General features: G+C 46.8%; 50 protein-coding genes (2 of these 50 cut by a window edge). 23 read left to right on the top strand and 27 right to left on the bottom strand.

Translation table 11 applies throughout. The annotated features are described in order from the left end of the window. The 3 genes from QT996_RS01090 to QT996_RS01080 form a co-directional block, all read left to right on the top strand. Window positions 1-261 carry the 3' portion of a polysaccharide deacetylase family protein gene (locus QT996_RS01090; RefSeq protein ID WP_333044048.1) on the top strand. 657 nt of this gene lie to the left of the window's left edge, so 261 of the gene's 918 nt are visible here — the last part of the coding sequence; its start codon lies beyond the left edge, outside the window; it ends in the stop codon at window positions 259-261. Between the two features lie 99 nt (window positions 262-360). Further along, entirely contained in the window at window positions 361-984 is a 624-nt protein-coding gene (locus tag QT996_RS01085) for a restriction endonuclease subunit R (protein WP_333044047.1), read from the top strand. Window positions 985-1,057: 73 nt separating this feature from the next. Continuing rightward, a complete protein-coding gene (locus QT996_RS01080; protein ID WP_333044046.1) occupies window positions 1,058-2,335 on the top strand; it encodes a bifunctional sterol desaturase/short chain dehydrogenase in 1,278 nt (425 codons plus the stop codon). A gap of 147 nt (window positions 2,336-2,482) precedes the next feature. Here QT996_RS01080 and QT996_RS01075 read toward each other — a convergent pair whose 3' ends face one another. Then, the gene (locus QT996_RS01075) at window positions 2,483-3,082 is read right to left on the bottom strand and encodes a glyoxalase-like domain protein (protein ID WP_333044045.1); all 600 of its coding nucleotides are present in this window, start codon (window positions 3,080-3,082) and stop codon (window positions 2,483-2,485) included. Window positions 3,083-3,202: 120 nt separating this feature from the next. Between QT996_RS01075 and QT996_RS01070 the strand changes: the two genes are divergently transcribed. Beyond that, complete coding sequence (locus QT996_RS01070) at window positions 3,203-3,607, top strand: gamma-glutamylcyclotransferase (protein WP_333044044.1); 405 nt, start codon at window positions 3,203-3,205, stop codon at window positions 3,605-3,607. Between the two features lie 20 nt (window positions 3,608-3,627). On the opposite strand, the gene QT996_RS01065 is transcribed toward QT996_RS01070, so the two are convergent. Genes QT996_RS01065 through QT996_RS01055 form a run of 3 tightly spaced genes read right to left on the bottom strand, consistent with a single transcriptional unit; the run spans window position 3,628 to window position 4,994 of the window. Further along, on the bottom strand, window positions 3,628-4,347 hold the full coding sequence (locus tag QT996_RS01065; protein WP_333044043.1) for a response regulator transcription factor: 720 nt from the start codon (window positions 4,345-4,347) through the stop codon (window positions 3,628-3,630). A gap of 57 nt (window positions 4,348-4,404) precedes the next feature. Beyond that, window positions 4,405-4,674 carry an ATP-binding protein gene (locus tag QT996_RS01060; protein WP_333044042.1) on the bottom strand — a complete coding sequence of 90 codons (270 nt, stop codon included), beginning with the start codon at window positions 4,672-4,674 and terminating at the stop codon, window positions 4,405-4,407. Beyond that, a complete protein-coding gene (locus QT996_RS01055; RefSeq protein WP_333044041.1) occupies window positions 4,653-4,994 on the bottom strand; it encodes a hypothetical protein in 342 nt (113 codons plus the stop codon). Before QT996_RS01055 ends, QT996_RS01060 begins: the two co-directional genes overlap by 22 nt. Window positions 4,995-5,216: 222 nt before the next feature. On the opposite strand from QT996_RS01055, the gene QT996_RS01050 reads away from it, so the two are divergent. Beyond that, complete coding sequence (locus QT996_RS01050) at window positions 5,217-7,631, top strand: NACHT domain-containing NTPase (RefSeq protein WP_333044040.1); 2,415 nt, start codon at window positions 5,217-5,219, stop codon at window positions 7,629-7,631. A gap of 187 nt (window positions 7,632-7,818) precedes the next feature. Here QT996_RS01050 and QT996_RS01045 read toward each other — a convergent pair whose 3' ends face one another. The 3 genes from QT996_RS01045 to QT996_RS01035 form a co-directional block, all read right to left on the bottom strand. Next, window positions 7,819-8,406 (bottom strand): zf-HC2 domain-containing protein, encoded by a 588-nt coding sequence (locus QT996_RS01045; protein WP_333044039.1) that lies wholly within the window; start codon window positions 8,404-8,406, stop codon window positions 7,819-7,821. Window positions 8,407-8,548: 142 nt separating this feature from the next. Continuing rightward, window positions 8,549-9,208: a sigma-70 family RNA polymerase sigma factor gene (locus QT996_RS01040; protein ID WP_006631278.1), complete on the bottom strand. Its 660-nt coding sequence runs from the start codon at window positions 9,206-9,208 to the stop codon at window positions 8,549-8,551. 119 nt (window positions 9,209-9,327) lie between these two features. Continuing rightward, on the bottom strand, window positions 9,328-9,819 hold the full coding sequence (locus tag QT996_RS01035; protein ID WP_333044102.1) for a molybdenum cofactor biosynthesis protein MoaE: 492 nt from the start codon (window positions 9,817-9,819) through the stop codon (window positions 9,328-9,330). A 634-nt stretch (window positions 9,820-10,453) separates the two neighbouring features. Between QT996_RS01035 and QT996_RS01030 the strand changes: the two genes are divergently transcribed. Further along, the gene (locus QT996_RS01030) at window positions 10,454-10,828 is read left to right on the top strand and encodes an SH3 domain-containing protein (protein ID WP_333044038.1); all 375 of its coding nucleotides are present in this window, start codon (window positions 10,454-10,456) and stop codon (window positions 10,826-10,828) included. 134 nt (window positions 10,829-10,962) lie between these two features. Here QT996_RS01030 and QT996_RS01025 read toward each other — a convergent pair whose 3' ends face one another. Then, window positions 10,963-11,943 carry an aspartate carbamoyltransferase catalytic subunit gene (locus QT996_RS01025; protein ID WP_333044037.1) on the bottom strand — a complete coding sequence of 327 codons (981 nt, stop codon included), beginning with the start codon at window positions 11,941-11,943 and terminating at the stop codon, window positions 10,963-10,965. Between the two features lie 651 nt (window positions 11,944-12,594). On the opposite strand from QT996_RS01025, the gene QT996_RS01020 reads away from it, so the two are divergent. Next, a complete protein-coding gene (locus tag QT996_RS01020; RefSeq protein ID WP_006631282.1) occupies window positions 12,595-12,813 on the top strand; it encodes a DUF4327 family protein in 219 nt (72 codons plus the stop codon). Between the two features lie 165 nt (window positions 12,814-12,978). On the opposite strand, the gene QT996_RS01015 is transcribed toward QT996_RS01020, so the two are convergent. From QT996_RS01015 to QT996_RS00990, 6 genes are all read right to left on the bottom strand, one after another. Beyond that, window positions 12,979-14,220: a protein kinase domain-containing protein gene (locus QT996_RS01015; RefSeq protein WP_333044036.1), complete on the bottom strand. Its 1,242-nt coding sequence runs from the start codon at window positions 14,218-14,220 to the stop codon at window positions 12,979-12,981. An 809-nt stretch (window positions 14,221-15,029) separates the two neighbouring features. Further along, window positions 15,030-17,333: a serine/threonine phosphatase gene (locus QT996_RS01010; RefSeq protein ID WP_333044035.1), complete on the bottom strand. Its 2,304-nt coding sequence runs from the start codon at window positions 17,331-17,333 to the stop codon at window positions 15,030-15,032. Window positions 17,334-17,682: 349 nt separating this feature from the next. Further along, window positions 17,683-20,238: a DHH family phosphoesterase gene (locus QT996_RS01005; protein WP_333044034.1), complete on the bottom strand. Its 2,556-nt coding sequence runs from the start codon at window positions 20,236-20,238 to the stop codon at window positions 17,683-17,685. 186 nt (window positions 20,239-20,424) lie between these two features. Continuing rightward, complete coding sequence (locus QT996_RS01000) at window positions 20,425-21,240, bottom strand: PD-(D/E)XK nuclease family protein (RefSeq protein WP_333044033.1); 816 nt, start codon at window positions 21,238-21,240, stop codon at window positions 20,425-20,427. 412 nt (window positions 21,241-21,652) lie between these two features. Further along, window positions 21,653-22,237, bottom strand: coding sequence for a PAP/fibrillin family protein (locus tag QT996_RS00995; protein ID WP_333044032.1), 585 nt, complete (start codon window positions 22,235-22,237; stop codon window positions 21,653-21,655). A gap of 82 nt (window positions 22,238-22,319) precedes the next feature. Then, the gene (locus QT996_RS00990) at window positions 22,320-23,996 is read right to left on the bottom strand and encodes a glycosyltransferase family 4 protein (RefSeq protein ID WP_333044031.1); all 1,677 of its coding nucleotides are present in this window, start codon (window positions 23,994-23,996) and stop codon (window positions 22,320-22,322) included. A gap of 433 nt (window positions 23,997-24,429) precedes the next feature. Between QT996_RS00990 and QT996_RS00985 the strand changes: the two genes are divergently transcribed. From QT996_RS00985 to QT996_RS00950, 8 genes are all read left to right on the top strand, one after another. Further along, a complete protein-coding gene (locus QT996_RS00985; RefSeq protein WP_333044030.1) occupies window positions 24,430-24,669 on the top strand; it encodes a DUF3134 domain-containing protein in 240 nt (79 codons plus the stop codon). Between the two features lie 130 nt (window positions 24,670-24,799). After that, on the top strand, window positions 24,800-25,915 hold the full coding sequence (gene mraY / locus QT996_RS00980; RefSeq protein WP_333044029.1) for a phospho-N-acetylmuramoyl-pentapeptide-transferase: 1,116 nt from the start codon (window positions 24,800-24,802) through the stop codon (window positions 25,913-25,915). 340 nt (window positions 25,916-26,255) lie between these two features. Next, complete coding sequence (locus QT996_RS00975; RefSeq protein WP_333044028.1) at window positions 26,256-27,248, top strand: glycosyltransferase; 993 nt, start codon at window positions 26,256-26,258, stop codon at window positions 27,246-27,248. Between the two features lie 406 nt (window positions 27,249-27,654). Next, window positions 27,655-29,514, top strand: a complete 1,860-nt coding sequence (locus QT996_RS00970; protein WP_333044027.1) for an NAD(P)H-quinone oxidoreductase subunit F — start codon at window positions 27,655-27,657, stop codon at window positions 29,512-29,514. 104 nt (window positions 29,515-29,618) lie between these two features. After that, window positions 29,619-30,338 carry a carbonic anhydrase gene (locus QT996_RS00965; RefSeq protein ID WP_333044026.1) on the top strand — a complete coding sequence of 240 codons (720 nt, stop codon included), beginning with the start codon at window positions 29,619-29,621 and terminating at the stop codon, window positions 30,336-30,338. 113 nt (window positions 30,339-30,451) lie between these two features. Further along, window positions 30,452-32,005 (top strand): NADH-quinone oxidoreductase subunit M, encoded by a 1,554-nt coding sequence (locus QT996_RS00960; RefSeq protein ID WP_333044025.1) that lies wholly within the window; start codon window positions 30,452-30,454, stop codon window positions 32,003-32,005. Window positions 32,006-32,186: 181 nt separating this feature from the next. After that, a complete protein-coding gene (locus QT996_RS00955) occupies window positions 32,187-33,509 on the top strand; it encodes a CO2 hydration protein (protein WP_333044024.1) in 1,323 nt (440 codons plus the stop codon). 288 nt (window positions 33,510-33,797) lie between these two features. Continuing rightward, a complete protein-coding gene (locus tag QT996_RS00950; RefSeq protein ID WP_333044023.1) occupies window positions 33,798-34,004 on the top strand; it encodes a hypothetical protein in 207 nt (68 codons plus the stop codon). Here the strand turns inward: QT996_RS00950 and QT996_RS00945 are convergent. From QT996_RS00945 to QT996_RS00930, 4 genes are all read right to left on the bottom strand, one after another. After that, complete coding sequence (locus tag QT996_RS00945) at window positions 34,001-34,219, bottom strand: type II toxin-antitoxin system HicB family antitoxin (protein WP_242717443.1); 219 nt, start codon at window positions 34,217-34,219, stop codon at window positions 34,001-34,003. The two genes, QT996_RS00950 and QT996_RS00945, sit on opposite strands and share 4 nt — an antisense overlap. An 80-nt stretch (window positions 34,220-34,299) precedes the next feature. Then, window positions 34,300-34,563, bottom strand: a complete 264-nt coding sequence (locus tag QT996_RS00940; RefSeq protein WP_333044022.1) for a type II toxin-antitoxin system RelE/ParE family toxin — start codon at window positions 34,561-34,563, stop codon at window positions 34,300-34,302. Continuing rightward, window positions 34,560-34,799, bottom strand: a complete 240-nt coding sequence (locus QT996_RS00935) for a hypothetical protein (protein ID WP_333044021.1) — start codon at window positions 34,797-34,799, stop codon at window positions 34,560-34,562. The genes QT996_RS00940 and QT996_RS00935 overlap by 4 nt, the downstream gene beginning before the upstream one ends. 83 nt (window positions 34,800-34,882) lie before the next feature. Beyond that, the gene (locus QT996_RS00930) at window positions 34,883-35,353 is read right to left on the bottom strand and encodes a hypothetical protein (protein WP_333044020.1); all 471 of its coding nucleotides are present in this window, start codon (window positions 35,351-35,353) and stop codon (window positions 34,883-34,885) included. 128 nt (window positions 35,354-35,481) lie between these two features. On the opposite strand from QT996_RS00930, the gene QT996_RS00925 reads away from it, so the two are divergent. Further along, the gene (locus QT996_RS00925) at window positions 35,482-35,694 is read left to right on the top strand and encodes a helix-turn-helix transcriptional regulator (protein ID WP_333044019.1); all 213 of its coding nucleotides are present in this window, start codon (window positions 35,482-35,484) and stop codon (window positions 35,692-35,694) included. A 154-nt stretch (window positions 35,695-35,848) separates the two neighbouring features. Next, a complete protein-coding gene (locus tag QT996_RS00920; RefSeq protein ID WP_236506337.1) occupies window positions 35,849-36,043 on the top strand; it encodes a hypothetical protein in 195 nt (64 codons plus the stop codon). A 79-nt stretch (window positions 36,044-36,122) separates the two neighbouring features. On the opposite strand, the gene QT996_RS00915 is transcribed toward QT996_RS00920, so the two are convergent. From QT996_RS00915 to psaA, 4 genes are all read right to left on the bottom strand, one after another. Next, window positions 36,123-36,659: a hypothetical protein gene (locus tag QT996_RS00915; RefSeq protein WP_333044018.1), complete on the bottom strand. Its 537-nt coding sequence runs from the start codon at window positions 36,657-36,659 to the stop codon at window positions 36,123-36,125. A 2-nt stretch (window positions 36,660-36,661) separates the two neighbouring features. Beyond that, on the bottom strand, window positions 36,662-38,017 hold the full coding sequence (locus tag QT996_RS00910; RefSeq protein WP_333044017.1) for an AAA family ATPase: 1,356 nt from the start codon (window positions 38,015-38,017) through the stop codon (window positions 36,662-36,664). Between the two features lie 168 nt (window positions 38,018-38,185). After that, window positions 38,186-40,414, bottom strand: coding sequence for a photosystem I core protein PsaB (gene psaB, locus QT996_RS00905; protein ID WP_333044016.1), 2,229 nt, complete (start codon window positions 40,412-40,414; stop codon window positions 38,186-38,188). A gap of 110 nt (window positions 40,415-40,524) precedes the next feature. Continuing rightward, window positions 40,525-42,819 (bottom strand): photosystem I core protein PsaA, encoded by a 2,295-nt coding sequence (psaA, locus tag QT996_RS00900; protein WP_333044014.1) that lies wholly within the window; start codon window positions 42,817-42,819, stop codon window positions 40,525-40,527. Window positions 42,820-43,461: 642 nt separating this feature from the next. On the opposite strand from psaA, the gene QT996_RS00895 reads away from it, so the two are divergent. After that, window positions 43,462-45,084, top strand: a complete 1,623-nt coding sequence (locus QT996_RS00895; RefSeq protein ID WP_333044012.1) for a hypothetical protein — start codon at window positions 43,462-43,464, stop codon at window positions 45,082-45,084. 85 nt (window positions 45,085-45,169) lie between these two features. Continuing rightward, entirely contained in the window at window positions 45,170-46,138 is a 969-nt protein-coding gene (arsM, locus tag QT996_RS00890) for an arsenosugar biosynthesis arsenite methyltransferase ArsM (protein ID WP_333044010.1), read from the top strand. A gap of 150 nt (window positions 46,139-46,288) precedes the next feature. Here the strand turns inward: arsM and QT996_RS00885 are convergent, their stop codons facing one another. Together QT996_RS00885 and QT996_RS00880 are read right to left on the bottom strand one after the other, a co-directional pair. Continuing rightward, window positions 46,289-46,768, bottom strand: a complete 480-nt coding sequence (locus tag QT996_RS00885; protein ID WP_333044008.1) for a DUF2726 domain-containing protein — start codon at window positions 46,766-46,768, stop codon at window positions 46,289-46,291. After that, on the bottom strand, window positions 46,768-47,505 hold the full coding sequence (locus QT996_RS00880; RefSeq protein WP_333044006.1) for a hypothetical protein: 738 nt from the start codon (window positions 47,503-47,505) through the stop codon (window positions 46,768-46,770). Before QT996_RS00880 ends, QT996_RS00885 begins: the two co-directional genes overlap by 1 nt. A gap of 295 nt (window positions 47,506-47,800) precedes the next feature. Between QT996_RS00880 and QT996_RS00875 the strand changes: the two genes are divergently transcribed. Then, the gene (locus QT996_RS00875) at window positions 47,801-49,441 is read left to right on the top strand and encodes a thioredoxin-like domain-containing protein (protein WP_333044005.1); all 1,641 of its coding nucleotides are present in this window, start codon (window positions 47,801-47,803) and stop codon (window positions 49,439-49,441) included. 339 nt (window positions 49,442-49,780) lie between these two features. Here the strand turns inward: QT996_RS00875 and QT996_RS00870 are convergent, their stop codons facing one another. Next, on the bottom strand, window positions 49,781-50,581 hold the full coding sequence (locus QT996_RS00870; protein ID WP_333044003.1) for a circadian clock KaiB family protein: 801 nt from the start codon (window positions 50,579-50,581) through the stop codon (window positions 49,781-49,783). 61 nt (window positions 50,582-50,642) lie between these two features. Continuing rightward, window positions 50,643-51,905, bottom strand: coding sequence for a type IV pilus twitching motility protein PilT (locus QT996_RS00865; protein ID WP_333044101.1), 1,263 nt, complete (start codon window positions 51,903-51,905; stop codon window positions 50,643-50,645). 306 nt (window positions 51,906-52,211) lie between these two features. Between QT996_RS00865 and QT996_RS00860 the strand changes: the two genes are divergently transcribed. From QT996_RS00860 to QT996_RS00850, 3 genes are all read left to right on the top strand, one after another. Continuing rightward, on the top strand, window positions 52,212-53,609 hold the full coding sequence (locus QT996_RS00860) for an amidase (protein WP_333044000.1): 1,398 nt from the start codon (window positions 52,212-52,214) through the stop codon (window positions 53,607-53,609). Window positions 53,610-54,364: 755 nt separating this feature from the next. Then, window positions 54,365-56,023: an alpha/beta hydrolase gene (locus QT996_RS00855; RefSeq protein ID WP_333043999.1), complete on the top strand. Its 1,659-nt coding sequence runs from the start codon at window positions 54,365-54,367 to the stop codon at window positions 56,021-56,023. A gap of 332 nt (window positions 56,024-56,355) precedes the next feature. Beyond that, complete coding sequence (locus tag QT996_RS00850) at window positions 56,356-56,580, top strand: hypothetical protein (RefSeq protein ID WP_333043997.1); 225 nt, start codon at window positions 56,356-56,358, stop codon at window positions 56,578-56,580. A 273-nt stretch (window positions 56,581-56,853) separates the two neighbouring features. Here QT996_RS00850 and ilvC read toward each other — a convergent pair whose 3' ends face one another. Next, window positions 56,854-57,671 carry the 3' portion of a ketol-acid reductoisomerase gene (ilvC, locus tag QT996_RS00845; protein ID WP_333043995.1) on the bottom strand. 232 nt of this gene lie beyond the right edge of the window, so the window shows 818 of its 1,050 coding nt (coding positions 233-1,050); the start codon falls outside the window, past its right edge; its stop codon occupies window positions 56,854-56,856.

The following is a 57,671-nucleotide window of genomic DNA, read 5'->3' as shown; positions in this document are numbered from 1 at the left end:
CCTAAAGACTTTCTGCAACCTCCGGCCGCTGCGATCGCCCATACCGTGTTATCCCAAGCGACATCGGGGGCGATCGTATTGTTGCACGACGGCGGCGGAAATCGCCAGCAAACAGTCGAGGCGCTATCTGCAATTATTCCCAAACTCAAACAGCAGGGATATCGTTTTGTCACCGTACCGCAATTACTGCAAATGCAAGCTGGACAAAAACAGCGAATTGTGATCGCAAATCCCCATGAACAGACATCGGGGCCAAATTAACTTCCTCAGAATTTCATCTGCGTTCATTTGCGTTAATCTGCGGTTAAAAATCCAATTATGCTAAACTTATTAACAACCATATAAATCATGATAAAATTAATGCAAAAAATTCAATCAAGAGACATCAACCTCCGCTATCTAATTGATAACTTCGGCTTGCAGCGAGTTCGTAACAGCGAATTTTTCCGAGAATGGCAAGAAAACTTACCCGAAGTAACAGACTCAGAAAAACAATTGCTCGATCGCGTCCAAGACATATACTTCAACTTGGTAGACACCCCGCCTGTATTGGAAAATGCAGTCAAGCTAACAATCATCAGCCCCATTTTGTTTATTGCCGGTCTCTATGAGTCTCCTTTTCAAGTCAAAGCCGAAAAATCGATCGCCATTCAAGAGGAAGACGAAGGCAGAATCATCGAAGGCAAAATAGATATTCTAATTATGAAAGCAAACTTATGGGTGACAGTAATTGAATCCAAACAACTTTCGTTTTCAACTGACGAAGCACTTGCCCAACTCCTGACATATATGCTGGCAGATCCCGATCCTGAAACTCCTACTTTTGGAATGATTTCCACAGGTGCTAACTTTAGTTTTGTCAAGTTAGTCAAAGGGGAAACTTCGCAGTATGCCTTATCGCCAGAATTTGTAATCCGCAATCCCGGCAATGAATTGTACCGCGTTTTGCAGATTTTAAAACGCCTGAGTCAACTCCCAGACTAGCAATAAAAGCCATTGTGAGTTATCTTTCAAAGCAGACAATATCTAATATCTCAAATTTCAAACTGGTGCGAGCATGGTAAATTACTGGATAGTCGGCGCTGTGGCAATAGCTTCTGTCTGCTGGGCAGAAATAATACGAGACTTTTATCACGTCGTGTCCCATTATTGGGGACCGCTGCAAAAGCTGCACACTTGGCATCACCGCGTTTTCCGCCCGAATTTGACGCCCGTCAGCGAGACTATTTACAAGCAAGCACACTGGCGTCACGACGTGCCCGAAGCTGCGGCTATGATGGTTTTGGGGTTGTTGCTGTGGGGTGTAGCTTATTTTGGGCTGCCGGAATATCACTGGGGCGCAGCAGCGGGTTGTATTTATACTTTAGGCTTTTTGTTGAGCGCGATCGCCCGCGGGTGCGGCATCAAAGGCGCAGACGAATTAACCGACATCACCCACCAACCGGGAGACTTTCTGACTCCCCCTGGCAAGTGGTTAGTTAATAAACCTTATCACTGGCGGCACCACTTCGACAATCAAAATGCTTACTATTGCGGTACTTTCACCTTAATAGATAAACTTATGGGTACAGCACTTTCTCTCAAAGGCAAAACTGTAGCCGTCACCGGTGCATCGGGAACTTTAGGTCGTTCGCTTCTCAAACACCTGCACAAAGCTGGTGCAAAAGCGATCGCCCTCACCTCTGGAAATGAGGAAATTACTTTGGATGTAGACGGCGAAATTTTACCTGTAAAAACCGTAACTTGGCAAGCTGGCCAAGAGGCAGACTTAGCCCTATTTTTAGAAAAAATCGATATTCTCGTCATCAATCACGGGATTAATGTACACGGAGAAAGAACAGGAGAGGCGATCGCCAACTCATACGAAATTAACACTTTTTCCGCGTGGCGGCTGATGGAACTCTTTTTCTTAACAGTCCGTACTAACGAAAACATCGCTTGCAAAGAAGTCTGGATCAACACTTCCGAAGCAGAAGTAATTCCCGCTGTCAGTCCCCTGTACGAACTCAGCAAGCGCGCCCTGGGAGATTTAGTCACCCTGCGCCGGCTGGACGCGCCCTGCATCGTTCGCAAACTGATTTTAGGGCCGTTTAAAAGCAACTTAAACCCGATCGGCATTATGTCGCCAGATTGGGTAGCGCAGCAAGTTATCAAACAAGCTAAAGCGGATGCCCGCAATATCATCGTGACAATTAATCCTTTGACTTTTATCATTTTTCCCGTCAAAGAGTTCTTTGTTTCCCTCTACTTCCAAATCTTCAGCCGAAAGGCGATTTCAGAGATTAAAGCAGCGGCAGCATCCGAAAAATCTAGCGTTGAATCTAAGATTAATTGACAAACAAGAAACCCGGTTTTTGAGATAAACCGGGTTTCTAACTGGGGATGTAATACCAAATTCGGCTTTAATACCCCTTTGATTCTTTTGTCCCTCTTTGCGGAGACCAAATTTTGTGTACAATCGGTTTCAACCGCCGCGTATTATTTAATTACTAACCTCAGCCATTTCAATGACGCGACCGTCATAATCCTTGACCAAAAAATTCAGCGGCTTTTCCCGGCGAATTTTATAACTAATGCCGCGAGTTTGTACCCTCATCAATAGCTGATCCAAACACTCGCGATCGAAACAAACATGACGTTCGCGATTTTTTTCCCCTACACCAGCGCCGCTAATGATATGCAACTGCGTATTTTTCATCAACTGATACCACAAACCCTCGGGACTCCCCAGCGTTTGAGAGCTCGTTGCCCTCCCGACATTCGGCGACAAATACAGCGGATCGATACCAGTTGTGCCCAAAGTTTGCTCGTAATTGTAGTAGTAGTGCAGCGGCACTTCTGCTACGGGCAGGTTTAGCATACCTTCATAGAACTCCCTCGCTTGCCCGAGATCGGATACCATCACCGTGTGTACCTTCGGAGCACTGGTGAGAAACATCCACATCGCCCCCGCATAGGCGGCCAGCAGCATCACCATAATTCCTTGAGTCGAAAACAAGCTGTCCAGGGGCAGGGACGGCAAGAAAGAGCTCAAGTACAAAGGCCGAAGTCCAAAAGCAATAAGACTAACTGCTAGAGTCATGAATTATAAGAAAGGGTAAACAACGAAATTTAGGAAGATTGCAGTCGCGATCGCCCGCGAGACTTAAACTATTAGCTTAGCCATCTATGTTAGCAAAAACTAGCGGTTAAGCCCTACCCGATGAAAGTCTTTGTATACGGCACACTCAAACCGGGGGAGTCCAACTACCTCCGCTACTGCGAAGGAAAAGTTGTGGATGCTTGCCCCGCGATCGCCCGCGGTCAACTTTTTGCGCTGCCGATCGGCTATCCTGCGATGATGGCCGGAGATGGCACAGTCTGCGGTTTTCTCCTCTGTTTCGCAAACTCGGCTATTTTGGACGATTTAGACCGATTGGAAGACTATCATCCGCTGCGGGAACCGACACAAAACGAATATCAGCGGCAGGAAATCGAAATCTTCGATCGACACCTTAAACCTTTAGGCAGGGCTTGGGCTTACTTCATGTTACCCGATCGCGTTCGTTCCCTAGGAGGCATCTGGCTGCCCCACGGCACGTGGGAAAATCGGTTTTTCACCAAATAAGGTAGTTAATGCCGATGAGCTTAGGAAATTGCCATTGCAGGGGGCGAAGGTGGCTCGAACCTGTAACCGTAACCCCGAATAGTTTTAATAAACTGCGCTCCAGTAGCATCAACTTGAATCATTTTCTTGCGAATCTGACCGATATGTACGCTAACAACTTTCTCTTCTCCTGTGTCGTCGCAGTTCCACCCCCAGATTTTTTCGATTAGCTGTTGGCGACTCCAAGATTGACCGGAATGACTTGCCAAAAAATACAAGATATTAAATTCCAAGGCTGTTAACTTGATAATTTTGTCGTTGAGTGTTGCTTCCCGACGCGCTGAATCGATCGCGAATTGATCGAATACAATACGTGATGGAGTGACAGACCTCATACGTCTCAACACCACTTCTATACGAATTGCCAACTCCGCCAAACCAAAGGGTTTACAGATATAATCATCAGCACCGGCGGACAGGACTTTAAGTTTATCAGCTTCGTCCGTGCGGCTGCTTAGGATTACCACAAAAACATTAGTACGGCGCTGCATTTCCTGGCAGAGGTGATAGCCTGTAGTATCCGGCAAATTCCAATCAAGAACGACTAACCGTGGCTTGAATTTTTCAAACAATGTTAAAGCCGTCTCGCCATCGGCTGCCGAATCTACTTGATATTTCTGAGTTAAAAAACGATGAACGAGAGTGCGGATGGATGGGTCATCATCCACAACGAGAATCTTGGGAGCAGTATCAGTAGTCATCACCAAAAAAAATATTTTTGTTATCACTTGAAAGTTGGCAATTACAGAACAGCTTCTTTAGTCAAGCATAAATCCCAGCTCGCTCCAAATAACTGGCAATTCTTCAATCAACTTAGCTTGGAGGTCAAAAGGCTCTCCCATATCCCAAATCTTGAGTTCTAGGCGTTCGTTAAATACTGTTATTTCAAGGTTGATCGGAGTTTCAAAGGGCAGATTTTTGTGAGCGTGGCGAACAGCATTCGTAAACCCTTCTATCGTAGCAAGTTTGCACTGCTGCAAAACTGGTTCGGGAATGGGTAGATACTCTAAAACTGCTCGACCCACCATAAAACTTGAACAACACTCTTGAGGTCAGTATTTAGTTGAAGGTGAAGTGTTTTTATTGGCTGGTTATAAGTTTGATAAATTTGGTGACCTCGTTGCTTTTTCCACCCCACAACCAAGGCGTTTAAAAAGTCAAGTAGCCGCTTCAAATAACCATAGGTAATGGGAGGTTGGGGTGGTTTTATACCTGGATGAAAATCTTTCACAATTAACAGACAGTTGCCATGGTCAGAAGTGCGTGTATAGCTGAGCTTATCGGCTATTTTGCTAATAAGTTTTATGCCTATTCCACGGGAGGGAATTTCATTGATGTTATTTCTCATGTTGCTATCCTTTCTCATCATTTAATAGGTAATTTTTAGAGACACAAGAGAGTGGCATTCTGAAGGGTTAATCTTGCATGATTTATACCTGACTTTTCCCGTAGGCCGTGCATTTGTTGTCAGGATCATTTTCTCTTTTTTGCTGGGGTCTTGACAAACTCAGTTTGCGATCGCTAAACTGATCGAAAACTGACATTGACAATTAGAAAAGTAAATTATATAATGACGACCCTCAAAGCCTCTGAGGAGGGATTAGTAAAAATTAGGCAAGCTAGAAGAGAAAGGGGAGGGACGATAGAAGACCCCAGATGGCTAGTAGAAGCTAGTCAAAAATTAGAACCCGATCGAACTTGGACAGAGGCCGGGCCCTATGCCGATGGCCTCTCGCTGCCAACTTGGAGGCGTTTTTTAGGAGGAAGAGACCCAATTAAAGCTAATGCTTTCAAGGCTTTCTGCACGGTTTTGCAGTTGAATTGGGAAGAAATTGTCGATCGTCCTCCACCCAAAAATCCGCAGCCACCGAATTTAGACATTGATTCGGTAGTGCAAGAGATCCGGCAAAAATGCCACAGCAAAATCCAACAGCTTTACAGCAAAATGCAACTGTTGGATATTGCACAGCCCGTTGATGTCAGTAACCTCTACGTTGAAGTCAACATTTTGGAGGAAATTACCAGTTGGCAGCCCGGAGAAATTAGCGATTTACTCAGAGACTTCAACCCAGATGCAGATAACTTTAACCGCTTGGGTTTAGGCAAAGTGCGGCAGAAACGAGTACCAGGATTGGATGCGGTGAAATCTCACTCTAAATTGATGGTACTCGGCAAACCTGGTTCCGGTAAAACTACCTTTTTGAAACACATTGCCATTCAGTGCGATCGCGCAAAATTTGAAGCACACAAAATACCGATTTTTATCCCTCTGAAAACCTTTGCTGAAATCCCTAATCTTGACTTATTAGAATATATCAGCGACGAATTTGCCACTTGCGGAGTTGAGGGGCGATCGCAAACTGAATTCGTACTCAGTCAAGGCAGAGGCTTGATTTTATTGGACGGCTTAGACGAAGTGCCAGAATCAGATAGCGATGCAGTCGTCAGACAGATTCGTCAGTTTGTCCAAAAGTATTACAACAATCAGTTTATAATTACCTGTCGAATTGCCGCTGCTAAGTACCGATTTCACGACGAAGCTTTTACCTGTGTTGAGGTAGCCGATTTTAATAACAAGCAAATCGCTGCCTTTGCGCTCAATTGGTTTGTGGCTTTTTCCCATAATCTGGAGGCAGGGAAAGCTTTAGCCTCTCAATTTGTAGAGAAGCTGAAACTGCAAAAAAATCAGCAAATCCGAGAACTGGCAGTAACGCCAATTTTGCTTAATCTGACTTGTTTAGTATTCCAAGCAAAAGCAGAGTTTCCATCCAACAGAACCAAGTTGTATGAGGAAGGACTGGAAATTATGCTCAGAAAATGGGATGAAACTAGAGGCATTCAACGGGATGAAGTTTATCGCGATTTGAATTTGTGCCGGAAACAAGATTTACTTGCTTTTGTGGCAGCTATTACTTTCAATCGGGGCGATTACTTTTTTGAAAAAAATCAAATCCAACAATTGATTGCCGACTATCTAGCTAACTTGGCCGATGGCACAACTGACCCCGTTAAGTTCGAGATCGATAGTGAGGTTGTGCTGAAGGCGATCGAGGCACAACATGGATTATTAGTGGAGAGGGCAAGAGGGATTTATTCGTTTTCTCATCTAACATTTCAAGAGTATTTCACTGCCAGAGAAATTGTTACCAATTCCGAGCCACAAGTTTTGGAAAAACTGGTCAGCCACCTAACCGAGAAGCGTTGGCGAGAAGTATTGTTCTTAGCAGTTGGGATCTTGCCAAAAGCTGATGACTTGTTACTGTCAATGAAACAGCAAGTTGATGGACTGGTCGCTGAGGACGAGCAGTTGCAGCAGTTCCTCCTGTGGGTAAACCAAAAATCCCTTTCTGTTGATTTTACCTACAAACCTGCAGCAGTGAGAGCATTTTACTTTACCCTCGAATATCCCCTCCTTGACTGTGGCTTTGCCCTTTCTCTTGACCCTTGTCTGAAAAAAGTTGTGGGACAAATTCTTGAACAGGTTCTTAACCTTGCACTTGAAGGTGCTCTTGACCTTGCCCTGAACCCCGTCCTTAAGGATGCGCTTGAGCCTACCCTTGGTTACATCAGCCTTACCCTTGAACGTACCCTTGTCCCTAACCTTGACCTTGTTCTTGACTGCGACCTTGTACCTGCCCTTAAGCCTGAACAAAGGCAAGCGATACAAGAACTTTTGGAACAACTGCCCGATCCAAAAAGTGACAAAGAGATATTTGCAAAATGGTGGAAAGATAACGGTCAGGCTTGGGATAAGCGATTAAGACAAATGATGATTTTGTATCGCGATATGGGTCGTCTTTGGCAATTTAGCGAACAGCAGAAGTCATTGCTGAGGAAGTATTACGATGCTAATAAATTGCTGGTAGATTGCGTCTATAGCGGTTGTAATGTATCTCCTGCTGTGCGGCAGGAAATTGAGGAGACATTGCTGTTGCCGATCGCAAATCTGCAAAAAACCGATGACAAGTGCGATCGCCCGCTCTAATTCCCCTCGCTACCTACTTCGATATCAAGATGCGATCGCCCCACAATTCGTCATTCAAAGCCGGGAAAGTGTCCAAAGATCTATCCACCTCGAAAAACTGGGAAAAACAGCAAAAAGCCCCCTTTTTTAGGGAGCTTAGCGACTTTCGTTATTGTTCAAAACAGAAATTCTACTGCGCCTTTGGCAATTACTTTTGAGGGGTTGCTACACCAACTTTGGGAATATCCATTATGGGTGCATTCACGCCAAGCATCAAATCGTTGGGATTAACAATCTCCACCAGAGGCTCGTTCAAAGCCACAATCAAACCGTCAGATTCAGCAGGAACGGGCGATCGAGCAAACTGGGGAGCAAACAATTGGCGGCCACCACCGACACCAGACACCACTCCAATCAACAAAGCTGCGATCGCACCTCCACCCAAAATCCAAGCCCGTTTCGGCTTGCGTTCCACCCGCTGCAAAACCTTCGCCGCCAACTCCTGTGCAGATTGTTCCGCTGCAGGCACCGGCATGGCGTGAAAACTCTGCTGCATCATCAGCAGTCGCGAGTACAAACGTTTCGTAGTGGGGTCATTTGTCAGCCATTCCTCAACTTGCCTGCGTTCTGCAGCCGTCACTTCGCCGTCGAGGTAGGCACTCAGCAATTCAAAGCGATCGCGCATCATAGTAGTTACATTGCCCTGGGCATAATTGTTGTTAGCTTGAGTTTCCGTGAGTGAATCCCCGATACCTGGCTTATTCTGATTTTTATCCGATTCAAAGTTATAATTCATATTTCACATCACTTGCTCAAATTGGCGAAGCACCCGATCGCTATTAGGATAATTTACTGCTTATTTATATTGTAAAATAGAAGTTTTGATGTCACAGCAAAATTCATCAAATCTTCTTGATCGGCGTCGGAAATCACTCTTGCTAATTACCGTCGAGATATTTTTGCAATTCCAACTGTAACCTTTGGCGAGCTCTAGCAATTCTCGACTTGACAGTTCCCAGAGAAACACCGGTCATTTCGGCTATTTCCTCATAGGCTAAACCTTCTATTTCTCTCAAAACAATTGTCGTGCGGAATACTTCCGGCAAATCTGCGATCGCCACCCGCAACTGGTCGTAAAATTCTCTAGTCGTCAAATCTTCATCAGGCCCCGGACTGTCGGCCGGAATTTCCCAATCCACCTCGCCATCTTCCAGAGCACGGGGTACGTCGAGCGACAGCGGAGTTCGCACCCGCTTGCGCTTCCGCAACTCATCGTAAAACAAATTAGTGGCGATGCGGCTCAGCCAGCCCCGAAATTTAACAGGCTCTTGCAAGCGGTTAATATTGCGGTAGACCCGAATCCACACTTCCTGAGCCAAGTCTGCTCGGTCTTGCCAGTCAGGGGCCAAGTGATAGAGTACCCTGTCTACGTGGGACTGATACCGCTTCAACAGTTCTGAAAAGGCAGTGCTCTCAGGTCGATTTCCTTCCTGACAACGCAATACCAAGTCATAATTAGAGAGTTTTTCGGCTGGCAATTGCACTCTTTGAACGGTCGCCACAACCGCAGACCAGGACACGGAAATAAAGTCGCTCATCGGTGGAATTGGCTCATCGAACATTCCACATTTTTTGACGTTAGCAGATCCCGATTGGTTCCCGCCCTCGGAAACTGCGATCGGCTTGAGTCATCAGACAGTCAATCAATGACTGCTTACTAATGCCCGATAACCTCGCACGCTCCTATACTAACCCAACTGCTAGAACCGTCGGCCCAATGTTCCTTTTTCCAAATCGGTACATTGTGTTTGAGCGTATCTATGGCGTACTGGCAAGCTGCAAAGGCTGAGTCCCGGTGGGGACAGCCAACAGCCACCAGTACGCTGATTTCTCCCACCTGCAAGTGTCCGACGCGGTGGTGAATGGCGACCCGATTGACATCGGCCCACTGGCGGCGGATTTCCGTAGCGATTTGCTGGAATACTCGCACGGCCATCGGTTCGTAGGCTTGATATTCTAGGGAAACTACAGCTTGACCGTCAGTTTGGTTGCGGACTGTACCGCTCATCATTACCACGGCTCCGTTCGCCGCGTCATCTGCCAAAGCGTATATTTCCTCTACAGACAAGGGCGCTATGGTAATGGCGAAGCTGTCTGATTCATGGCATTGAGGAATTGTGCCGATCGAAAGTGCAGCGCTAGATTTCATTGCCAAAGAAGTGGTGTTGGAGAAGTTAATTGATCTTGACACAAATCCAGTCCCGATCGATCTTGCATCCTTGTCCGGGAAACGGGGCGGCTAATCTTGAGACCCCTCTCGTAGCAAGGGCGAGAGCCAGACGCCATCGCCCCGAACTTCTGCACAAGTGCGATCGGCTACAATATGACTCACCAAAACCCAATTAATACCGTGCTTCAAGACGAGCGGGATGCTTGTTCGATCAAATTAACTGCCGATATTGCTGTAGCAACTCAATAAATAAGCACACCCAAATAAGTAGTGTCATTGGCAACTCAGTATAATAAATTTCCAACCCCAACGATTACTTTCTTCCCTTTTGAATGACACAGTTAAGTTTAATTCTGCCCTCCTACTTAATCCTCGTCGCCCAAATCTTTAAGCAGCAGATGTAAACTTTATTTATTTTTTTGTTCCGGAAAGCTACTTAGATGGCATGATATACCTGTGCAGGATTCAGGAAAATTGGCGACTACTCAGCCAAAGCAAGACCGTAACGCCCTCTTGTGCCTTTTCGGAAACAGAAGTTAATGGTTTGGGCTGTTAATTGAGGTTTCGACCTGAGTCTGCACCAACAAATGTTAACAACAATCACGAGGAAACTATGGAAGCACTAGCATTGAGCCACTCTTTTGTTGCTTATGAATCTCCAGAGTCCGAACTCCAACTGGAATTGAAAATTCCTAATTCTGCATGGATAGGCGTTGCAGGTATGGCAGTAGCTCTATCTGTTCTGGGTGTCGGTGGTGAAGCGCAGGCAAGTTGCGGCTACTCCCGTTGTGGCGGTCACAGCCGTCACAGCTACGCCGAAGTTGCAACCAACGGCGGCCGACTAAATATCCGCCACCGCCCCGATGGCTGTTCTCATGTTATCGGCAAGTTATACAATGGAGACAATGTGGCATTGACCGGTCGTTACAAACGTGGCTGGGCCGAACTTGCAGGCGGCGGCTGGGTATCTGCGTCGTGGCTCTCCTAACTCTTTAGAGGAATTTACATTTCTAGAAAGAGTTTTAATCGTTACCCGGGCAGACCGGGTAACGATTATCTTAAATATGCGATCGCTCCTGAAAATAATCGAATATCCGAAATCCATTACTAACAACTAACAGCCTAAACTTTACCGCCGCCGATTAGATAAAGTAATGCCATCCGCACCGCCACGCCGCTGGTAACTTGCTGAGAAATCAGGCTAAACTGGGCATCGTCCATCAAATCCGAACTAATTTCCACGCCACGGTTAACCGGGCCCGGGTGCAAGACCTTCACATTCGGCTTGCAGAGTTTGAGTCGATCGCGCGTAATCCCGTACAAAGAATGGTATTCTCGTAAACTCGGCAGTAAATGGTTGCTCATCCGTTCCTTTTGCAGCCGCAAAGTCATCACAAAATCAGCATCAGCCAAAGCAGGTTCAAGCTGCCAGTGCAAAAATAATTTGCCTTCCCTACCATCGCCACACTCAGCAAACAACAGCGGTAGCAAAGTTGGCGGCCCGGCCAAATGAACCTCTGCCCCAGAAGCCGTTAGACTCCAAATATTAGACCTAGCCACCCGCGAATGTAAGATATCCCCCACCACAGCAATTTTTTTGCCCGCTAAAAGTTCCAGTCGCGGACGTTCGGTATCTAACAGAGCACAAATAGTAAATAAGTCTAGCAAACCTTGCGATGGATGTTCGTGCTGGCCGTCTCCAGCATTGAGAACGCTGACTCTCGAACCCAAGCGATCCATTTCCGAAGCAATGGTGCTGGGAACTCCAGCTTGTTCGTGCCGGATTACCATCAAATCCGTTCCCATCGCCAGATAAGTCTTAGCCGTATCCAGAATAGTCTCCCCCTTCGTCAGAGAAGAACTTCCCGGGGTAAAATTTAGCGTATCCGCCGACAGCCGCTTGGCCGCCAACTCAAAACTATTGCGAGTCCGGGTAGAAGGTTCAAAAAACAAATTCGCGACCACTTGACCCTGCAGGGCCGGCACTTTCTTCGTGCGGCGGCCGAGCACCTCCCGAAAACTGGCTGCTGTTTGCAGCACCGTATCGTATTCGTCCGAGGTAAAATCAGCCAGAGTGAGAATGTGTCGCCTTGTCCAAGTCATACAATTTTAGATTTGAGATTTGAGATTTGAGATTTATTGAATCAAGACGGACGATGGGTTTGAAACTTGCCTGCTGGCCCACGTGGGCCAGCCTAGAATGTTCGATCGACATTTAGGGGTGGCGATCAACAGTATCCAACAATTTTTGATCGCTTTTGCGGTCAGTAGAGTTATAATCAGTTTATGTAGCTCAGACCCCACTCTCACAGCGAACCCAGCGTCGAAGGTGAAACAGGTGTGGTTTACCCGCAGGAAAGCGGAAATTACGCTGTAGCAGCGAAAGCGCAGTAGTTGCAGTTTCTCCTACGCAAACTCAGCCTTGTCAAGAACAAGCCGAACGTAGCCCTTGCATCTGCCACTATGTGGAAACAACGATGTGGAAACAATCGAGGCGGCCAACCTCCCACTGTCGATCGACAGCATATAGCGGGACATTTTAAAGATGATTAATTCTTTGAAGTCGGTCTTGACTCTTCAGTCCTGCTTATAGGCCCTTGTCAAAACAAACTCTGTTAAGATACAAGTTGAATATGTAGCTTCCCGACAAAAATCTACACGTATCTTGGCGAGACTGTTCTTGGCGAAACTGCGGTAAAAAGTGAGAGCTGGGAAGTGGTAATTACACAAGATTTAAACAATTCAAGAGGTATTATGAGCCAGCAGGTTATACAGCCGATGGTTAAGTTCCAGCGTCAGGTGCATTCTCTCGTCACGTCTGACATTATCAAGCCGACAGACAGTATTTGGAAAATTGCTCTACTTTACGGCGACGAATGGCCGTATTGGAAACAGCAATTGTTAGAGTTTGATTTTTCTATGCAAGACCCCGTGAGCGAGTTGATAGCTGTAGAAGCTTGGGACGAAGAATAACAGAGGAGACGAAGGACTGGGGTGTCGGAGAGAAATTTCGAGGCGATCGGGTAAATTTTCTTTCATAAATTTCCGTTGCTAGCTTCTTCCCTCTTCCCTCTTCCCTTTGCGCTCTTCCTAATAACTTGTGACTTTTGGCTTTTGGCTTTTGAGTTTTGACTTTTGTTAAACCGAAGCTGCTAAAGCTCGAGCTAATTGTTGAGCAGTTTGAAAGCGATCCCCAGGCTTAGCGGCCGTGGTTCGCAAAATGGTCTCCCGCAGCTTGGGGGCGATCGTGGGAATATTGTCGAGCTTAAACCCGTAACCTCCAGCTATTTTCCCGTAAAAGTTTTGAGGGCTTTGGGCCGTCAGCAAAAAAATCAAAGTAGGCCCAATAGCATATAAATCCGACTGAGGGAGAGGCTGTCCCCGGTCTTGTTCTGGTGCGGTGTAACCTTCAACGCCGATGCGAGTCCCTGGAGGAGTGCCGATTTCTTTAACGGCTCCAAAATCCAGCACTGTAATGCAATTGTCGCGGTGGCGCACCAGCAAATTAGCAGGTTTAATATCCCGGTGGACGATCGGGGGTTTTTGAGAGTGAATGTAGTCCAAAACTTCACAGGTTTGGATCATCCACTCTATTGCTTGTTGGGGAGCAACAGGCCCGCGGTTGTAGATGCGTTTTTCTAAATCCTCGCCGTGGAGCATTTCCATCACCAAGTATTTTTTGCCCCCTTCCACAAAGAAGTCAAAAAACTGAGGAATTCCCGGATGGTGGAGGGCCTTGAGAGTTTTAGCTTCACGTTCAAACAGTTCTTGAGCTTTGACTATTTGAGCCATATCAGCATTCATTTCCTTGAGGACTACCAGAGAAGCGGCGGGCGAACTTCCGGGTTGTTGAGCTTTCGCTTTATCTCGATCCCAGGCTAAAGTCGTTGTCCCCATACCGCCTTGGCCCAAAGTTCGCAGCACTTGGTAGTGGCGCACCGTGCGATCGACTTTAATCGGTTCGCCGCAGTGGATGCAGAATAAATTCCCCGGCGGGTTTCCCGCGTGGGTACACCTCGGTGCCACGAGATTGACGGTGGAGTTCGCCTCAATCTTGCCACCTAGTTCAATAGTAACCACTTGGAAATGCAGAATTGGGCCGCCCCGCGCCAACTGGATCAGGGCACCGTCGGATATCCAACCCTGAGACATCAGAATACCGTTAACCAAAGTCCCATTTGTCCCGGAATTGACTAAATACCACTGACTCAACGTGCCGCTATTAACTCTTTGCAATTCCAGATGCTGCCTCGACACTAGAGCATTGGGGATCACAACGTGATTTTCAGGAGAGCGGCCGATGCGAATAATGGATTCGCTCTCGAAACTCCACTGTTGCAGGGGGGTCTGTTTGTCTGGATCTAAAAGAGTCAGCAGCATTTTTGATTGATGTGGTTGAACTCCCTGATGTGGCAGTGAGAGTTGGCGGGAATTTACAGATTAGGGGCGTAGGGCTTTGAAAAATTAGAAATTAAAAATTAATTATGAGCTTCACAGGTGAGTTTCACTAAAACTTTATAATATCCTGATTGTGATTAAAGATTCCATAAACAATTAAGTTATAAATAGTTTTTGGGAAACAATTATCCGTCAAAATTCAGAGGGGTCGATCGCTCATGAAAACACAGTAGATCGATTTAACACTTGAAAATACAAAAACTAGGTAAACTATCGCTAAACTTTTACGTAAATTTGATGTTGCAGGAGGTTGTGATTTACGTCCGACATCATGTAGGGCGGGCTATTCCCGCCTATACCACATTGCCCCGATAGCGATCGGGTATAAAACAGATTTCGCATCAGCCCACCTGCTGCCTCACTTCATTTTAGTTGATTTTTTTTCATTAGACTAACTCTTTTTGTAAGTGAAAGCTCTTTCAAATATGATCAATCCACTTACTATCAAGCTACTTTTTTCAGGAGATTCCCTGAACCGAGTCTCAAAATTAAAGCTACGGATAAATGGTTTGTCCTCCAAAGCTTTTCTGCAATCGTATGGGTCTGTAATCAGTTTTTTAACACTCAAACCGAAGCTGTTTTAACACCGGATACCTAAAAACAGAGCGAGCAGTAAAGCCTTGCCCAGAAACGGCAGAAGCTGTTTTTTTTCTCTGCAACAATTGCAGGTTTAACCCAGGCAGTCACGGGGGAAAGACGCTACCTTGGAAAAAGTTGGCAGCATCCAAATTCTAAAATCGAAATGCGCCTACCTGCGCCCGAATGATAATTGCCGTGATATTGTCGTGACCGTTGCGTTTGTTACCCAGTTCAATCAACTGGGCAACTCCCTGGTCGAGATCAGCTTGGGGATTGAAAAGGGGTTCGAGAGTGTTCTGCCAGTGAGTTTCCAACAAATCATTATCTGTCAGGCCGTCGGAAGCCAAAATTAATAAGGTATCTTCGGACAAGTCTAAAAACTGCACGTCAGGCTTGAGAAAATTACTGTCTCGCGGGCCGAGGGCTTGAGTTAGTTGATAGGCGTCAGGACGGGCATAAGCAGTTTCAGGGTCAACCCCGCGCTTAATTTCGCGCTGCCCTACTTCGTGGTCTGAGGTAATTTTTTCTAGGGTTTGTCCCTTTCTCAGTCGGTAGAGGCGGCTGTCGCCGACGTGGGCAACGGCGAATTGGGTGTCTTGAACTAAGACTGCAACTAGAGTTGTACCCATGCGGGCGCTGCCGGAGCGTCCGTCCTTTTGATTGATTTCAAAGATGGCTTTGTTGGCTAGCAGGACTCCCTCGCGGATGGTTTCTGCTGGAGGTAGTTGATTTTCCCAACTGGTTTGAAAGAATTCTCTGAGGGTTTCAGCCGCTAGTTGACTGGCTACTTCTCCGCTGTCGTGTCCGCCCATGCCGTCGCAGAGAATGTAAAGCCCTTTGGTTTGAAAGATGCGACCGAAGGAGCTTTCGAGTTTGTTGAGCTGAGTCCAGATGCTGAAGAAGTCTTCGTTGTGGTCGCGCGTGCGGCCAACATCGGTGAGGCCTGCGTCTTCTAAGCTGTAAATCTGGAGTGGCATGGGCTGGGTTAAGACTTCGCCAACCTCGGGGGGGGACTCGTCGGGGCTGCGGTAATGCCTGCGCGTCGGGGTTGAGCTTGGTGAAGGTGCGGTTTGGAGTTCGAGGGGAACTGTTTCTAGGCGCGATCGCAATTCTTCGATTGTGTTAATCTCGCCTCTGTACATTTGTTGCAGCAGTTCGAGCAAGGCGCCAAACTGAGTGCGATGATCGGACTGGCTAAATATCACCTGCCACAATTGCCCCAAATCTACCAGTTGCAGGTTTGAGCCGGCGGGTTCGGGATAGAGGTATTGCAGCCGCAAAGAAGCTAAGGAAAAGGAAGAGTCGGGGTTGACTCGCAAATTTGTCAGTTCCAACAAGCTTTGCCGACAGCGCCAGGGTTCTAGGGCAGCCCACAGTTCTGTCATTTCGTGCAGCCAGTATAAAATTTGCTGGGTGGAAGTTTCGGGTTGACTCCAGCGTTCTACCAGCAGTGGCCATTGAGAGCAGTCTTCTAGCAGCAGCACTGCCTGTTCGTTGTCTGACCAGCTATCGTGAATGACTGGCAGGTTTTGAGAGAATTGCCACCGCAGTGCCAGATAAGGTTCAGCTATGCCTTGGCAAAGCTCTGCTAAAGCGGAATTGGTTGAATTTTCTCCGCCTTTGATTACTGCGGTGTAGGGGGAGGTTCGTCTGGCGACGCTGGCAGAGTTGGCTGCTAGCATGGCTTTGAGGGGTGACATTTCCAGCGGCTGACAGTCCAATACTGTTACTTCTACTGTGTCGGAGCGTTTTCTCGGCGGCACGGTTTCTAGGAGTTGGTAGCGCTGCTGAGTGTCTAAATAAGCTCCTGCTTGCTGGGAAGGGATTAAATATTCTGAATTGGGGACGGGGAATTCTGGAGATGGGGGGGAGATGTCAGCTATGTTTGGGCTCTGGAAGTTCTCTGTTGCTTCCTGGATTTGTTTAGGCTGTGGTGCGGTTGTAAAATTCGGCTCAGATGCGGTTATTTGGCGCTCTGGTGCTGTAGTAGAGCTTTTTTCGGTTGTTTGAAAGGATGCTGGTGCGATCGCCCCCACGGCTACCACAGGGTCAATTTCTGTGCTGCTGAATTCGCCGTCGCTTGGCTGTGGAGAAGTTGGTTCGACTGCTGTTGGGGGTTCGGCTGGGGTGGTTATTTCTGTTTTAATGGCGTCTGTGATGGGTTCAGGAGAGTTTTGGGGCGATGCGATTTCTGAAGCCCTCTCTGGTGTTTGGGGAAACTCGGCTGGGGGTAGGGTTGACTCATCTGGCTCGACTGCTGGAAAATTCGATCGACCGCAGATAATGGCCCGCCACACTTGACCTGTTGCGACGCCGCAATTCTGACATTCTTTGGCGCTAAAAGCGACTTGGGCACCGCATTCGTGGCAAGGTTTGTAAATTAGGGAATTTCCGCACTGTTGACAAAACTTGTTTGGATTGGGATTTTCAAATTGGCAGCGGGGACAGAGAAGCATAGGGGTTTTAAATTGGAGATGGGCGATCAAGTTTGGCGGTGGGGAGTTTTGGGTTTTGGGCTGTGAGTTAGCAGTTATGAGTTTTGGGCCTGACTCGCAACGGATAACTTTCATTGGCCTATGCCTTATTTTATCGGGATGAATTCAGAACTAAGATATTTCTTAGAACTGAGATGTTGCATCTGTGTCAGGAATAGGCCTCTTAAGCCAGATGCACAAAAATCTCTCTCGCTTCACAGGCCAAAAAGCCTGCCCCACCGGCGGCAGCGAGTGCGGGCCCGACAAGAAAAGTTATCTCATCAGTGGAACGGGCATCCTGCCTATGCTTAACAATGGTGCTAGATATCAGTTAGAAGGGATTTTCTGTAGAATCTTCTTGGAAAACGGTCTCTCGGGCGATCGATTGAATTGTTGAGAGGGGTACTTCACAGAAATATTTCCGCCGGAATTGTTCTTCGGAGACTGCTGCTAGGAATTGCGCTGCAAAACGGGCGGCGATAGGGGAATTTGGCACGGAGGATTGGATGGATTGGCTATCTAATAACGGTTGGGGGATTTGAGCGGGCGCGTCTTCCTGCTGTGCGGTTTCGGGTTGTCTCGTGATGTGGAAAGCTCGATCGCGATAATGGATTTGGAAACCGAGATATGTTAGGGTTTTGAACCCGAGTTGCAGGGATGTGTCGCTGATGCCGAGTTTTTGGCGAAGTTGTTGTCTGGTGACGGTTTTTTTTGTGCGGCTGAGGTATTTGGCGATGCCGATTAGCTGTTGGCAGATTTGCTGTGGGGCTACGGGTGGGGGTAAAGTATAGGCGATCGCGAGTTTTTTCTGAGTGTGCTGTGCTTGCCGAAACCAGATCCGCAGTTCGTCCCAGCTTGCGGGGCATTCTTTGAGGATGATCGAGTTTTCGCGATCGACCTTTTGGGAATTGTAAACTAGATTGTCGCTCGGCATTTGAGATTCTAAACTTGTGCTGGCTGCTAACAACTCTTCATCATTATTTCTATTGCGCCAGTCTACGATCCAATCTATTTGAGTGGGCGCATTAATTTGGTTGTCTTCCGTGCGTTCTTGCACTGCTACGAGGCGCACTTCATACCGCGATTTGTAAGTATTAAAATCGAGTTCAACGGTGACATCGCAGCGGCCTTGGGGAACTTCGTTTTGATTGTGTCCCCACCAAATGCCGGGAAATCCCGTATCGCTAGATTCATCCCTAATTGTAAATTCTGTTTTAATATATTCTATTTTTTGCCCTTTCAAATCCTTAATTTTTTGATTCCAGAGATTGTCAAACCAGCAGTTTTCAATCAACAATTTGGGTGCGGGGTTGCCCATACCGCACGGTTCGAGCAATTTTAGTTCTTGAAATAAGTCTTTGCCTAATTCGGAGACAGTAATTTTTAGGTCGGCTTGAACAGGGGCGGCTGTTAAACTATCGGTGCTGTATTGTTGTCGCAGTTGCTGATTTACCGCATCGGTAAATAGGGGGATATTTTCCACAGGGAGACTCAATCCGGCTGCGAAGGGATGACCACCAAATCTGTGCAATAAATGCGCTTGCCCTTTGACTAATTGGTAAAGGTCGATTTGATTAGCCGAACGCGCCGAACCCCTGGCAATTTTGGATGGGAAAAGTGTTTGTGATTCGGCATCTAAGAAGGAGGTAAATTGCGTTTCCGGGGAATTTTCATTAATTTCTTCGGTTCCTTCTGTGCTGAATAAAATCACGGGGCGACCGTATTCTTGGGCGATTTGTCCCGCTACTAATCCTAATACTCCTACCGGCCATTGGGGGTCGCTGAGGACGATGACGCTAGTAGTTGAAAGGTCGAGTTTGGCTAATTTGTTGGCGGCATCTTTAGCAACATCTTTTTGTAAAGATTTGCGCCGGGAGTTGGCAATTTCCGTTAAATTTGCTAGTTCTTCGCAGCGTTTTTTGTCGCGGCTGGTGAGGAGTTCTACGCAGAAGCTGGCGTCGCCTTGAATGCGGCTGACGGCGTTGATTCGGGGGCCGAGCCCGAAGGAAATGTCGGTTGGGCGATCGCCCGATCTTTTGCACAGTTCGAGCAATTTTGCAACTCCTGGGCGGGTGGGATTTGCGATTTGTTTTTGCAGTTGTTCGATGCCGAGTTGTGCTAGGTAGCGGCTATCTCCTGTAAGTTGGACTAAATCGGCAATTAAGCCGATCGCTACTAATTCTAATAAATCTGCGATCGGTCGCTGCGGAATATCCGGTAATGTGTGATATAATGCTTCAACTAATTTGTAAGCTACTCCAACTCCTGAAAGGTTAAATAGTTGGTGGTTTGGGGGAAAGTAGCGGGGATTGATAATGGCTGTAGCTGGCGGGCGATCGTCTGGTAATGTATGATGGTCAGTAATAATTGTATCGATGTTTAAGCTAGTCGCATATTCGATTTCGGCGATGTTTGTACTGCCTGTATCGCAGGTAATAATTAAGCTAATTCCCGATTGGGCTAATGCGTCTATTCCCGGGATATTGAGACCGTGAGATTCGGTTAAGCGGTTGGGAATGTAATAAATTAGTTGGTCATTTTGAGCAAAAAATTCTCCCAGTCCGTCCCAAAGTACCGAGGTTGAGGTAATGCCGTCGGCGTCGAAGTCTCCCCAAATTGCGACTTTTTCTGCGCTGTTTCGTGCTTGCTGGATTCTTTCGATTGCCCAGTTCATTTCTAGCCCGAATTCAAAGGGACTTGCTGGTTGGTAAAGTTTGGGATTTAAGAAACCGGGTATTTGTTCGGGGTTTTGAATTCCTCTATACCACAGAAGTGCGGCGGCATAGTTTCCGGGGAGTTCTGGTGTATGGTTTCTGACAGCTTGGATTAGCCAAGCTGGGGGTTGGGGTAAGGGTTGATTTTGCCAGTTTTGAGGAGTTTCTGCCATTCGATTTTAGATTTTAGATTGTGACCACCGATCGCTCCGGGGGCTTATTTGTATGTTAAATAGGACTGACGCGAGTGGCATATATGGTAAGGTGCGTCCGGATCAAACCCTTAATTATTGAGTGATAACGCAACTCTGACGCACTCTACAAGTCGATCGCGTGTGTGACACTTTGCAGTAGTCCTGTTAAATATATATTTCGTCGATTATAGCAAGATTTGGTAGCCAATCTATCGGAGTTTCTGCTAGAAGATCTGGTGATGGAGTTTTTGTGTCTTGTGTGCGGTTGCAGCGAGTGGCAAATTGACAGGAATCGCAAAGATTGGAACTAATTTCTACTTGAGGCAAAAATTCGCCGCCTTCGGTATAACGCTGTCGCCAGTCGGTTAGCTGGTGCAATAGGTGGGTTAAATTTTGTTTTGTGCGATCGTGTTCTGTTTGGTTGTAATAAAACGTGAGTTTTTGCGGCGGTTCTTCTCCTTGCAATTGTACAAACCAGTATGTCATGGAAACTTGTTCGGGGGAATAGTCGCTGGTTTCTACTAAAACATATAAATAGAGGCGAGTTTGCCAACTTTCGGCTATCCATTTTGATTTTTGAGGGCGGGGATAGGTTTTCCAGTCGAGAATTTGAGCGGCGTTTGGTTCTGCTATTAGTAAGTCATAGATAACGGTGAATAGGTAGTCTTGGAAAATTAGGGTGCGGGGGTGTTCGGCTTGGCGGAAAACTCGATCGCTATTTTCTGAATTGGCGAAAAGTTCGGGTGCGGTGTTGATAAATGCTGCCACACAGCGTCCCAGTTCGGGGTCTTGTTGGATGATAAATTCAATGGGAAGTCCGAGTTCTCGCTGCTGCATTAATAGGTGAAAGTGGCTTCCCCATGTGAGTTTTTCTTTGTGTTCTGGGGAGGCGGTGGTGGCGAGGAGTTCTAGGTAGCTGTGTTGGAATTTTCGGGGGCATTCTTCGAGGATTTTGAGTTGGGTTTGGGAGAGGCGGAGCATTTTTTTAGGATTTTAGATTTTATATTTTTTAGGATTATAAGGGGTATAGATCTTTTTTAACCGCAGATGTCGGCAGATGGACAGAAATAAACGCAGATAAATTAGGGCGATCACGTTTTTGGAGGAATATGCGATCGCCCTTTTCTTTCCCAACTGCGAATGCTCATGGATTTGTCTTGAGGTTTTTGTAGTGTAACTCTGCTAACTGCTTTTAACGTTAAGTTTTAACGCTTATCGTATCTGAAGCTTCTATCGGCTATGGATTTGAGGGTTTTAGTAAGTGTTAAATTGTTGGTAAAAGTGATATATTTTGAATTTGTAAACCCAGATGAACGCGGATAAACGCGGATAAAAGAAAGATAAATTGACAATGAGTTAAGGGGCGATCGCCCTGCACATCAACAGTACAAAATTACTCTTTTGTCAACACAAAGACACTTCCTTCATTCCCGCGCCCGATCCGCAAATCCTTATCTAAATAAGTAATATCCAACCATCCCTGCTGTTCGCGACTATCGAACCCGAAATCTACAGCAGCGAACTTTTTACCCGACTCAATTTCATTGATAAACTTGACTGGAGATTCATAGCCAATCAACCTGCTTAAACCGAAAATTGACCGCTCAAACTTCACCTGCACCCGCCGTTCCGAAGTCGCCTCAAATGTCGCAGCCACGCTGACAATTCCTTCTAAGTAAGGCAAGCCGTAAAGTTCGGCAATGTTGTAAATTTTAGATTCTTTGACGCGGATAGATTGATAAATTGAACCCAATTTCACCAAGGGAAAACCGTCAAGATTCAGCAGGGCGCTGCTGGTGGTGTACAATAACCGCCAATCTCCATTTAAAAGCTCTCCAGCTTCGACAGGGCGTGTTGTGGGGTTGTAATCTTCCAATTGGGCGATCGCACTTAAAATCGCTTGTTTGTCGCTAGCCGTAGCCAGCAAACCTCGATTCTTACCAGCAATTATCTCTAAAAGTGCAGATTTTCTCAGCATATTTTTTAATAAGGAATAACGAAGATGGAAGAAGGAAGAGGGAAGTTGTTATTTGTAATAACCAATCACCAATAAGTAATGATTAATCCCTAATTACTAAGATATCAAATTTCACCCAATAAAGCAGAGTCCGATACAGGTAGGCTAATTCTTGCTCGTTTTTAACGTAGCGTCGGATAACTTCCCCCACGCTGATCGCACCTTCCTGCTTAATTGTATCCAATATTTCCATCTGAATGCTAACAGATCTTCTCCTATCGTCACCAAAACTGGTAAACCTAATTGTCTGTACCTGCTTTAAAAGTTCTGTTGTGGCGATCGCACCCAGACTCAGCATCATCTCATTGCTTAAACTTCTAGTCGCATAATTACCCAATACCCGAAACGGATCGTCGCCTAGGGGATAAGGTGGCTTCCCAGGTTTTAAAGCTGCTGACTCCGGTGCGGCAAGGCGAATTTCTGCTAATTCCTGCCACAAGTGTTCGTAAGCAGCAATCACTACTTTCCAATCATAAGTTTCCCTCGCCCTTTGTCTCGCATTTTCCCCCATCCGCTTTCTCAACTCGGGGTTTTCAATTAATTGGCACAACGCCCGGGTGCAAGCATCAATGTCAACTGCTGTGGCGAGGGAAGTGTGACCCATGTAAGTCGGCCAATTTAAGCTGCCGTCAAGATAATTTAGGGCTAAATCTAAACAAGATTCCGGCGGCGGGATGAGTGTGGGAATGCGGAAGCCGTCTATTTCGTGGCGTACAGATTCTTTGTATCCGTTCCAATCGGAGACTATGGCCGGCAGTCCGTTCGCCATGGCTTCTATTGGTGTCAGTCCGAAGGATTCTTGAATGTTGTCGGAAAGTGAAATGAAAATGTCGGCCGCCGACCAAATATTTCTTCTAATTTCGGGCTTTCTCCCATCTAAAAAAATAGCATTTACCGAGGGACAAAATATTTGTGCGCTATTTTTAAAGTCGGGTTCTTCTCTCGGATCTTCGATCCAACCGGCTTGAATTAAGTGGATTTTGGCTTTTGTCTGTTGTGATGCCCGTTCTAGGGCGAGGTACATGGGTACCGGATGAGCTTTTGCAGAAAAAGTCAATCGACCGACAAATAACACAACAATATCTTCGGGAGAAATGCCGAGTTCTTGCCGCAGTTGGCGACGACTATTAACTGCTTCCACACCCTGCGGAAACGCGCTGCAATCCACTCCTAGGGGAATAACGGGGAATTTGACCAAAATTTCCGGTTTACCGCCGTTCCGCTGGGCTAAATATTCAGACCACTCCCTCATAACTCCTTCTACTGCTGTTTTCACGGCTGCAGAGGTGCAGATCAGGGCGTCCCAAGGCTGCATGGGTGCGGTGATCAAATCGCCGATCGCCTCCATGATGTATTTTGTACCGATCGTGTGAGTAACGCCGCAAACGCTGTAGGCCCGCTGATCGACAAATCTGCGCGCCCAAACCATCTGCGACAGAACCGGATCGGGTCGGTAAATTGTGCCCGGTTGAGATAGCAAATCCGGTCGTTCCATCGGAATCCAGCGGACTTTCCGAGGTTTTTGCAGCCAAGGTTGGATGTGCGAACAAAACTCCTTAAAGGTTGTTTCGCTATCGGCGCAACAGTAGAGAGAGTCAGCGGTTCCGTGTTGGACTAAGCTTTTGAGAAACCCTTCTCCGGCTGAATGACGCCCCAGAAGTTTTTGCCCTCCGGTGTGGTAACCCTCTTTGTTGTATAAAATCGCTGCCGTTATATCCATTCTGAGATTTATTGCTTGAGAGTTGACTGAAGAAGCCAGAGGGCATTCGGGTTCAGGCTTTGATGCAAAAACCAGGAGACCGTTGTGAATCAACGCCTTGCCGTTAGCGAAGCTTGCAGAATAGGATCGTCGCGTGTCCCGCGATATCTTAATAGACGATCGTTTAGGATGACTATGCTTACGGCTAAAGAAGGATTGGCAAGAGCGGATTTTAGTGTTATTCTGAGGCCCATGATTGGGGCGATCGCCTTTTCGGTCTCCCATCTTATCCCATCCGGAACCAAACGGAGCTTGTGGTATAATGCTTTAGCCTTGCTAAGTCCCCGATTTGCAAGTGCTTGATCACAGTATCCGTCAGTCACTCAGTCAGCAAGTCAGTCAGCCTAATATTCGCTCTACTCGATCGCGTCTTTGTCTTTAAAAACCGAGAATCATGTACAACCCATCTCTGCGTCAAATACCTCGCCACTTGCCTGCGGATGTAATTCCATTAAAGCAGCAATCTTCTCTTTTAGACTGGTTGGAATCTAACAATCGCCTGTTAGCAAGGGATGTCCAAGAACCCGACTATCTCCACGAAGAAGAAATTTCGGAACTGATGGCAGTTGACGACAGTCCTTACGATGATTTAGAAGAAGAAGTAGAAGATGATGTGAGTGTAGGCGAAGAATAACTGGTAGAAGGGTGAAGAAATCAACCGGAAACAGGGAAGAAAAACTAAGAGATTTCTCAGTCTCCTGTATGCCACCCTATTCCCCAATTTTCAATTGCTTATTCTCAAATAGTGTGTGGTGAGGAGTGTTATGGATAACTTTTTGGATGAGAAAATCCCTTTGAGTATGCCTTTCAAACTTACAGGCAGGAATTTATTCCTGCTGCTGGGTTTGGGGCTCGGCATTGTAGCGATCGGTTTAGATGTAGCAGCGGGTAGACTTTTAAATACGCCTGCATCGCTATTTATGCCACTAGCTGTTTGTGCTGTAGTTGCATCGGGTGTGGGCTGTGTAGTTGTGCCTTTACTCCAGCAACTAAAAGCAGGACAAATAATTCGCGAAGACGGCCCCCAAGCTCATTTAAAAAAGGCGGGAACGCCGACAATGGGAGGCATCTTTTTTGTGCCTGCAGGAGTCGCAGTTGCTTTGCTTTGGTCTAGATTTAACTCAGATGTTGTTGCCGTATCGGCTTTAACTTTAGCTTACGGTTTCATCGGCTGGATAGACGACTGGCAAATTCTGCGCCTTAAGTCGAATAAAGGTATTTCACCTCGGATGAAATTGGCTTTGCAAACAGGTTTTGCAGCTCTATTTTGTCTGTGGTTGATGTTCCGCGAACCAGGTATTTCTACCAGCATTGCTTTGCCTTTCGGTTGGGTATTGCCTTTAGGTTTTCTGTTTTGGCCGCTGGCGGGTTTTGTGCTGGTAGCTGAAAGCAACGCTACTAATATTACTGACGGCGTTGATGGGTTGATGGGAGGTTTGGGGGCGATCGCACTTTTGGGATTGGGCGCATCTGTAGCCTCAACTTCGCCAGAATTAATGCTGTTTTGCGCCTGCACCAGCGGCAGTTGTCTCGGTTTCTTAGCACACAACCGCAATCCAGCCAAGGTGTTTATGGGCGATACAGGTGCTTTAGCTTTAGGCGGTGCTTTGGGTGCGGTAGCTCTATTAACAAATAGCCTTTGGATATTATTAATTATCAGCGGGATTTTCTTTATTGAAACGCTGTCAGTAATTGCTCAAGTAGGTTATTACAAAGCTACAAAAGGGCCTGATGGAATCGGCAAGCGTCTGTTAAGAATGGCTCCACTGCACCATCATCTAGAACTTTGCGGCTGGTTGGAAACTCAGGTTGTGGGCATTTTTTATTTAACAAACGGGGTGTTAGTGTTAATGATTTTGATGTTGACTAGAAACAGTTGAGAAGGGATTGCGTGACGGATTGCACAGGGAATGTAAGAGATATTTTCTACTATTGGAAAGAAACAGGCAAGATGCCTGTTCCACAACTGCATTAAGTTATTGTGGAACAGGCATCTTGCCTGTTTAAGGCTCGGAAGTTATAATTTTGACAATTTATATCCCCAGTTAATGCAATGGAACTTAGTAAGGCTTTTTAATTATTTGAAGAACCGCGAAGAGGCTTATAGGAGGAAGGAAGAACTACATTTGCTTCTTTATCTTCCTTAGCCTGCTTAGCGCCTTTGCGGTTCGTTTAATCTTACTCAATATTAGTTATGCTATCGTTTACGGTTGTTTGTGAATGACTAAAACGTTTTTACCGGAGGTTTCGGTGGTTGTGCCTGTTTACAACGGCGAGATGGATTTGCCGGAGTTGATCGAGTGCCTGCGATCGCAAACTTATCCGCCACACAGAGTAGAATATCTCTTAGTAGACAACAAAAGTCGCGATCGCACTTCAACCCTCCTCCAAACAGCAGCCTCTGACCCCCCCTTGGTAAGGGGAGGAAGCAATTTCAATCAAATAATCATTCGCCACCTCACCGAAAATCAGATTCAAAGTTCCTACGCCGCCCGCAATCAAGGAATTCGCGCATCCACAGGCGAAATCATTGCATTTACCGATGCAGACTGTCGCCCGGAATCGGACTGGCTGGAAAATTTAGTTAAGCCATTTGTGGACTTAGAAATAGGAATTAGCGCTGGGGAAATACTCGCATTGCCCGGTAAAACTATCTTAGAACAACACGCCGATCGCCAAAATACTTTATCTCAAAAACATACTCTCGCTCACCCTTTTTGTCCCTACGGTCAAACAGCCAACTTAGCTGTACGGAGGCTAGTTTTACAACAAATAGGATTATTTCGCCCTTACCTCACCAGTGGCGGCGATGCTGACTTGTGTTGGCGAATTTTGCGGGAAACATCCTATAAAATGTATTTTGCCGAAAATGCGATCGTCCTACACCGCCACCGTTCTACAATAAAACAGTTGCAAAGTCAATGGTATCGGTACGGCGAATCTAATAAATATTTGCACGAACTCTATGGTGTCGATTTGATGCGAGAATTGACAGCACAAGAATATTTTTATCGGCTGGCTAGATGGCTGTTAAAGGAATTCCCGGTTGCGGCTGCCAAAAGTGCGTTAGCGAAGCCCTCGAAGAGGATGGGCCGAGCGGATCTGGTAGATTTGTTTAGTACGCCGATCGGTCTAGTGAATGTTAGGGCAAGGGCGATCGGACAGCGCCAAGCCAAACTTCCCGAATCAGCTTGGGACATTGAGCGGTTTTAATATTTTACAACATAAGCCTTTCACAGGCGGGCACTCCGGTCCAACCCCTATTCCCCACAAAAATTGAATTCTTGTGGAACAGGCATCTTGCCTGTTCATCAAAAGGGCGCAAGATGTGAAATCGACAAAGATTCGTTTGTCTACAATCGGCGCCTCTAAATACCTATAAGTGCAGTTTATTGGTGCATATAGATATGCTAAATCAGAAATATGAAAATTTAATGCAATACTTAATATAAAATTAATAAGTCGATTCTGATGCGCTCGGTTTGACGACGGGAAGGAACTCAGAGGCAAACCCCAAAATTTTCTTTACTTCTGCCTTGTGGCTTTTGAGTGCTGTCGTCAGCGCGATCGGATTTATTCTCAGAATTTTAAATTTTTGTAACCTTTACAGGTAATGCCAATGGCTCAAATCTTACTCCAGACGGTTTGGTTTATACCTTGCTATCCACTCATCGGCGGAGTTCTGTCGATACTGTGGTTTCCGGCAGTTACCCGTCGCACCGGGCCAAGACCATCCGGTTATGTGAACGCCATATTAACGTTGTTCGCTTTCCTACACGGCGTCATCGCCCTCACAGCTATCTGGAACCAACCGGCACAACACCAGTTAATTCCCTGGCTGAATGTAGCAGGTTTAGACTTAACCATTCCCGTAGAAATCTCTGCTGTCACCGTCGGCGCGACAGTTTTGATTACCGGACTGAACTTGCTAGCGCAGATTTATGCTTTCGGTTACATGGAAATGGACTGGGGCTGGGCTCGGTTGTTTTCCTTGATGGGGCTGTTTGAAGCGGGGATGTGCGGCTTGGTACTGTGCAATTCCCTGTTCTTCAGCTACATGATTTTGGAAGTTCTGACTTTGGGTACTTACCTGCTAGTCGGGCTGTGGTTCAATCAGTCTTTGGTTGTGACAGGAGCCCGCGATGCTTTTTTAACAAAGCGCGTGGGTGACTTATTCCTGCTGATGGGAGTAGTCGCAATTCTGCCTTTGGCTGGAACTTGGAACTTTGACGAATTGGCCGTTTGGGCTCAGACTGCAAAGCTTGACCCCACTGTAGCGACACTGCTGACTTTAGCTTTGATTGCCGGCCCGATGGGTAAGTGTGCTCAGTTTCCCTTGCACCTGTGGCTGGATGAGGCGATGGAAGGCCCGCTGCCGGCGACGATTTTGCGGAACACCGTAGTTGTCGAAACTGGTGCTTGGATATTGATTAAGTTGCAGCCGGTGATTGCTTTGTCGCCGATTGGGATGACGGCAACTATTGCTGTGGGTGCTGCGACAGCGGTGGGTGCTTCATTAATTGCGATCGCCCAAATCGACATCAAGCGCACGCTTTCTTATATAGTCAGCGCTTACATGGGCTTAGTATTTATCGCCGTCGGCACCGGACAAGCCCAAACAGCCCTGACATTGATATTTGCCTACACCTTGGCAATGGGTTTGCTGGTGATGAGCATAGGTTCGGTAGTTTGGAACAGCATCACTCAGGATGTCCGAGCTCTCGGCGGTTTGTGGGGAAAACGGCCGATATCGGCCATATCGTTTATTGTCGGTAGCGCTGGATTGGTGGGACTGCCGCCCTTCGGCTGCTTCTGGGCTTTAGAAGACTTCACATCCGGGCTTTGGGAAGCTCACCCTTTCTTGTTAGGAATAGTGCTGTTTGTAAACGGCGTCACTGCTTTTGGGTTGGTGCGCGTCTTCGGTTTAGTTTTTGGCGGCAAACCAAAGCAAATGACCGAACGCTCGCCGGAAGTTCACTGGCCTTTTATCTTGCCGATGACTGTTTTAATGGGCTTTACTTTGCACGTTCCCCACTTGCTGGCTGCGTGGCATTTATTGCCTGGGGCAAGCTTGAATTATACCGCAAGTGGACTGCTAGTTTTGTCAACGGCGATCGGCATCGGTGCCGGAGCATTTGTTTACCTGAACGAGAAATGGGAAAAACCGGTGCGAATCGGTTCTCAAGCCCTGCAAGACTTTTTTGCTTACGACTTTTACACCGCCCAACTTTACCGGGTGACAGTGATATTTGCAGTTGGTTTGGTTTCGCAAATCATCTTCTGGGTCGATCGCAATATTGTTGACGGATTCGTAAATTTAGTTGGTTTTGCAACGGTTTTCAGCGGGCAAAGCCTCAAATACAACGTTAACGGTCAAACTCAGTTTTACGCCCTGACAATTTTGTTCGGAGTAGCTGTTTTGGGACTGCTCATAAGCTGGCCGCTGCTAGCTCGCCTGTCGCTGATTGTAGGCGGGTAAAGAGATATAAATTTTAAGATTTTAGGTGACAGTTTTAATCTAAAATCTTAAAAACATGAAGTCTTGAACAAAGATTTCAAACTAGATACAACAAGGCAGCATAAATGAAGTCAAACCACAGACAATTCAATCTTTCCCGACGCAATTCCCTCAAATTTGTCGCAGGAGCGATTGGTACAGGGATACTCGCAGCAGGAGCAGGCGCTGATTTGGCTGCACCCGAACCGGCAATTGCTCAAAATGACTCGACTCCCGATGCAGCTCTGCAAAAGTTAATCGACGGAAACAAACGGTTTGTTGACAGCAAACGCCAAAATCCCCACCAAGACTTTGGGCGCCTCACCGAAGTTGCCAAATCTCAAAAACCCTTTGCTGCTATTCTGGGCTGTGCAGATTCCCGCTTTCCTTCGGAAATTATCTTCGATCAAGGATTGGGAGATTTATTTGTCTGTCGCGTGGCCGGAAATGTTGTTACTCCCGAAGAAACTGGCAGCCTGGAATTTGGCACGCTGGTACTGGGAGCAAAAGTGCTTGTGGTAGTCGGGCATAAAAGGTGCGGTGCGGTAGACGCAACCCTCAAAGGAGCTCAAGTTCCCGGTCAAATTGGCAGTTTGCTCGACGCAATTAGGCCTGCTGTAGAAAGCTCGAAAGACCAAGCGGGCGACAAGCTAGAAAATGCCGTCAAAGCGAATGTTATTCTGCAAGCTAAGAAGTTGAAAGCCTCTCCAGTTATCTCGAAGTTAATTGCGGAGAATAAACTGAAAGTTGTTGGTGGGTATTACGATTTAGACACGGGCCGAGTCACTATTCTTCCTGAGTCGTGATGAAATTTGGGATTGATAATTGGGAATAAAGTTTAACATCTAAACTCTCAAATTATCAAAAACAAGAGGCTGCAAAATTGATTGTTCACTCTTCACTCTTCACTTCACACATTATGCTTAGTGCCTTGCTCTGGTTGCCCGCGTTGGGCGCTGCGGTAGTCGGGTTCCTGCCCGGAAATATCAAGGGAATGCGTCTGCGTTCAATAGCCTCGGCTTTTGCGGCTGCTGTTTTCCTTTTGAATATCTGGCTGTTGACTCAATTCGATCCCGCCAATTCGGGACTGCAATTTCAAGAATATTTGCCTTGGATTCCGCAATTAGGTTTGAGCTACAACTTGGGCATTGATGGGTTGTCCTTGCCGCTGCTGGTTTTAAGTGGTTTGCTGACGCTATTAGTAATTTACGGCACTGGCGAAAAGATGGAGCGCCCCCAGCTTTACTACGCTTTGATTTTGCTAATCAATGCTGGTATCGCCGGAGCTTTGATGTCTCAAAATTTGCTGCTGTTTGTACTGTTTTACGAAGTAGAATTAATTCCTTTTTACCTGTTGATTGCTATTTGGGGCGGAAAGCAGCGAGAATACGCTGCCATGAAGTTTTTGATCTACACGGCAGTTTCGGGACTTTTAGTGCTGGCAGCATTTTTGGGTGTCGCTTGGCTGAGTGGTTCTTTAAACTTCGATTACAGTGCGATTACCACTCAAGAATTGCCCTTGAGAACGCAGTTAATCCTGCTAACAATTCTGCTAATTGGGTTGGGAATTAAAATTCCCTTGGTGCCGCTGCATACTTGGCTACCGGATGCTTACGTCGAAGCTTCGCCAGCAACAGCCATTTTGCTGGGAGGGATTCTGGCTAAGTTGGGAACTTACGGTTTAGTGCGGTTTGGGTTGCAGATGTTTCCCGAAACTTGGTCGATTATAGCTCCCGGTTTAGCGATTATCGGGACGGTGAGCGTGATGTACGGGGCTTTGAGCGCGATCGCCCAAAAAGACATCAAGCGCATGGTAGCCTATAGTTCGATCGGGCATATGGGCTACATCCTCGTTGCCTGCGCTGCAGGTACGAAACTCGCCTTAATCGGTGCAGTCGGGCAAATGGTAAGCCACGGCTTAATTTTAGCTTTGCTGTTTTATTTGGTAGGCATCATCGAAACCAAAGTTGGCACGCGGGATTTGGACGTGCTCAACGGTTTGATGAACCCGATGCGGGGTTTACCCACTGCCAGTTCCCTGTTAGTTTTGGGCGGCATGGCAAGCGCCGGAATTCCCGGTTTGGTGGGTTTTGTTGCCGAATTTTTAGTGTTTCAAGGCAGTTTCTCGATCTTTCCAATTCCAACTTTACTCTGCATTCTAGCTTCCGGTTTAACAGCAGTTTACTTTGTGATTCTGCTCAACCGCACCTGTTTTGGGAAGTTGGACAATGCCACGGCTTACTACCCTGCAGTTACGTTTGCTGAAAATATGCCGGCGCTGGTTTTGGCGGGCATCATTTTTGTGTTGGGAATTCAACCTGCTTGGCTGCTCAAGTGGAGCGAATCTACTACAAATGCGATCGTAGCCACTCTTCCGGCTGACAGAAATGCCCAAGTAGCTATTAGCTATCCCCTAGAACATTCGGATCTTGAAATCGCATCTACACAAACGAAGTCCGCCTCCGCAGACTAAGAATCTACTTACTCGTTACCAGGCTCTGCCTGGTAACGCAGATCCCGAGCCTCTGCCTCCAATTTTCCGGCTCGCCGGCCTAGATATCGGTTTCCAAGCAGAGCCGGAAAACCAGTTAAAGAATCGCAGCTTTTTGCAATAATTCAAAATATTTAGATTCACTGAATCAAAGGAAGAAACAATGGTACAAACCCCTAATAAACCAGCAACTAAACTACCTCCTTCCAAACACGAATTTGCCGAAGTAATTCACAGGCTGGAAGCTGGCGGCGCGATGATTCCAGATACGCCTGAAAATCTGATGCAAATCATTGCTATCTGGAAAGCTTACGCAGTGCCGATGGATTTCTACTGGCGGGATTTGCTTTACATCGCCGAACGGGTATTTTTACAGCCACTTCCATTCTTTAAATACTTTTTACCTCAAGAGTATTTAGATTTACAAAATCACTATGCAGGCGACGGTGCAGATTTGCGGATATGGCGCGGGACTGGAAGTGTTCACCCGGAACTTTTGGAGTTCATGGAGAAGGGTGAAACTGGTAAAATGCCGCGGCTGTTTCACCATTTGTGGCACGATCGCATTAACATGGAATTTGCCGAAGAGTGCATGAGGGCAATGCTTTGGCACCGGGGCTTGTACGTGCCGACCAATCAATTCGATCCTTATTTGGACAGTGACGAATATAAGGCTAATGCCGATCGGGCAATTAAAGCTTACTTCAAAAAAGACCCGTTCATGCTGGCACTGCACAAAGCATTTCCAGAAATGTTTTTAGAACAGTGCCGCCAAATGTCTTATTACAGCAATCTCGGTTTATTCTGGGAAGTCATGGCCCCGGTGTTTTTTGAGGTTTCCGACTTGTACGACGAAGGGAAAATTACCACAGTCCCGCAGGCGATGGATTTCATAGTAAATGGCATATTTGCGATCGCCGGACGCCCGATTTACCACCACGTTTACATCGACGGCGAAACCTACGAAATCATCCCGAAATCTAAAGGTTTCACTTGGCTTTATGAAGCAGCGTTACCTTACGTGGAAGCTGTATTTTACCGCACTTCGCCATTCCGAGGCACCAAATCTTACAACGCTCAAGCTAAGGAAGTTCCTGACGACCAAAAAGACTTCCACTTCGGAGTTTTGTATGCAGACAAATTCCCGGTAGGTACGGCGGGGATTCCGCCGACTTTGCTAGCACAAGATATGCTGCATTTCCTGCCACCTTATTTGATGGATTTCTACAAACAGCGCTGTCGCGGCGAAGATGATATCCTCAATCAAATTGGGGTGACATTTCAGCGATCGATGTACTGCGTTACTTCGGCGGTGATTCAAGCTTTGCGGACTGCTCTTTTGTATCCTTTAGATGACCCTAATCCAAAGCATTTGAAGGCAAATCGAGCTTTCTTTGAGTCTCAGATCGATCGCTTCTGTCGCCCGGAATACGGCATGAAATATGCTGCGAAGTTGAAGAACATTCAGACTTCCGATTATAGGTAAAGGATGTTTGCGGGAGACATCTTACCTGAAAATTCCGCCAGTCCGTTAGTCCGCCAGGGGTTGAAACCCCTGGCTCAAAGCTGCGAGTCGGTTGAAACCGACTGGGAAAAATCAGAGCTTTTTTAAACCGTTTCAAAAGTCCTATAATATTAAGCCAGTTGGCATCGTAATTATTCATCTCTCTCTCTTCTTTTCCTCTAATTTCCCTGCGTTCTCTGCGTTCTCTGCGGTTATATCATTTCCGATACAACCGGAAATGATATAACCAATAACAAATAACCAATAACTATGGACAGCAACGATCTAGCCAAATATATCGAAGCAAAGGACGGGATTTCCAAACCTTGGCTGTTGGTGCAACTGCGACTCAAAAAATTGCAAGAAAGGCGATCGGAGATTTCTGCTGAAGAGTATATGACAGAACTTACGGACATTCACAAAGATTTAATGAATCTGGGGGAATGGTGGCTGGGAATCGAGGATGAGGTTTTCTAGGCGATTTGAAGAATGCTAGGTGCGGGGATGGGTTCACCTTCTTCCTGCCAAGCTTCTAGATACATTTCGAGCACTTCTTCGCCATGTCGGATGGCTTCTTCGCGGGTTTGGCCGTGGGTACAGGGCATGACAACGCGATCGGCAAACTCTGGAATCGTCACGAGGAAAAGTTGATCCTCGTCAGACCATTGGACGATCATACTGTATCGATTCATGAATCTTCCTCCTTTAATTCGTCGAGTTCGGCTAACAATATTGCCAACTGCTTGGAATGGGTGAGATAGTGGGTGAGGAGTCAACCTCCTCTGTAAACTTCCTTCCGATGTTTGCATTGCAACAGCAAAATCCTGAGTTCTTGATCTTCAATTTCATAACGAACGCGATAATCACCGATGCGAATACGGTATTCATTTTCAGAACCTTTCAGTTTAACCACTCCATCTGGGCGCGGGTTTTCCGCAAGTTGCTGCACTTTGACAGCGATACGCTCGTAAACATCATCAGGCAAGGCATCTAGCTGCTTTTGCACAGCTTTGGGTATAATGATTGTATAAGTCATGTTGACTTTCTTGCCCGTTGAGTCGTGTATTGGTGGAATTTGGTGTATTCACCGGCTTTGTAATCAGCACGGGCGGCCTCAATTTCAGCAATATCTTCTGGAGAATCTTCGTCATCCGGGAATAATTCAGCTTCCAACAGTTCCCAAAGCTTCTGTTTTTCAGCAATTTCCAGTGACGAAATTGCTTCTAGCAGTGATTGAAATGAGATGTCTACTTTCACGGTATTCTCAGCCATTCAAACTTTTCTCCCTATTTAGTTTTACATTTTTAATTGTGCCTGTACCCATTCTCGAAATTGCTCGTCGGGGCGATCGCACTTTAAAATTTCTCCATCAAATCTTTTTCTTTTGCATAGACATCTCGTAGCTGTTGCAGCGCCGCCCCAGAAATTGCCGATTTAACAGTAGCTACCAACATTCCCCACTCCAGCAACGTATCAACTGAAACAGCTTTTTTGAACTTGTACGTGTAGAATTCAGTCCAAAATGCTGGTGCTAGCTTGCTTTTCCACCGTTTGTACCATCTGCCAAAATCTTGAGGTGCGATCGCATTTACTCCGACAATCGGCGGAAAATCGGCGTAGCTGACAAAGCGACTAATGCCTTTGGCGTGAACGTAAACCATGTAGCGACAGCATTCGATGCGATAAATCTCGTCTGCTGAGATATTGAACAGGAGTGCAACTGTTTCTTCTGTGACAAATCTCGCCAGCGGATGCAGGATGGGAGATTTGTGAATTATTTTGGAGCAGGCGAAAGTGCTTGATTTTAGCTGGGATGATGCTATCATAGTAAGTCAGACAGCTAGTAACTGTCTATTTAAGTTTTGAAAACGATCGCCCTTTAGTTGTTCAGACCGGGGGCGATCGGTTTTTTAGATGAATTTATTCTAAGGTGTTATAGCACCCATTGTCAAGCATGGGTTTAATAAGAATTAAAGTCAGAGAACTAGCAGCAGAGAAAGGCTGGACATTCAAGGAAGTTTCAGAACGTTCTGGGGTGGTATACAACACGGTCAAGCATTATGCTCGCTGTCCAGGGCTGACAACGGTTGACTTTACTTTGCTGCTGAAATTAGCTCGGACTTTTGATGTGATGATTGAGGATTTGGTTGAGGTTTTGGAGGAATAGTTGATCGACCTTAAGTTGTCTAGACCGGGGGCGATCGCTTTTTTGTATTTTTTATACTATAGCATGATTAACTGTAGTTTGTCAAACATTATCGTACTTAATCTGACCTAGGATGCTAATATCAAGGAAATTTATTAATCGTTGATTATTCTTCGTGGCAAAAACTAATACGGCGATCGCGGTCAGTTCCGTGATTAAGGAAGTCATTCAAAAACAAGCCCAAGCAACAAGACTAACTCAGAAAGAAGTCGTGTACTTGGGAATGCTGGCAATTGATGCACTCGATAAGGAAAGCCGCCAAGAGTTGGCTGACAAGGTGCATCAGATGCAGGTCAATGGCGAGATTTGAGGGGATGAGGGCGATCGGGCTTTTGGTGAAGTGAGGTTCGGGGTGATCGCACTTCTCAAAACTTCAAGAACTGGTGAGCTTAGCTTTTTGATTGCTTGTATGCTCTTAGCCAATTTAAGCCGCGCTTAGCACCTAGTTTTTTCTGCATATCTTCCAGAGAACTGTAAACACGATTATCGCGGATCAGCTTTGCGTATCCATCTTTAACTCCAGGGATTGAGGTAAGGTCAGATTTGGGATTGTTAATAAAATCCAAGAAATCTGTAACGTCTTGAGGCTCAACCACCCTTTCATTCAGTTTTGACTGCAAAAGTGCTTGTTCAATCGCGGCTTCTGCTTCTGGTTGTTTAGCTGCAATTAGAAATACCCAAATTCGCTCAAGCTCTGCTTCAACTGCTGCTTCATAGATTGGTAGGCCAGTTAGCAAGTGGTATTTGTCTTCCTCGTCAGTAATACAAACGATTGGCAGGGCCAAGTTAAATTCCCACACCTTCAAGCTTTCGGAAACTTTTTTCAAATCAGACCTTGAAGTTCCAGATTGTTGTTGAGAAACCTCTATCTGATTTAAAACCACAAGGCTAGGCTGACTCTGAATCCCTTTATAAAATTTTACCATTTCTACATTCCTACTGAACTTTCAATCTGATTGATTCTGATCACGATCTCTTGGGTTAAGGCTGAGAATTGCTTTGCAACTTCGGCTGCTCCTTTATTTTGTTCAGCAAACAAAGAAATAGGCTGACGTACTTGAGATGCTTGCCCAACAGCAGTAGCTCTCTTTATTTCCGGCAGAATCGTGATTCCCGGAAATCTTTGCTCTACGGACTGCTTAATTGTAGTATGAATTTTCACATTTTTTTCTGTCATCATTGGTACAATTCCTAGAATAGCTCCCCGCTTTCCCATTTCCTCTTGAACTTCTCTAGCTCGTCCGATTGGGGTTCTGATTCCATAGACTGAAAGATATTCCATCTGGGATGGGATAACCACATATTGAGCTGCATAGAGTCCATTACTAGCAATTGTAGTAGCGCTTGGCGGTGTATCGATAACTACATAATCGTAGTCATTAGCTATACCGGATTGTCGCAAAGCCTTATCTAGTCGCTTTTCCCGAATACCGCCCAAGTTTGCGAGAGCAACATCTGTAGTTTTGTAGCTACTGGGTAAAACATCTATTTTCCCAGAACTGCTTGTTTTACGAAAAATTTTATTAATTGGGGAATTTTGTATATATTCTTTGTAGTTAAAACTTTTGGTGTCATAGTCTTTCAAAAACTCTATAACTTCTTTTCTATCCTGAAAAGAATCCAAAACTTTATCAAATTCTTCTAAGGTAGAAGCTTTGTCAAATTCGTCAGCTTTGTTGACTCCCAAGGAGAGGCTGGCATGGGCTTGATCGTCTAAGTCAATAACTAAAACTCTGTTACCTATTTTTGCCAGCTCATAGGCAATGTTGACAACTAAAGTAGTTTTACCAACTCCGCCCTTGGATGTATGAATTGCAATTGTACGCATTTTAACTGTATCCAAAAAGTTTCTAACGAAATTTGCTACTGGTTGAACTTGTTCTGGGTTTTGTATATTGTGGTTACACTTTAGAGTGGCAAACCCTTGTGTATATTCGTAAATCTCTACTGAAAATGGGTCAATCAGTATCCCAAATCTTGTATTAGAGTATTTCAAATACGTTTCTAACTGAAGGCGAGCTTCCCCATCAAGTCTAGTTTTAGCCGTCTTAATTTCAACTATAAAGTTAATATACCTACTCAAGTCTTCTACTAAGAAATCAACTTCTTTTTGAGTCCAAACTAACTGACTATTGGCAGTCAGTTTAGGTACTTTAACCTTAAACTCTGGAATCCAGTGAGAATAACTACTCTTGCGAGGCAAACCCGCAATTTCCAGCATTGTCTGAACCAGATGCAGAGACACATAAGCCTCATTATTCCAGTCAGAAGACATTTGAACCATGTTGAAAACTCAGGCTTTTCTCTATTATTACCCAAAATGAAGTTGAGAGGACAGCGCGCTCGCCCTCAGATTCCTGATTAACAGCTTCAGTTAAGCAAAATACCTAAAAAAATCCCCCGCCAGAAGGCAGGGGATTTCATTTAATTACCTAGAAACCAGAGTTCAGAGTTACCCGAATTTCCCGGCCGTCGAGGCAATTACAAAGGCGGCGTAAGTGAGGATGTATCCCACAGTAAAGTGAGCCAGACCAACAACGCGACCTTGGATGATGGACAAAGCAACAGGCTTGTCTTTCCAGCGAACCAAGTTAGCCAAAGGAGTGCGCTCGTGAGCCCAAACCAAAGTCTCGATCAACTCTTGCCAGTAACCTCTCCAAGAGATCAGGAACATGAAACCAGTTGCCCAAACAAGGTGTCCGAATAAGAACATCCAAGCCCAGACTGACAAGTTGTTAGTACCATACGGGTTGTAACCGTTGATCAACTGAGAAGAATACAGCCAGAGGTAATCGCGGAACCAGCCCATCAGGTAGGTAGAAGACTCATTGAACTGAGCCACGTTACCTTGCCAGATGCCTAGGTGCTTCCAGTGCCAGTAGAACGTTACCCAACCCAGGGTGTTCAGCATCCAGAACATAGCCAGGAAGAAAGAGTCCCAAGCAGAGATGTCGCAAGTACCGCCACGGCCGGGGCCGTCGCAGGGGAAAGCATAACCGAAGTCTTTCTTGTCCGGCATCAGCTTAGTACCACGAGCGTCGAGAGCTCCCTTGACCAAGATCAAGGTGGTGGTGTGCAAGCCTAGTGCGATCGCGTGGTGAACCAAGAAATCGCCAGGTCCGATCGCCAAGAACAGAGAATTAGTACCGCTGTTAATCGCATCCAACCAGCCTGGGAGCCATACGTTGCCGTAGTTCGGCCAAGCGGTAGAAGCAATGCTGTCAGGGTTAGACAACAGCACGTCCATGCCGTAGAGAGCTTTTCCGTGAGCAGCTTGGATGAACTGTGCGAACACTGGTTCAATCAAGATTTGCTTTTCAGGAGTACCAAAAGCCACTACAACGTCATTGTGAACGTACAAGCCGAGAGTGTGGAAGCCCAAGAACAGCGACACCCAGCTCAAGTGAGAGATAATCGCTTCTTTGTGCTGCAACACGCGATCGAGCACGTTGCCTTTATTTGCTTCAGGATCGTAGTCCCGCACCAAGAAGATAGCTCCGTGGGCGAAAGCGCCGACCATGATGAATCCAGCAATGTACTGGTGGTGGGTGTAAAGCGCAGCCTGAGTCGTGAAGTCCTTACCTATAAAAGCGTAGGGAGGCATCGCGTACATATGCTGTGCTACCAAGGAGGTAATTACGCCCAAAGCAGCGAGGTGAAATGCCAGTTGGAAGTGCAGCGAGTTGTTGTAGGTTTCGTACAAGCCTTGGTGAGGCAAGTTGAACTGCCCTTCACTCTTACCGCCGACCAAACCAGCCTTAGAATCCAACATCTCTTTGATGCTGTGACCGATACCGAAGTTAGTCCGGTACATATGACCGGCAACGATAAACAGAACTGCGATCGCCAAGTGGTGGTGAGCGATGTCTGTCAGCCACAGGGATTCTGTTTGAGGGTGGAAGCCGCCCAAGAAAGTCAGAATTGCGGTTCCTGCGCCTTCGGAAGTACCGAAGACATGGTTCGCTGCATCTGGATTCTCGGCGTATACGCCCCAGTTACCACTGAAGAACGGAGCCAAACCGGCCGGGTGAGGTGGGGTTGACAGGAAGTTGTCCCAACCTACGTGCTGTCCGCGAGATTCGGGGATAGCAACGTGAACCATGTGACCAGTCCAAGCCAAAGAGCTGACACCGAACAAACCAGCCAAGTGGTGGTTGAGGCGAGATTCAGCATTTTTGAACCAAGACAAGCTGGGGCGGTACTTGGGTTGGAGGTGCAACCAACCTGCGAACAGGAAGACAGCGGCCAGAAGTAGCAAGAAGATAGCTCCTTGATACAGGTCGGCGTTTGTCCGAATCCCTTGGGTGAACCACCAATGGTAGACACCGGAGTAAGAGATATCCACCGGGTTAGAAGCGCCCCCTTGAGTGAAAGCTTCTACTGCAGGAGCGCCGAATTGCGGGTCCCAAATCGCGTGAGCGATCGGGCGGACGTTTAGGGGGTCTTTAATCCACTGTTCAAAGTTACCTTGCCATGCTACGTGGAACAGGCTGCCCGAAGTCCACAAGAAAATGATTGCTATGTGGCCGAAGTGAGAAGCAAAAATCTTTTGGTAAAGATTTTCTTCCGTCATGCCATCGTGGCTTTCAAAGTCGTGTGCTGTGGCAATCCCGTACCAGATCCGCCGTGTGGTCGGGTCTTGGGCAAGGTCTTGGCTAAATTTTGGAAATTTCGTTGCCATAAGCCTTGATTAATCCTGAATCCTGAACAAAGTTGAAGGGATTCGGTTCTGAGTTTGGATTCCGGGTTTGAGATTCTTCCCAAATCCAGAATCCAAAACCTAGGGGTAGTTTACCCTACCGAAATGATTCGCGCTAGGAAAAATGCCCACGTAGTGACAATTCCTCCTAGGAGGTAGTGAGCTACACCCACAGCCCGACCCTGAATAATGCTCAGAGCGCGAGGCTGAATGGAGGGACCGACCTTGAGCTTGTTGTGAGCCCAAACAATGGACTCAATCAGTTCTTGCCAGTAGCCGCGGCCGCTGAACAGGAACATCAAGCTGAAGGCGAAAACGAAGTGTCCAGCTAAGAACATCAGACCGTAGGCCGACAGTGCCGAACCGTAGGACTGAATCACCTGAGAAGCTTGCGCCCACAGGAAGTCCCGCAGCCAGCCGTTAATCGTGATCGCACTTTGTGCGAAGTTGCCGCCGGTGATGTGAGAAATTGTGCCGTCTGGCGATACTGTTCCCCACACGTCCGACTGCATTTTCCAGCTAAAGTGGAAAATCACGATCGAGATGCAGTTGTACATCCAGAACAAGCCGAGGAACACGTGATCCCAACCCGAAACTTGGCAGGTACCGCCACGGCCTGGGCCGTCGCAAGGGAACCGGAAGCCCAAGTTGCCTTTGTCAGGAATCAAGCGAGAACTGCGTGCAAACAACACGCCCTTCAAGAGAATCAGGACTGTAACGTGAATGGTGAAAGCGTGGATGTGGTGGATCATGAAATCCGCCGTACCCAACTCGATCGGCATCATCGCTACTTTGCCGGCGACTACTACTGCACCGCCGCCAAAAGCGTGGCTGACGATTTCCGTTGCATTAGGCGCCGTTGTGCCAGGAGCTAAGGCGTGGATGTTTTGCACCCACTGGGCAAATATCGGACGCAACTGAATCCCGGTATCCGAGAACAAATCTTGAGGACGACCGAAAGCCCGCATCGTGTCGTTGTGAACGTACAAACCGAAGCTGTGGAAGCCCAAGAATATACAAACCCAGTTCAGGTGGGAAATGATCGCATCTCTATGACGGATCACGCGATCGAGCAGGTTGTTGACGTTACCGCTCGGTTCGTAGTCCCGAACCATGAAGATTGCTCCGTGAGCGGCTGCTCCAACAATCAGGAATCCGCCGATCCACATGTGGTGGGTGAAGATGGACAACTGAGTCGGGTAGTCGGTCGCGATGTAGGGGTAGGGAGGCATCGCGTACATATGCTGAGCCACGATGATGCTCAGAGAGCCCATCAGTGCCAAGTTAATGGACAGTTGCGCGTGCCAAGAAGTAGTCAGGATTTCGTAGAGACCTTTGTGACCTTCACCAGTGAAGGGGCCTTTGTGGTTCTCTAGGATTTCTTTCATGCTGTGGCCAATGCCCCAGTTCGTGCGGTACATATGACCAGCAACGATGAACAGCACTGCCAAAGCTAAGTGGTGGTGTGCTGTATCACTCAGCCACAAACCGCCTGTGGTCGGGTTCAGACCGCCTTTGAAGGTCAGGAAGTCTGTGTATGCGCCCCAGTTGAGGGTGAAGAAGGGGGTTAAACCTTTAGCGAAACTCGGGTAGATGTCAGCCATCAAGCCCGGTGTCAAAATCCACTCGTGCGGCAGAGGGATGTCAGCAACTGTTTTGATCAGCTTGCCGCCGACTGTCAGCGGTGAACCTGCATCGATCGCGTCCATGCAAGCGTTGATCGGCAGCGAAACGTGAATCTGCTGTCCCGCGTAGCCCAAGCAGCCGCAGCCCAACAACACTGCCAAGTGGTGGTTCATCATCGATTCCACGTTCTGGAACCATTCCAGTTTCGGAGCGCGGACGTGATAGTGGAACCAACCGGCAAACAGCATCAAAGCTGCCATTACCAGGGCGCCGATCGCAGTGCAATATAGCTGGTATGAGTTAGTGATGCCGTTGGCGCGCCACAGTTGGAACAGACCAGAGGTGATCTGAATCCCGTGAAAGCCGCCGCCTACATCTGCATTTAAAATTTCTTGACCAAAAATCGGCCAGACCACTTGAGCGCTGGGCTTGATGGCTGTAGGATTTGTCAGCCAAGCTTCGTAATTGGAAAATTTAGCGCCGTGGAAATATGCGCCACTCAACCAGACGAAGATTACTGCCAAGTGGCCGAAGTGAGCGCTAAAGATTTTGCGCGAAACGTCTTCTAAATCACTTGTATGACTGTCGAAGTCGTGAGCGTTAGCGTGGAGGTTCCAAATCCAAGTGGTGGTTTTTGGCCCCTTAGCTAGAGTGCGATCAAAATGACCGGGTTTTGACCACTTCTCGAAGGAAGTTGGAACCGGATTTTTATCGACTACTACCCTAGCTTTTACCTCTCGCTCTGGAGGACTAATGGTCATGAAGACTCTCCTCTCGGTAAGACAAGGAACGAGAACTGAATAATGTACCGGACACTCCCCGCGCTTGATTAGGCGGGGGATTCTCAGGAAAGCCGACACTGTAATGGACTTTACTCTTTGCAGAGCTAGACCCAGGTGCATCGTCTCCCCAAGCATTTTGCTTCTTTGAAGAAGCCAGTTTCCCAGTGTCGCTAACAATGTGACGGGGTACTGCCAACTCTTCTCACCAGATGAGCGGTCGATCGCGTCCTTGATTCAGACTTGATGCGACTGCTCCTTTTGAGGGAGTTTTATGAATTATAAGCTTGCTAGAGGAGTATTAATCGCTTGTTAACAATACTTAAAAAAGGCTCAATTCTTGATGTAATAACGCCTTTAAATTCCACAGTCCCTCGAAAAAGTCAAGAGGTACTGCCATTAACTTTACAAAACTCAAAGATAAGGTAATGGAGGAATAGTGATTTGTAGACAGATGTTTGGGAAAACGGCGGCGGGAGTTATGAGTCCGAGAGGATGGGTTGCCCGCTGCTGCCTCCATCCGATTCAGACGGGCATGGCGAATTCCCGATCGGCAATTCCCAAATACTAAATTCGGTTTTGGGCTATAGTTCCCTATGAGAAGGCTTCTAGGAGTATGGTTGCGTGATTGGCATCAATTGGCACAGAACGGTTGCAGGCAGGCTGCTGGCATTATTCGCAGCAGCAGTATTAATTTTGGGTTTAGCAAGTTGTGGCGCGGGCAATCCCGAATTGCCCAAATCAGGGAACAAGAGCGGCTCAGCTACCGCCCAGGTAAACAGAATCTCAGAGGTTTCTCCCCCAGAAGCCATTCAACAACTGCGTAAGGCTCTAGAAATCTACCGGCCTCAAATTAGTATTTTGAATCCATTACCTGACGAAGTGCTTCAGGATATAAATGTGTCTGTTCAGTTCCAAGTTAAGGACTTCCCCATTTTTAAAGATGCAAACTTGGGTTTGGGGCCCCATCTGCAAGTTTTATTAGACAACCAACCTTATGCAGCAGTTTACGACATCAACCAACCTGTAACGCTGTCGAATTTAGAACCGGGAACCCATACCCTGCAAGTATTTGCCGCTCGCCCTTGGGAAGAAAGTTTTAAAAACGAAGGTGCGGCTGCTCAAACCACCTTTCACGTCTTTACCAAAACCGACGACAATAATCCCGATCGAACATTGCCGCTATTAACGTACAACAGCCCCCAAGGCAGCTACGGCGAACAACCCATCCTGCTCGACTTTTACTTGACAAATGCCCCCCCGCACCAAGTGGCCCAAGAAAATTCCCAAGATGAAATACTCGATTGGAAAATTCGAGCCACAGTTAACGGCGAAAGCTTTGCGATCGACCAGTGGCAACCTATATATCTTAAAGGATTCAAACCAGGCAAAAACTGGGTACAGCTAGAATTAATTGACGAACGGGGAAAAATTGTCACAAACGCCTTTAATAATACAGTCAGACTGATAAATTTCCAACCGCTCGGTCAAGATCCTCTTTCAAAATTAGTGCGGGGCGAACTAACAGCAGCAGAAACTCGCGCTATAGTCGATCGCACCTACCAAGCCCCCCAGCCCGAACCCACGCCAACCCCCGAACCAAAACCGATACCTGAACTAGAAAAAACACCAGTTGTCCAACCCTCACCAGCGGTTCAAGAAACCCCTGTTACCCAACCCAGCTTAGAGCCAACAGTTGCTCCGGTTCAAGTAATAGAAACGACACCGACAGCAACTCCCCAACTCGAAGCGCCGAAAATTATTGTAGAACCAGTTCAAGTAATAGAACCGACACCGACAGCAACTCCACCGTTAGAAACCCCTAAAGCTGTTGCACCCGTTAAAATAATAGAACCGACACCGACAGCAGCTCCACCGTTAGAAACCCCTAAAGCTGTTGCACCCGTTAAAATAATAGAACCGACCCCAACAGCATCTCCCCAAACAAAAAAACAGGAATATAAAGGATACTACAATCGGTTCCGCAACTTCTTGCATCAAGAACCCCAACCTGCTAATCCTTCCGATCCACCAACCCTGCCAGAAATAACCCAAAAAGCTCCAGTACCAAAAGTAGTCGCTCCCGCGATACCAGAAGAGTCACCCAATCTTGTACCGCCAACGCCACCAGTTGCCGCTGAAACTCCTAGCAGCCAGCCAACCACCGAATTAGCAGCTCCGGAAACAACAGTTTCCGACCCCGAAAATCAGCAAAAATCCGAACAAAAAGTCGAGTTTGCCACCTAACAAAATCTTTGTGCATTCATCTGCGTTCACCCGCGTAAATCTGCCTACATCTGCGGTAAAAAATCAAAAATTAGGACACTAAAAAATGACCTACCTCGAAACAGCCGCCAAATTCTACAGCGATGTTGCCGAAACACCCCAAATCGGACTTTGCTGCGTCCAAAGCAGCCCCTTGCAATTGCCAGGATTAAAAATTCCCGAACAAATGCAAGAAATGAATTACGGCTGCGGCACAACCGTTCACGCCGCCGAACTAGTCGGCAATCCATTCGTACTTTATGTAGGCGTCGGCGGCGGCTTAGAAGCACTACAATTTGCATATTTTTCAAGACACAAAGGAGCAGTTATTGCCGTCGATCCGGTTCCAGCAATGCGAGAAGCGGCTGCACGAAACTTGCAAATGGCCGCCCAAGAAAATGATTGGTTTGATGCGAGTTTTGTGGAAATTATAGAAGGCGATGCTTTTGCATTGCCAGTGCCGGATGCTTCTGTAGATGTTGTCGCACAAAATTGCTTGTTTAATATCTTTGAACCGGCGGATTTAGCTAAAGCATTAAAAGAGACTTATCGGGTGTTAAAACCCGGTGGCAGGTTGTTGATGAGCGATCCGATCGCAACTCGCCCCATTCCGCAGCATTTGAAGGAAGACCAACGCTTGCGGGCCTTGTGTTTGTCCGGCGCTTTGACATACGCAGAATACGTTCAACACCTTGTAGACGTTGGTTTTGGGCAAGTCGAAGTGCGGGCGCGCCGTCCTTACCGATTGCTGGACAAACACAATTATCAATTGGATGCGGATTTGCTGTTAGAAAGCCTAGATTCGGTGTCTTTCAAAGTGCCTGTACCGGATGACGGAGCTTGCATTTTCACGGGCAAGACGGCGATTTATAGGGGGATGGAAGAGCTATTTGATGACGGGGCTGGTCACGTTTTGCAGCGGGGAGTTCCGGCGGCGGTGTGCGATAAAACTGCTGGGAAGTTGAGGGGATTGATGCCGGATCAGGTGTTAATTACGGATTCGACTTGGCATTATAACGGCGGCGGTTGCTGTTAGGAGAAAAAACGGCGGTTTAAACAGCGCCTAGAGAAACGAAGTCCGCCTGCGCGGCCCCTTGAGAACCCGCCCAGGCGGGTTTTGTGTGCGTAGTCGCGATTTCCAATCGCCCCGTAGATTTGGGCAAAATCAAGAGTCGCATAAGGTCTGTTACCAAGCTATAAGCTGAACTTGAGGTGCGACTGATTTCCTGCAATATTGCGTGATTAGCGCTTGGGCATTTTCCCTGTTTTGTCCCGTGTATAAATTGTAAACTACTTCCTCATCTTGAGAGGATAGATATAACAAACCACAATTTTTTACCCGCGAGTAAATTAAGGGAACTTTGGCAAAGTCAAGTAAAGTAGCTTTTTTGCGATCGCGCTTTTTCGCTTCTGGGCTATCGTGGTACTGAGACTGAAACTCTACTACTAGGCAAGGATTGTAGTTTAAGTCTGTGATTAGAGCATCGACAGCACTGGGGCTAAATAAAAACTTTTTGAGTTCCCAGTCAAGGTTGCTGACTTGTTCGCAAATTTGGGATAAGCCCACCTGTGTATGGATTCTATAGTTGTTGTCTACACAGGTATGAAGAAACTCAAGCATTCTTTCTTCGTAAGGGTTGACCAGTCTTTTGGCTTTGACAGACATTATTGTGCCTCCATGATAATTTTGGCAAAGTGACCCACGAACTCTTCTAGAACTTCACTTGAACTGATAGAAACCTGCCATGCGTAGGGAAAAAGTTTATCTTCGCTGAGTATGACGTAGCTGTCCCTATTACTTAAGGTTTCAATGAAAAATTTTTCACTTGTTTTAGGGGGAACTTTTGGGGGAGATGTGCGTTTATAGTGAGCTTTTACATAAACGTTGCGTTCTCCTATTCGTCGTACATGAGAGTTTATTAGTAGGTATTCTTTTGCAATTTCATTTATATAAAAATTTCCCCTTATTTTCCCTTCTATTATGGTAGTAAATCGCGGATCAATTGAATTTAAAAAAAGCTCTTTTTTACTGGGTAAAACCCACACTGCTCCTGCTGTAATAAGTTCAGGCGTTACTCCTTCCTCTGTCCAATAGTTGAAGCTGAGTATATGTTCGTCTAAGATATCTTGAGGAATAGAAATAAACAAACTATCCTTTCGCTCTTGAAAAACAACTTGATAACGTTTATCCGCTTTCCATAGCTCCTTAACTCTGTATCCTATATATTGAGAGGTTCGCTTCTCTTCAAACTTGTCATAGAAACCAAGTTGCTTGAGTAAACTCGTAGCTAAAGACATCAAATCTTCGCCACCTTCAATCACTTGAATATTGGTTGAAATCAGGCGGGGTACGCCGTTTTCTATCTCAAAACGCTGGATGACATCGTAGATAATTTTAGACATAGGCTGATTCCTAAAAACCTTGGCTAAGGTTCCTAGACCTAGCTTAAACTTGCCAGTCAGGAATGTCAAGCATCTTGGCTAAGATTTTTAGAGGCTAGGGAGAGAGGAATTTTTTGAGTATTTATACGCAAGAAGGACAGTGAAGCCCGATCGCACCTCTCGCCACCCTGTTGTGGTACAGGCACTCCGACCTGTACCACCAGCCCTCGTTTAACCTCCCCTTTTCCCCATCCTGCCAAACTTCCCGCTAAATTAAAGAAGTAAAAAAATCATTCACCCCCTACCAGGAGATGCCATGCCTCGCGTCAGAGCACCAGAATTCCCCGGAAACTACCCCTGGCTAAACACCGAGAAACCTTTATCCATTGAATCCTTAAAAGGGCGCGTCGTCCTCCTCGACTTCTGGACATACTGCTGCATCAACTGCTTGCACGTCCTCCCAGACTTAAAATACCTCGAACAAAAATATAAAGATTCCCTCACCGTTATCGGCGTTCACTCGGCTAAATTTGAAAACGAAAAAGAAGTAGAAAACATCCGCCAAGCTATCCTCCGCTACGATATCGAACATCCGGTAATTGTAGACAGCGGCATGAAAGTTTGGCAAAGCTATGCCGTTCGCGCTTGGCCGACTTTAATGGTGATCGATCCTGAAAGTTATGTCGTCGGCTTTGTTTCGGGCGAAGGCAATAGAGAAGCACTTGACGAGTTAGTTGGCAAGTTAATTGCTGAATACAAAGATAAAAATGCACTCAAATTTAAACAACTCAGTTTTAGCTTAGAAAAACAGCGCAAACCTGTATCAACACCGCTGGCTTTTCCCGGTAAAGTGCTGGCATTTGCGATCGCTGCAACGGAGGCAAAACAGCTTCACCCACAGGTCGCGCTTTTGGGCGAAATGAGTCAGGAAAATGAATCTGTAGATGAAACTGTATTGCCCGGGCCTGCTAATTCAGTCATACAAAATTTAGTCGGTTCTTGCTTATTTATTGCCGATTCCGGACACAATAGGATTGTTGTCAGCACCCTCGAAGGTGAGGTGCTCCACGTCATCGGTAGTGGCAAAGCGGGTTTAACTGATGGGGACTTTGAAGATGCTGAGTTTTTTGCACCTCAAGGTATGGCTTTTGATGCAGAAAGTCAAATTCTATATGTTGCTGATACGGAAAATCATGCTCTCAGAAAGATTGATTTTACGACTCAACGGGTAGAAACTGTTGCTGGGACGGGCGAACAAAGTCACGAAATTTCACCCCGCAGCGGCAAGGGTTTAGAAACGCAATTGAATTCGCCTTGGGATTTAGAAAGAGTTGGAAATAGACTTTTTATTGCAATGGCGGGTTCCCACCAAATTTGGGAAATGCAGTTAGACACGGGCACGATCGGCACTTATGCGGGTATTGGCCGAGAATCCTGTGTGGACGGGAATCTGGCAGAATCTGCTTTTTCTCAGCCCAGTGGTCTGTCTACCGATCGATCGGAGTTGTTTGTTGCTGACAGCGAAATTAGTTCGATTCGCGCTGTGGGTATAGATGAAGAACCGAAGGTGCGAACTGTTTGCGGTAGCGGTGAATTGTTTGGTTTTGGGGATAAAGATGGTCGCGCTGATGAGGTAAGGTTGCAGCATTGTTTGGGTGTTGAATACGCTCAAAATTACCTATGGGTGGCTGATACTTATAATCACAAAATTAAGCGGATCGACCACCGGGGCGGTACGTGCAGAACTATGATTGGAGAGGGTACAGCGGGTTTGGTTGACGCTAAAGGCCTTAAGGCTCGATTTTTTGAACCTTCAGGGTTGAGCGCGATCGGGCCTCACTTGTTTGTTGCTGATACGAACAATCATGTAATTCGGAGAGTTGAGTTGGATACCCTGGAAGTGACAACTTTGGATTTCCCCAATTTGTGCCCTCCCGATGTTTGTTTGCCTGATTAAGTCGATCGACTTTTTTGACATCAGGCACGGTTCTCAATTCTCCTGATTGCCAGATTGATTGTGGTAACGTAGGGTGCTCTTCGGCGCACCTTACTACAATTTTCAAGCCAAGTAAATTAACCTAATTATTCGCGGCGAGTGCATTGCCTTAGCCGCAATTCACTCCTGGATGCAGAACTTCTATATTTAGGGTGTACGGCTCAAGAACCCCTAACCAATATAAGTAGAACGCCAAACCACTTTTTGCGTCCAGGACTGAATTACTAAATGTTGTTAATTCCATCGCTACTAAAACTGCGATCGCCAGTAGTAAATAATCCCAAAAATCATCGCCCCAATCTAAAATTCCGAATAGCTCAGCAGCCGCACTATTTTTTCAGCATCGTTCAATTCGCCGACTATTCGCCGCACGGGTTGCGGCCAGATTTTAATCAAAGTAGGAGTTGCTGAAATCTGATCTGCCTCCGCTTGTTCTGGATGTTTCAAAACATCAATTACTTTTAAAGTGTAGGGACGATCGAGGCATTTCTCTAAAAACTGGTGTAAAGTTTCCAGAGTGCGTTCAGTGCTGGGGTTGCTGCCAGAAACAAACAGACGCAAAACGTACCCTTGAGTTTGTGGCGCTGGGGTGAGTGCTGTTGGTGTGGGAAGCCGAGTTTGCTGCGATTGCGGAAAGCACAAGGGAGTTACTATCGAACTGCTCAAGTCCGATCGAGCTTCGGGGCTGGCATACTGTACAACTAAGTCGTGATTTTCCCAAAGTTCGGGGAATTGTTGGTGATAAGTAGCAATTGCCATCGGTTCGCACATTTCTTCGCTGCGGGGATGCCACACCAAGTCGCCAGTCCCAAAAATAGCGTTCAGCAGCGTTTGATGTCGCAGAACCGGGGGGTAGGCCTCGGCAGCAACCCGCACCTGCCGATCGCCTGGATCGAGCCAGCAGTCAACGGTTGCCGTGTAGCAAGGTATCAGAAAATGTGGCGGTTCCGACAAACCGAGCATCTCCTGTAGAGCTACGCACAACTGCAAGTGCCACCGAGTTTGCTTGCGGGGGTCTATGCAATAGATTAAGTCTCCCCCTGGTGTAAACAGCGCAATGCCTTTGAAAAATTCTGGCAAAATAGGGCGATCGACTTTCAATTCAGTACACCAATAAAAGTTAACAGTTAACTGTTAACAGTTAACTGTTAACACTCGACCTTTAGACTCGACCTCTAAGCATCTGAGCCATTTCGTTCGGGTACGGCGAGTTTTCTACACAAAGTTCTTCAGTAATCCGACCTTCTTGATAAAGGCCATAGAGCGACTTATTCATCGTCGTCATGCCTTCATAAGTATCTTTGATCATAATTTGATTAATTTCCTCATTCTGGCCCTTCAGAATGTATTCCTTAACCACGTCGGTATTGATCAAAACGTCGTGGAAAGCAGCCCGCTTCCCGTCTGTGGTTTTGCACAGCAGTTGAGCAATAATTGCCACTAGGGATTCGGAAAGTGAAACCCGTATGGCCTCCTGTTCTTCGGGCCCGAACATATCCAGAATCCGGTTCAGAGTTTTAATCGCACTGTTGGTGTGCAGGGTTCCTGCAACTAAGTGACCGGTCTGAGAGGCTTTGAGGGCGATTTCCACCGTCTCTCTGTCCCGAATTTCTCCTACTAGCATCATGTCCGGGTCTTGCCGCAGAGCGCCTTTGAGAGCGCTCATAAACTTCAGGGTGTGCCTGCCGACTTCCCGGTGCTTGATCAAGGATTTTTTGCTTTCGTGTACGAATTCTACCGGGTCTTCGATCGTGATGATATTGTAGGCTTTATTCTTATTGATGTAGTCGATCATGGCAGCCAAGGTGGTAGACTTACCCGAACCTGTCGGGCCTGTCACCAAAATCAGCCCTTTGTGGTAGCCGGATATTTTCTTAAAGACCTCCGGCAGCTTCAATTCCTCCAGTGTCATTATTTTGGCAGGAATTAGCCGCAGCACCATCGCCGGCCCGGCTAAGGAGTCCATGCAACTAATCCGAATCCGCACGAACCCGAAGTCGAAAGCGCCGTCAAAGTCTAGGGTTTTTTGGAAAATTTCAATTTCTTCATCGCTCATGCACTCCCGCAACCAGCCAAAAAACGTATCTAAATCTGTTGGTGGATAGCCGATGTCTGCAATTTCGCCTCGCGTGCGGAAGCGGGGCACTTCGTTTACGCCGAGGTGAAGGTCGGATACCCCTTCATCTTTGGCTCGGAGGACGAGCTCTTTCAAAGTCGGAGCTCCGCCGCTGCTAGAGATCGGGTTTTTAGGTGTGGCGAAGGATTGCGGCGGCGGTGCTGGTGCTGGTGCTGGTGCGGGCGGCGGTGCGGGCGGCATTCCTGCTGCTCTGGGGGGCATCCCTGGAGCTGGAGGGCGGGGCATTCCTGGCGGTGGGGGAGCTCCGGGTACGGGCGGGCGAGGAGCTGGCGGATGCTGCTGTGTCATATGCGCTACCTTAAGTTGGTGAGAAGGCTGACTCGAACAGATGATTTGTAGGAGTTGGACAATGCCGATCGCCATTGTGCGGGTCTTGCACAAAAGCTTAACTGTTGTACTCAGTCTATCGCAAGATTAGGTTCTACTGGTGCAATACAAAGGAAATATTCTGCCAATAGGAGGATGCGCTCACTCTCTATCTACGACCAAATATGGATTTTCCACATTTTTGGAGAATTTTTTTTAAGGAAAAGAGTTTTCCGCAACCAAGCAGTATAAATGGATACTTTAGCCAAATATTAAGGACTTAAACAGATGAATTCTGTCGATCGGGCTTTTACTCCAGCTCTGGAGTTGGCGGAGTCGATCCGCGCTCTGGAAGTGTCGCCCCTAGAAATTGTCAATCTGTACTTGGAACGGATTGAGCGATTAAACCCTGAGCTGGGCAGTTATTTTACTGTAACGGCCGAGCGGGCGATCGCCCTAGCTAAATCTCAAACCGAAAAACTAGCTGGGTTAAACAAGCCACAGGAATTGCCACCTTTTTTCGGAGTGCCGATCGCCATTAAAGACTTGACACCAGTTACGGGCGTTCCCTGTACCTACGGCACTCAGGCTTTGCTGGGTAACATCTCTGCCTACGACGAGTCAGTAGTATGGCGGATCAAAGCAGCAGGATTTAACATTCTGGGCAAAACAGCCACCTCTCAAATTGGCTCATTACCTTACACCGAACCCGAAGGTTTCCCACCGGCGCGCAATCCCTGGAATTTAGACTATACGCCCGGAGGTTCCAGCGGCGGCTCAGCGGCGGCTGTAGCAGCAGGTTTGTGCGCGATCGCCCAAGGTTCAGACGGCGGCGGTTCGATTCGAGGCCCAGCTTCCTGCTGCGGTTTAGTGGGCATTAAACCGTCGCGAGGGCGAGTTTCCTGGGCACCTGTCGGAGATTACCTCAGCGGCATTTCTGCAAACGGCCCACTGGCGCGCACTGTAGCTGACGCCGCCGCACTTTTGGATGTGATGTCAGGCTACACAACGGGCGATCCGTACTGGCTACCAGATTCAAATCCGACTTTTTTAGAGGCTTCCCGTCAAGAGCAGGGCAAACTGCGAATCGCTTTTTCTACCACTATTTCCCCTGTGGGCGAGGCTGCGCCTATCTGTCAGCAAGCGGTACTCGAAACCGTCAAGTTACTGACAGATTTGGGTCATGATGTCGAACCTGGATGCCCAGATTTTACGGGTTTAATCGAACCGTTTATCGCAATTTGGCAGTCGGGGGCGGCGGCAAGTGGCATTCCAGGCCCTGCTTTGGAACCGATGAATCGCTGGCTGTTAGAAAGAACTATTTCCGCTGGGGAATATCTGCGGGCGGTGAATCAAATGCAGCTGATTTCACGGCGGATTGTGGGATTCTTTGAAAAATTTGATGTGTTAGTTTTGCCAACTTATATGCACTCGCCAATCCGGATTGGCGAGTGGGCGGATTTGAGTTTTGAAGAAACTTTGCAGCGCATTATTAATTGGGTAGCTCCTTGTCCGCCATTTAATGCTAGTGGTTTGCCTGCGATCGCACTTCCTGCCATTTTAGATAACAACGGTTTGCCCGTGGGAATTCAAATTATCGGGCGACCGGCGGCGGAAGCAACTTTAATTGCTTTAGCGACGCAGATGGAAGCGGCGAAACCTTTCCCTGTTTTAGATTTTAAATAGGGAAGAGCAAGGGATAAAAGCACGTTTCCCTTTTTTATGGGTATTATTCCAAATCAGGACTTGTTCGCGGAGAACTATAAAGCCGGTTTTTTTTATAATTTTCTCGTCATAAAACCCATATTTTACCAAAAAATGTAGTTTCTCGTGACAAGTCCTACTTCTTACCAATGACCCGCTCTAAATTTTCCATAATACGTCTTGAGATTGATAGATACGTTTAATCTTTTAATCGAAAAAAGATATTATTGTTTTGCCAATATGTGAGGGTAAAATTTTTTGTAATAGCAAGCGCAATGACAGTTGATATACTTAATGTTTTCGCTATAAACGCCCATACTAAATGAGGTAAACATGGCAATAAGTAGAGCATTTACTAAGGCTAAATGCCAAAACAGCTACTTAATTTTTAGAATAAAAGTATGAAAATTATTCACTGTGGATGGTTGTGAAGTTCCAGGAGAACAGGATGCAGCAACCAAAGAAAACGTGACAGTTAAGAACCGATCGCTCTTTTCACTCGCGAAGTTTGTATTTTTTGGGCGGTCGATTAAAAAATCCTTCAACTCATCATCATTAGCACCCGCACAAGAAGTGCACTTAGGTAGGGAATGTGCGATCGGCAAGTAAATATGCGTAGAGGCATTGCCGATCGCACTCCGATGGAGGCAATTTCTCGGCATCTAGAACAATATCTCGGTATCTGGGAGAATTTTGAGAATATGGTGATCTACCCCCTCTAGTTCAATAACGTAAAAATGAGCATCAGACCAAATTTCAGATGGTTTTCTTCGGTAGCGAGTGTTTTGGGTTCAATCTCGATTAATCCTTTCAGCGACGTGACATCCCCTGTAAAAGCTGCTGAAACTGTTGTTGTCCGCAAAGGTATTTTAGAATCCTCGATATCGGTTGCGGATTTGCGCGAACTCGCAGAAACAGGAAAAGTCCCCCCCCAACTGCAAGCTTATGCCAATCTCCTGTCTGAGGAACAGCGGAGTAAAATTTTTCGGGCACTGCAAGCGAAAATTCCCCTAAATGTAGTCGGCCTGAGCAACTTGCTAAATACGGGCATCGGCACTGGCATCCTGACGGATTTGACTACTGTGATACCCAGGCGCGACGGTGGGGGTGTGGAAGCGCTGCGAGCCGCTCTGGTGCAGGGAGCAAAGGCGCCGGAAGGGTTATCGATATTGAGTTTCATTGAATCTTATCCGAGCTCGCGGGTGGTGGTGGATCTCGATCGAGCTTTCGCAGTTTTGGGAAATATGAACGCAAGTTTTTGGCAAACTCAGCGCTTTATGGCGGCGATCGCACCTCAATTAGCAGCGGTTAAACCAGCCCTCAACCTTCCTTTCGACCCCAGCCAACCAGGCCCTAATTCCGTGAAGGTACGGGCGCTAGATTTGAACGATAGCGCCCGCAATCGACCTATTCCGGTTGATGTGTACTGGTCGAGAGCTGCGACAGCCGACAAACCGACGATCGTCTTTTCTCACGGGTTGGGTTCCGTCCGCACCGATTTGCGCTACTTAGCCGAGCATTTGGCGTCTCACGGCTATGTGGTAGCAGCTTTAGAACATCCGGGAAGCAATGAAACGAATACCAATGCTGCGATGGCGGGTAAGTCTCCCTTGCTAGCTCCTCAAGAGTTTTTAGACCGTCCCAAAGACATCAGTTTTGTACTCGACGAACTGACAAAATTGAACGAAACTGATGATAACTTGCAGGGGAAAATGGGGATCAACCGAGCCGTAATAATTGGCTATTCATTTGGCGGTGCCACAGCCTTGTCCGTGGCCGGCGCCGAACTGCAATTGAGCGGACTCAAACAGCGGTGTCAGGGGGATTTGATTGGGTTCAGCTTGGGCGAAGGAATTCAGTGCGCGGCGGCTGGATTGCCCGAAGAACGGTATCAATTGCGGGATGCAAGGATTAAAAGGGCGATCGCCATGAATCCCATAACATCATTACTCTTTGGAGAAACTGGTTTGACTTCAATTCAAATTCCCACATTAATAGTAGCATCTTCTGCGGACAAAACCACTCCCGCCTTAGCAGAACAAATTGCCGGATTCCCAAAGATTCCCTCCCCCAAATGGCTAGTCGGTTTTGTAGGAGGAACCCACTTAAGCGTCAAAGATCCGAGTACGACTTTAGACCAACTTCGCAGACCTAGCACAGTAATTACCGGGGATGAAGTTGTCGGCGACCAAGCTGCTAGCATACGCAATTATATAAAAGCTGTAAGTTTAGCTAGCGCCGCTCAACTAACTGCTGAAGCTGACAAATATGCAGTTTTTCTAACGCCAGAATACGCGCAATTTGCTTCTACAAATGCAATCCCCGTGCGGCTGGTAACAGAAATTACTCCAGAAATTAATGCAGTAGTGCAAACTTTTATTCAAGGGAACAAGTAGTCATTAGTCCTTAAGTAGGTAAGCGCCAAAACACCATAGTATCTTTTACAGTTCTCGACCCAGTACCTAATGATGTAGGGTGTGCTAGGCGCACCTTACCGCTATGAGTCATTAGCTAATAATCGGATTTCCGCTCCAACACCTATAATAAAGGTGTTTGTAGTGGTAGTTAGAGGGGACATCATATTGCGACTAGCAGCCTTTCCTTTTGTATGCGCGGCCCCTTAGTCCCCAGGGGTGTATTTTTCTTCTTAAGCTGTTTCTGATATTTTTGGTCCGTGCAAGGGCAAAATATAACAAAGCGCTTTCACAAACTCTACTCCCAAACTGCCATGCCTAAAAAAAATTTTATCCCGCTGTTGCTGCTGTTTATAGCGCTGTTTACCCTTTACGGTGACACTTTAGCTTTTCTGCCCAAACCTGTAAGAGATACTAGCGTGGCAAGCCGAAAGTTCTTCGTCGGGTTGTGGCCTTCGTGGGTGAAGCCGAAAGATTCAAACAAGCAAAGGGATAAAGAGATTGAAAACTTGGAAAAAAGTCCTAGTCCCAGTCGATAGTTTTGAGCTACCAGCGAGAAACCCGGTTTCTCTAATAATACCTAGCCTTTTTCTTGTAGGTTGGGTTAAGCGAAGCGAAATCCAACAGTACGATTTTAGATTTTGGATTTTAGGTTTGAGATTTTTTTATCCACTCTCTAATCTGTAATCTATTAAACTTGAGATTTGAGATTTTCCTCCCAGCGGTAAGGTGTGCACTGCACACCCTACAGATAGAGGTTATGCCTCAAGGACTGTTTTAGATTGGTCCTCCCATCTAAAATCTAAAATTGATTAAGCCTGCTTTTTCAACCAGCTAAACATAGCTCGCAAATCTTTACCAACTTCTTCAATAGGATGTTCTGCTTCCTGACGGCGCATGGAGGTAAAGCCCGGTTTGCCGGCTTGGTTTTCGAGAACGAATTCGCGGGCAAATTGGCCGGATTGAATTTCGCTGAGAATTTTACGCATCTCGGCGCGGGTTTGATCCGTGACGATACGGGGGCCGCGAGTTAAATCGCCGTATTCTGCGGTATTGGAGATGCTGTCGCGCATTTTGGCGAGGCCTCCTTCTACTATTAAGTCAACGATAAGTTTAACTTCGTGCAAACATTCAAAATAAGCTAATTCCGGTTGGTATCCGGCGTCAACTAAAGTTTCAAATCCAGCTTTAATTAAGGCGCTCAAACCGCCGCACAAAACTACTTGTTCGCCAAAAAGATCCGTTTCTGTTTCTTCGCGGAAAGTGGTTTCAAGGATGCCGGCTCTGGTGCCGCCGATACCTTTAGCATAGGCCATTGCCCGATCGCGCGCTTGACCGGAAGCATCTTGATATACTGCAAACAAACTCGGAACACCTTCCCCTTGTTCGTAAGTCCGTCGCACCAAGTGTCCGGGGCCTTTGGGGGCAACCATTACTACGTCTACATTGGCAGGGGGAACAACTTGGCCGAAGTGAATGTTAAAACCGTGAGCAAATGCTAAAACATTTCCTTCTGAAAGGTTCGGTTCGATTTGTTCTTTGTAAATAGTTTTTTGAACTTCATCGGGTAATAAAATCATGATGAAGTCAGCAGCGGCTGCTGCTTTGTCTACCGGGTGAACTGTTAAAC

The organism is Microcoleus sp. S13C4, assembly GCF_036700865.1.
In the GTDB taxonomy this organism is placed as follows: Bacteria; Cyanobacteriota; Cyanobacteriia; order Cyanobacteriales; family Microcoleaceae; genus Microcoleus.
Note: the sequence above shows the minus strand (reverse complement) of the source record. Positions and strands in the feature narration are given on the sequence as shown.

Coding starts and splice junctions, on each gene's coding strand:
- QT996_RS01085 (WP_333044047.1), top strand. CDS start 361: ATGCAAAAAATTCAATCAAGAGACATCAACCTCCGCTATCTAATTGAT.
- QT996_RS01080 (WP_333044046.1), top strand. CDS start 1,058: ATGGTAAATTACTGGATAGTCGGCGCTGTGGCAATAGCTTCTGTCTGC.
- QT996_RS01075 (WP_333044045.1), bottom strand. CDS start 3,082: ATGACTCTAGCAGTTAGTCTTATTGCTTTTGGACTTCGGCCTTTGTAC.
- QT996_RS01070 (WP_333044044.1), top strand. CDS start 3,203: ATGAAAGTCTTTGTATACGGCACACTCAAACCGGGGGAGTCCAACTAC.
- QT996_RS01065 (WP_333044043.1), bottom strand. CDS start 4,347: ATGACTACTGATACTGCTCCCAAGATTCTCGTTGTGGATGATGACCCA.
- QT996_RS01060 (WP_333044042.1), bottom strand. CDS start 4,674: ATGGTGGGTCGAGCAGTTTTAGAGTATCTACCCATTCCCGAACCAGTT.
- QT996_RS01055 (WP_333044041.1), bottom strand. CDS start 4,994: ATGAGAAATAACATCAATGAAATTCCCTCCCGTGGAATAGGCATAAAA.
- QT996_RS01050 (WP_333044040.1), top strand. CDS start 5,217: ATGACGACCCTCAAAGCCTCTGAGGAGGGATTAGTAAAAATTAGGCAA.
- QT996_RS01045 (WP_333044039.1), bottom strand. CDS start 8,406: ATGAATTATAACTTTGAATCGGATAAAAATCAGAATAAGCCAGGTATC.
- QT996_RS01040 (WP_006631278.1), bottom strand. CDS start 9,208: ATGAGCGACTTTATTTCCGTGTCCTGGTCTGCGGTTGTGGCGACCGTT.
- QT996_RS01035 (WP_333044102.1), bottom strand. CDS start 9,819: ATGAAATCTAGCGCTGCACTTTCGATCGGCACAATTCCTCAATGCCAT.
- QT996_RS01030 (WP_333044038.1), top strand. CDS start 10,454: ATGGAAGCACTAGCATTGAGCCACTCTTTTGTTGCTTATGAATCTCCA.
- QT996_RS01025 (WP_333044037.1), bottom strand. CDS start 11,943: ATGACTTGGACAAGGCGACACATTCTCACTCTGGCTGATTTTACCTCG.
- QT996_RS01020 (WP_006631282.1), top strand. CDS start 12,595: ATGAGCCAGCAGGTTATACAGCCGATGGTTAAGTTCCAGCGTCAGGTG.
- QT996_RS01015 (WP_333044036.1), bottom strand. CDS start 14,220: ATGCTGCTGACTCTTTTAGATCCAGACAAACAGACCCCCCTGCAACAG.
- QT996_RS01010 (WP_333044035.1), bottom strand. CDS start 17,333: ATGCTTCTCTGTCCCCGCTGCCAATTTGAAAATCCCAATCCAAACAAG.
- QT996_RS01005 (WP_333044034.1), bottom strand. CDS start 20,238: ATGGCAGAAACTCCTCAAAACTGGCAAAATCAACCCTTACCCCAACCC.
- QT996_RS01000 (WP_333044033.1), bottom strand. CDS start 21,240: ATGCTCCGCCTCTCCCAAACCCAACTCAAAATCCTCGAAGAATGCCCC.
- QT996_RS00995 (WP_333044032.1), bottom strand. CDS start 22,237: ATGCTGAGAAAATCTGCACTTTTAGAGATAATTGCTGGTAAGAATCGA.
- QT996_RS00990 (WP_333044031.1), bottom strand. CDS start 23,996: ATGGATATAACGGCAGCGATTTTATACAACAAAGAGGGTTACCACACC.
- QT996_RS00985 (WP_333044030.1), top strand. CDS start 24,430: ATGTACAACCCATCTCTGCGTCAAATACCTCGCCACTTGCCTGCGGAT.
- mraY (WP_333044029.1), top strand. CDS start 24,800: ATGGATAACTTTTTGGATGAGAAAATCCCTTTGAGTATGCCTTTCAAA.
- QT996_RS00975 (WP_333044028.1), top strand. CDS start 26,256: ATGACTAAAACGTTTTTACCGGAGGTTTCGGTGGTTGTGCCTGTTTAC.
- QT996_RS00970 (WP_333044027.1), top strand. CDS start 27,655: ATGGCTCAAATCTTACTCCAGACGGTTTGGTTTATACCTTGCTATCCA.
- QT996_RS00965 (WP_333044026.1), top strand. CDS start 29,619: ATGAAGTCAAACCACAGACAATTCAATCTTTCCCGACGCAATTCCCTC.
- QT996_RS00960 (WP_333044025.1), top strand. CDS start 30,452: ATGCTTAGTGCCTTGCTCTGGTTGCCCGCGTTGGGCGCTGCGGTAGTC.
- QT996_RS00955 (WP_333044024.1), top strand. CDS start 32,187: ATGGTACAAACCCCTAATAAACCAGCAACTAAACTACCTCCTTCCAAA.
- QT996_RS00950 (WP_333044023.1), top strand. CDS start 33,798: ATGGACAGCAACGATCTAGCCAAATATATCGAAGCAAAGGACGGGATT.
- QT996_RS00945 (WP_242717443.1), bottom strand. CDS start 34,219: ATGAATCGATACAGTATGATCGTCCAATGGTCTGACGAGGATCAACTT.
- QT996_RS00940 (WP_333044022.1), bottom strand. CDS start 34,563: ATGACTTATACAATCATTATACCCAAAGCTGTGCAAAAGCAGCTAGAT.
- QT996_RS00935 (WP_333044021.1), bottom strand. CDS start 34,799: ATGGCTGAGAATACCGTGAAAGTAGACATCTCATTTCAATCACTGCTA.
- QT996_RS00930 (WP_333044020.1), bottom strand. CDS start 35,353: ATGATAGCATCATCCCAGCTAAAATCAAGCACTTTCGCCTGCTCCAAA.
- QT996_RS00925 (WP_333044019.1), top strand. CDS start 35,482: ATGGGTTTAATAAGAATTAAAGTCAGAGAACTAGCAGCAGAGAAAGGC.
- QT996_RS00915 (WP_333044018.1), bottom strand. CDS start 36,659: ATGGTAAAATTTTATAAAGGGATTCAGAGTCAGCCTAGCCTTGTGGTT.
- QT996_RS00910 (WP_333044017.1), bottom strand. CDS start 38,017: ATGGTTCAAATGTCTTCTGACTGGAATAATGAGGCTTATGTGTCTCTG.
- psaB (WP_333044016.1), bottom strand. CDS start 40,414: ATGGCAACGAAATTTCCAAAATTTAGCCAAGACCTTGCCCAAGACCCG.
- psaA (WP_333044014.1), bottom strand. CDS start 42,819: ATGACCATTAGTCCTCCAGAGCGAGAGGTAAAAGCTAGGGTAGTAGTC.
- arsM (WP_333044010.1), top strand. CDS start 45,170: ATGACCTACCTCGAAACAGCCGCCAAATTCTACAGCGATGTTGCCGAA.
- QT996_RS00885 (WP_333044008.1), bottom strand. CDS start 46,768: ATGTCTGTCAAAGCCAAAAGACTGGTCAACCCTTACGAAGAAAGAATG.
- QT996_RS00880 (WP_333044006.1), bottom strand. CDS start 47,505: ATGTCTAAAATTATCTACGATGTCATCCAGCGTTTTGAGATAGAAAAC.
- QT996_RS00875 (WP_333044005.1), top strand. CDS start 47,801: ATGCCTCGCGTCAGAGCACCAGAATTCCCCGGAAACTACCCCTGGCTA.
- QT996_RS00865 (WP_333044101.1), bottom strand. CDS start 51,905: ATGACACAGCAGCATCCGCCAGCTCCTCGCCCGCCCGTACCCGGAGCT.
- QT996_RS00860 (WP_333044000.1), top strand. CDS start 52,212: ATGAATTCTGTCGATCGGGCTTTTACTCCAGCTCTGGAGTTGGCGGAG.
- QT996_RS00855 (WP_333043999.1), top strand. CDS start 54,365: ATGAGCATCAGACCAAATTTCAGATGGTTTTCTTCGGTAGCGAGTGTT.
- QT996_RS00850 (WP_333043997.1), top strand. CDS start 56,356: ATGCCTAAAAAAAATTTTATCCCGCTGTTGCTGCTGTTTATAGCGCTG.